The sequence below is a fragment of the Paenibacillus thiaminolyticus genome (genome assembly GCF_003591545.1).
Lineage (GTDB): Bacteria > Bacillota > Bacilli > Paenibacillales > Paenibacillaceae > Paenibacillus_B > Paenibacillus_B thiaminolyticus_A.
The window spans coordinates 284,267-341,008 of the sequence record NZ_QYZD01000001.1 but is presented as its reverse complement, the minus strand read 5'-3'; the positions used below and the strand labels follow the sequence as shown (position 1 = coordinate 341,008).

General features: G+C 53.5%; 58 protein-coding genes and 5 pseudogenes (1 of these 63 running past the window's edge). 24 read left to right on the top strand and 39 right to left on the bottom strand.

Annotated features, from left to right (window positions below):
- The 9 genes from DQX05_RS01780 to coxB all read right to left on the bottom strand — a co-directional run.
- Nucleotides 1–252 carry the start of an ABC transporter ATP-binding protein gene (locus tag DQX05_RS01780; RefSeq protein ID WP_119790340.1) on the bottom strand. It extends 630 nt beyond the left edge of the window, so the window shows 252 of its 882 coding nt (coding positions 1–252); the start codon lies at nt 250–252; its stop codon lies beyond the left edge, outside the window.
- Nucleotides 253–274: 22 nt separating this feature from the next.
- Entirely contained in the window at nt 275–664 is a 390-nt protein-coding gene (locus tag DQX05_RS01775) for a GntR family transcriptional regulator (RefSeq protein WP_119790338.1), read from the bottom strand.
- A 61-nt stretch (nt 665–725) separates the two neighbouring features.
- Nucleotides 726–1,493, bottom strand: a complete 768-nt coding sequence (locus DQX05_RS01770; protein WP_259391724.1) for a hypothetical protein — start codon at nt 1,491–1,493, stop codon at nt 726–728.
- Between the two features lie 257 nt (nt 1,494–1,750).
- On the bottom strand, nt 1,751–2,212 hold the full coding sequence (locus DQX05_RS01765; RefSeq protein ID WP_087444044.1) for a DUF420 domain-containing protein: 462 nt from the start codon (nt 2,210–2,212) through the stop codon (nt 1,751–1,753).
- A gap of 55 nt (nt 2,213–2,267) precedes the next feature.
- Nucleotides 2,268–3,176: a cytochrome c oxidase assembly factor CtaG gene (gene ctaG, locus DQX05_RS01760; protein ID WP_119790336.1), complete on the bottom strand. Its 909-nt coding sequence runs from the start codon at nt 3,174–3,176 to the stop codon at nt 2,268–2,270.
- 110 nt (nt 3,177–3,286) lie between these two features.
- Entirely contained in the window at nt 3,287–3,607 is a 321-nt protein-coding gene (locus DQX05_RS01755; RefSeq protein ID WP_119790334.1) for a cytochrome C oxidase subunit IV family protein, read from the bottom strand.
- A 3-nt stretch (nt 3,608–3,610) separates the two neighbouring features.
- On the bottom strand, nt 3,611–4,231 hold the full coding sequence (locus DQX05_RS01750; RefSeq protein ID WP_119790332.1) for a cytochrome (ubi)quinol oxidase subunit III: 621 nt from the start codon (nt 4,229–4,231) through the stop codon (nt 3,611–3,613).
- A complete protein-coding gene (gene ctaD, locus DQX05_RS01745; RefSeq protein WP_182914598.1) occupies nt 4,228–6,078 on the bottom strand; it encodes a cytochrome c oxidase subunit I in 1,851 nt (616 codons plus the stop codon). The genes DQX05_RS01750 and ctaD overlap by 4 nt, the downstream gene beginning before the upstream one ends.
- Before the next feature lie 62 nt (nt 6,079–6,140).
- The gene (gene coxB / locus DQX05_RS01740) at nt 6,141–7,214 is read right to left on the bottom strand and encodes a cytochrome c oxidase subunit II (RefSeq protein ID WP_119790329.1); all 1,074 of its coding nucleotides are present in this window, start codon (nt 7,212–7,214) and stop codon (nt 6,141–6,143) included.
- Between the two features lie 542 nt (nt 7,215–7,756).
- On the opposite strand from coxB, the gene DQX05_RS01735 reads away from it, so the two are divergent.
- A complete protein-coding gene (locus tag DQX05_RS01735; protein WP_119790327.1) occupies nt 7,757–8,524 on the top strand; it encodes a hypothetical protein in 768 nt (255 codons plus the stop codon).
- A gap of 155 nt (nt 8,525–8,679) precedes the next feature.
- On the opposite strand, the gene DQX05_RS01730 is transcribed toward DQX05_RS01735, so the two are convergent.
- Nucleotides 8,680–8,868 (bottom strand): hypothetical protein, encoded by a 189-nt coding sequence (locus tag DQX05_RS01730; RefSeq protein WP_006677863.1) that lies wholly within the window; start codon nt 8,866–8,868, stop codon nt 8,680–8,682.
- A 317-nt stretch (nt 8,869–9,185) separates the two neighbouring features.
- On the opposite strand from DQX05_RS01730, the gene DQX05_RS01725 reads away from it, so the two are divergent.
- Both DQX05_RS01725 and DQX05_RS01720 read left to right on the top strand, forming a co-directional pair.
- Nucleotides 9,186–10,364, top strand: a complete 1,179-nt coding sequence (locus tag DQX05_RS01725; RefSeq protein ID WP_182914580.1) for an MFS transporter — start codon at nt 9,186–9,188, stop codon at nt 10,362–10,364.
- A gap of 137 nt (nt 10,365–10,501) precedes the next feature.
- Nucleotides 10,502–10,789: a transposase gene (locus DQX05_RS01720; RefSeq protein WP_119790325.1), complete on the top strand. Its 288-nt coding sequence runs from the start codon at nt 10,502–10,504 to the stop codon at nt 10,787–10,789.
- A gap of 40 nt (nt 10,790–10,829) precedes the next feature.
- Here DQX05_RS01720 and DQX05_RS01715 read toward each other — a convergent pair whose 3' ends face one another.
- Nucleotides 10,830–11,618 carry a sporulation protein gene (locus DQX05_RS01715; RefSeq protein WP_119790324.1) on the bottom strand — a complete coding sequence of 263 codons (789 nt, stop codon included), beginning with the start codon at nt 11,616–11,618 and terminating at the stop codon, nt 10,830–10,832.
- A gap of 223 nt (nt 11,619–11,841) precedes the next feature.
- On the opposite strand from DQX05_RS01715, the gene DQX05_RS01710 reads away from it, so the two are divergent.
- Complete coding sequence (locus tag DQX05_RS01710; RefSeq protein ID WP_119790322.1) at nt 11,842–12,744, top strand: diacylglycerol/lipid kinase family protein; 903 nt, start codon at nt 11,842–11,844, stop codon at nt 12,742–12,744.
- Between the two features lie 87 nt (nt 12,745–12,831).
- The gene (gene mscL / locus DQX05_RS01705) at nt 12,832–13,341 is read left to right on the top strand and encodes a large conductance mechanosensitive channel protein MscL (protein ID WP_119790320.1); all 510 of its coding nucleotides are present in this window, start codon (nt 12,832–12,834) and stop codon (nt 13,339–13,341) included.
- 109 nt (nt 13,342–13,450) lie between these two features.
- Here mscL and DQX05_RS01700 read toward each other — a convergent pair whose 3' ends face one another.
- From DQX05_RS01700 to DQX05_RS01690, 3 genes are all read right to left on the bottom strand, one after another.
- Entirely contained in the window at nt 13,451–13,762 is a 312-nt protein-coding gene (locus tag DQX05_RS01700) for a dipeptidyl aminopeptidase (protein ID WP_119790318.1), read from the bottom strand.
- Nucleotides 13,763–13,969: 207 nt separating this feature from the next.
- Nucleotides 13,970–14,743 (bottom strand): TrmB family transcriptional regulator, encoded by a 774-nt coding sequence (locus DQX05_RS01695; RefSeq protein ID WP_119790316.1) that lies wholly within the window; start codon nt 14,741–14,743, stop codon nt 13,970–13,972.
- A gap of 183 nt (nt 14,744–14,926) precedes the next feature.
- Complete coding sequence (locus DQX05_RS01690; protein ID WP_119790314.1) at nt 14,927–15,685, bottom strand: zinc ribbon domain-containing protein; 759 nt, start codon at nt 15,683–15,685, stop codon at nt 14,927–14,929.
- Between the two features lie 508 nt (nt 15,686–16,193).
- Between DQX05_RS01690 and DQX05_RS01685 the strand changes: the two genes are divergently transcribed.
- Both DQX05_RS01685 and tlp read left to right on the top strand, forming a co-directional pair.
- A complete protein-coding gene (locus DQX05_RS01685) occupies nt 16,194–16,886 on the top strand; it encodes a GTP pyrophosphokinase (RefSeq protein ID WP_119790313.1) in 693 nt (230 codons plus the stop codon).
- 223 nt (nt 16,887–17,109) lie between these two features.
- Nucleotides 17,110–17,334: a small acid-soluble spore protein Tlp gene (gene tlp, locus DQX05_RS01680; protein WP_119790311.1), complete on the top strand. Its 225-nt coding sequence runs from the start codon at nt 17,110–17,112 to the stop codon at nt 17,332–17,334.
- 449 nt (nt 17,335–17,783) lie between these two features.
- Here the strand turns inward: tlp and DQX05_RS01675 are convergent, their stop codons facing one another.
- Nucleotides 17,784–18,629: a M15 family metallopeptidase gene (locus tag DQX05_RS01675; protein WP_119790309.1), complete on the bottom strand. Its 846-nt coding sequence runs from the start codon at nt 18,627–18,629 to the stop codon at nt 17,784–17,786.
- A gap of 297 nt (nt 18,630–18,926) precedes the next feature.
- On the opposite strand from DQX05_RS01675, the gene DQX05_RS01670 reads away from it, so the two are divergent.
- Nucleotides 18,927–20,318, top strand: coding sequence for a YheC/YheD family endospore coat-associated protein (locus DQX05_RS01670; RefSeq protein ID WP_119790307.1), 1,392 nt, complete (start codon nt 18,927–18,929; stop codon nt 20,316–20,318).
- Between the two features lie 126 nt (nt 20,319–20,444).
- On the opposite strand, the gene DQX05_RS01665 is transcribed toward DQX05_RS01670, so the two are convergent.
- From DQX05_RS01665 to DQX05_RS01625, 9 genes and pseudogenes are all read right to left on the bottom strand, one after another.
- On the bottom strand, nt 20,445–21,833 hold the full coding sequence (locus tag DQX05_RS01665) for a dicarboxylate/amino acid:cation symporter (protein WP_119790305.1): 1,389 nt from the start codon (nt 21,831–21,833) through the stop codon (nt 20,445–20,447).
- A gap of 102 nt (nt 21,834–21,935) precedes the next feature.
- Nucleotides 21,936–22,277: a hypothetical protein gene (locus DQX05_RS01660; RefSeq protein ID WP_119790303.1), complete on the bottom strand. Its 342-nt coding sequence runs from the start codon at nt 22,275–22,277 to the stop codon at nt 21,936–21,938.
- A gap of 30 nt (nt 22,278–22,307) precedes the next feature.
- A complete protein-coding gene (locus tag DQX05_RS01655; RefSeq protein WP_119790301.1) occupies nt 22,308–22,718 on the bottom strand; it encodes a hypothetical protein in 411 nt (136 codons plus the stop codon).
- Nucleotides 22,705–22,886: pseudogene (locus DQX05_RS01650) on the bottom strand (winged helix-turn-helix domain-containing protein); the annotation flags it as partial. The gene DQX05_RS01655 and the pseudogene DQX05_RS01650, both read right to left, overlap by 14 nt.
- The gene (locus DQX05_RS30510) at nt 22,880–23,506 is read right to left on the bottom strand and encodes a hypothetical protein (protein WP_182914604.1); all 627 of its coding nucleotides are present in this window, start codon (nt 23,504–23,506) and stop codon (nt 22,880–22,882) included. The pseudogene DQX05_RS01650 and the gene DQX05_RS30510, both read right to left, overlap by 7 nt.
- Before the next feature lie 130 nt (nt 23,507–23,636).
- Nucleotides 23,637–24,224 (bottom strand): hypothetical protein, encoded by a 588-nt coding sequence (locus DQX05_RS01640; RefSeq protein ID WP_119790298.1) that lies wholly within the window; start codon nt 24,222–24,224, stop codon nt 23,637–23,639.
- A 255-nt stretch (nt 24,225–24,479) separates the two neighbouring features.
- The gene (locus DQX05_RS01635) at nt 24,480–25,778 is read right to left on the bottom strand and encodes an ABC transporter substrate-binding protein (protein ID WP_119790296.1); all 1,299 of its coding nucleotides are present in this window, start codon (nt 25,776–25,778) and stop codon (nt 24,480–24,482) included.
- Between the two features lie 292 nt (nt 25,779–26,070).
- On the bottom strand, nt 26,071–26,907 hold the full coding sequence (locus DQX05_RS01630) for a carbohydrate ABC transporter permease (RefSeq protein WP_119790294.1): 837 nt from the start codon (nt 26,905–26,907) through the stop codon (nt 26,071–26,073).
- Nucleotides 26,907–27,788, bottom strand: a complete 882-nt coding sequence (locus DQX05_RS01625; RefSeq protein ID WP_119790293.1) for a carbohydrate ABC transporter permease — start codon at nt 27,786–27,788, stop codon at nt 26,907–26,909. Before DQX05_RS01625 ends, DQX05_RS01630 begins: the two co-directional genes overlap by 1 nt.
- Before the next feature lie 165 nt (nt 27,789–27,953).
- On the opposite strand from DQX05_RS01625, the gene DQX05_RS01620 reads away from it, so the two are divergent.
- Together DQX05_RS01620 and DQX05_RS01615 are read left to right on the top strand one after the other, a co-directional pair.
- Nucleotides 27,954–29,813, top strand: a complete 1,860-nt coding sequence (locus DQX05_RS01620) for a sensor histidine kinase (RefSeq protein WP_119790291.1) — start codon at nt 27,954–27,956, stop codon at nt 29,811–29,813.
- Nucleotides 29,794–31,434, top strand: coding sequence for a response regulator (locus DQX05_RS01615; RefSeq protein ID WP_119790289.1), 1,641 nt, complete (start codon nt 29,794–29,796; stop codon nt 31,432–31,434). The genes DQX05_RS01620 and DQX05_RS01615 overlap by 20 nt, the downstream gene beginning before the upstream one ends.
- Before the next feature lie 294 nt (nt 31,435–31,728).
- Here DQX05_RS01615 and DQX05_RS01610 read toward each other — a convergent pair whose 3' ends face one another.
- Nucleotides 31,729–32,088, bottom strand: coding sequence for a spore germination protein (locus DQX05_RS01610; protein ID WP_119790288.1), 360 nt, complete (start codon nt 32,086–32,088; stop codon nt 31,729–31,731).
- Nucleotides 32,089–32,264: 176 nt separating this feature from the next.
- Here DQX05_RS01610 and DQX05_RS01605 point away from each other — a divergent pair, with 176 nt between their 5' ends.
- The 3 genes from DQX05_RS01605 (at nt 32,265) to DQX05_RS01590 (ending at nt 36,098) form a co-directional block, all read left to right on the top strand.
- The gene (locus DQX05_RS01605; protein ID WP_119790286.1) at nt 32,265–32,744 is read left to right on the top strand and encodes a MarR family winged helix-turn-helix transcriptional regulator; all 480 of its coding nucleotides are present in this window, start codon (nt 32,265–32,267) and stop codon (nt 32,742–32,744) included.
- A 278-nt stretch (nt 32,745–33,022) separates the two neighbouring features.
- Entirely contained in the window at nt 33,023–34,744 is a 1,722-nt protein-coding gene (locus DQX05_RS01595; RefSeq protein ID WP_119790282.1) for a phospho-sugar mutase, read from the top strand.
- A gap of 274 nt (nt 34,745–35,018) precedes the next feature.
- A complete protein-coding gene (locus DQX05_RS01590) occupies nt 35,019–36,098 on the top strand; it encodes a M42 family metallopeptidase (RefSeq protein ID WP_119790280.1) in 1,080 nt (359 codons plus the stop codon).
- A gap of 97 nt (nt 36,099–36,195) precedes the next feature.
- Here the strand turns inward: DQX05_RS01590 and pdxR are convergent, their stop codons facing one another.
- Nucleotides 36,196–37,635 (bottom strand): MocR-like pyridoxine biosynthesis transcription factor PdxR, encoded by a 1,440-nt coding sequence (gene pdxR, locus DQX05_RS01585; RefSeq protein WP_119790279.1) that lies wholly within the window; start codon nt 37,633–37,635, stop codon nt 36,196–36,198.
- Between the two features lie 410 nt (nt 37,636–38,045).
- Here pdxR and DQX05_RS01580 point away from each other — a divergent pair, with 410 nt between their 5' ends.
- The 3 genes from DQX05_RS01580 to msrA all read left to right on the top strand — a co-directional run bounded on the left by DQX05_RS01580 (nt 38,046) and on the right by msrA (nt 41,178).
- Entirely contained in the window at nt 38,046–39,449 is a 1,404-nt protein-coding gene (locus tag DQX05_RS01580) for a cytochrome ubiquinol oxidase subunit I (RefSeq protein WP_119790277.1), read from the top strand.
- Nucleotides 39,433–40,449, top strand: a complete 1,017-nt coding sequence (cydB, locus tag DQX05_RS01575) for a cytochrome d ubiquinol oxidase subunit II (protein ID WP_119790275.1) — start codon at nt 39,433–39,435, stop codon at nt 40,447–40,449. The genes DQX05_RS01580 and cydB overlap by 17 nt, the downstream gene beginning before the upstream one ends.
- Nucleotides 40,450–40,596: 147 nt before the next feature.
- The gene (msrA, locus tag DQX05_RS01570) at nt 40,597–41,178 is read left to right on the top strand and encodes a peptide-methionine (S)-S-oxide reductase MsrA (protein ID WP_182914579.1); all 582 of its coding nucleotides are present in this window, start codon (nt 40,597–40,599) and stop codon (nt 41,176–41,178) included.
- Nucleotides 41,179–41,884: 706 nt separating this feature from the next.
- Here msrA and DQX05_RS01565 read toward each other — a convergent pair.
- The 6 genes from DQX05_RS01565 to DQX05_RS30505 form a co-directional block, all read right to left on the bottom strand.
- A complete protein-coding gene (locus tag DQX05_RS01565; protein WP_119790273.1) occupies nt 41,885–42,859 on the bottom strand; it encodes a diaminopimelate dehydrogenase in 975 nt (324 codons plus the stop codon).
- Nucleotides 42,860–43,083: 224 nt separating this feature from the next.
- Nucleotides 43,084–43,308, bottom strand: coding sequence for a sulfurtransferase TusA family protein (locus DQX05_RS01555; RefSeq protein ID WP_119790269.1), 225 nt, complete (start codon nt 43,306–43,308; stop codon nt 43,084–43,086).
- Between the two features lie 27 nt (nt 43,309–43,335).
- Nucleotides 43,336–44,403 carry a YeeE/YedE family protein gene (locus DQX05_RS01550; protein WP_119790267.1) on the bottom strand — a complete coding sequence of 356 codons (1,068 nt, stop codon included), beginning with the start codon at nt 44,401–44,403 and terminating at the stop codon, nt 43,336–43,338.
- A 193-nt stretch (nt 44,404–44,596) separates the two neighbouring features.
- Nucleotides 44,597–45,352, bottom strand: a complete 756-nt coding sequence (locus DQX05_RS01545) for a class I SAM-dependent methyltransferase (protein WP_119790266.1) — start codon at nt 45,350–45,352, stop codon at nt 44,597–44,599.
- A 218-nt stretch (nt 45,353–45,570) separates the two neighbouring features.
- Entirely contained in the window at nt 45,571–46,245 is a 675-nt protein-coding gene (locus DQX05_RS01540; protein WP_119790264.1) for a TerC family protein, read from the bottom strand.
- A 303-nt stretch (nt 46,246–46,548) separates the two neighbouring features.
- Nucleotides 46,549–46,926: a hypothetical protein gene (locus tag DQX05_RS30505; protein WP_182914578.1), complete on the bottom strand. Its 378-nt coding sequence runs from the start codon at nt 46,924–46,926 to the stop codon at nt 46,549–46,551.
- 460 nt (nt 46,927–47,386) lie between these two features.
- Between DQX05_RS30505 and DQX05_RS01530 the strand changes: the two genes are divergently transcribed.
- Entirely contained in the window at nt 47,387–48,106 is a 720-nt protein-coding gene (locus tag DQX05_RS01530) for a YiiX/YebB-like N1pC/P60 family cysteine hydrolase (RefSeq protein WP_259391723.1), read from the top strand.
- Between the two features lie 58 nt (nt 48,107–48,164).
- The gene (locus DQX05_RS01525; RefSeq protein ID WP_259391722.1) at nt 48,165–49,322 is read left to right on the top strand and encodes a hypothetical protein; all 1,158 of its coding nucleotides are present in this window, start codon (nt 48,165–48,167) and stop codon (nt 49,320–49,322) included.
- Nucleotides 49,323–49,635: 313 nt separating this feature from the next.
- On the opposite strand, the gene DQX05_RS01520 is transcribed toward DQX05_RS01525, so the two are convergent.
- The 5 genes and pseudogenes from DQX05_RS01520 to DQX05_RS31575 all read right to left on the bottom strand — a co-directional run bounded on the left by DQX05_RS01520 (nt 49,636) and on the right by DQX05_RS31575 (nt 51,345).
- Nucleotides 49,636–49,860: a hypothetical protein gene (locus tag DQX05_RS01520; RefSeq protein WP_119790259.1), complete on the bottom strand. Its 225-nt coding sequence runs from the start codon at nt 49,858–49,860 to the stop codon at nt 49,636–49,638.
- 43 nt (nt 49,861–49,903) lie between these two features.
- On the bottom strand, nt 49,904–50,080 hold the full coding sequence (locus DQX05_RS30500) for an NAD(P)H-dependent oxidoreductase (RefSeq protein WP_182914577.1): 177 nt from the start codon (nt 50,078–50,080) through the stop codon (nt 49,904–49,906).
- A 146-nt stretch (nt 50,081–50,226) separates the two neighbouring features.
- Nucleotides 50,227–50,465: pseudogene (locus DQX05_RS01515) on the bottom strand (class II aldolase/adducin family protein); the annotation flags it as partial.
- A gap of 48 nt (nt 50,466–50,513) precedes the next feature.
- A pseudogene (locus DQX05_RS01510) lies at nt 50,514–50,966 on the bottom strand (FGGY-family carbohydrate kinase); the annotation flags it as partial.
- The gene (locus tag DQX05_RS31575) at nt 50,938–51,345 is read right to left on the bottom strand and encodes a DeoR family transcriptional regulator (protein ID WP_259391721.1); all 408 of its coding nucleotides are present in this window, start codon (nt 51,343–51,345) and stop codon (nt 50,938–50,940) included. The gene DQX05_RS31575 and the pseudogene DQX05_RS01510, both read right to left, overlap by 29 nt.
- 268 nt (nt 51,346–51,613) lie before the next feature.
- Here DQX05_RS31575 and DQX05_RS33375 point away from each other — a divergent pair.
- The 3 genes and pseudogenes from DQX05_RS33375 to DQX05_RS01490 form a co-directional block, all read left to right on the top strand.
- Nucleotides 51,614–52,083, top strand: a pseudogene (locus DQX05_RS33375) (ComEC/Rec2 family competence protein); the annotation flags it as partial.
- Between the two features lie 5 nt (nt 52,084–52,088).
- Nucleotides 52,089–52,304 (top strand): DUF3006 domain-containing protein, encoded by a 216-nt coding sequence (locus tag DQX05_RS01495; protein ID WP_006678380.1) that lies wholly within the window; start codon nt 52,089–52,091, stop codon nt 52,302–52,304.
- 133 nt (nt 52,305–52,437) lie between these two features.
- Nucleotides 52,438–52,767: a BLB8/JUQZ-1 family protein gene (locus DQX05_RS01490; RefSeq protein WP_119790256.1), complete on the top strand. Its 330-nt coding sequence runs from the start codon at nt 52,438–52,440 to the stop codon at nt 52,765–52,767.
- 362 nt (nt 52,768–53,129) lie between these two features.
- Here the strand turns inward: DQX05_RS01490 and DQX05_RS30205 are convergent, their stop codons facing one another.
- A complete protein-coding gene (locus tag DQX05_RS30205; RefSeq protein ID WP_147385144.1) occupies nt 53,130–53,798 on the bottom strand; it encodes a hypothetical protein in 669 nt (222 codons plus the stop codon).
- Nucleotides 53,799–53,916: 118 nt separating this feature from the next.
- The gene (locus DQX05_RS01475) at nt 53,917–54,336 is read right to left on the bottom strand and encodes a hypothetical protein (protein ID WP_119790251.1); all 420 of its coding nucleotides are present in this window, start codon (nt 54,334–54,336) and stop codon (nt 53,917–53,919) included.
- Between the two features lie 508 nt (nt 54,337–54,844).
- On the opposite strand from DQX05_RS01475, the gene DQX05_RS01470 reads away from it, so the two are divergent.
- From DQX05_RS01470 to DQX05_RS01460, 3 genes and pseudogenes are all read left to right on the top strand, one after another.
- Nucleotides 54,845–55,666, top strand: coding sequence for a barstar family protein (locus tag DQX05_RS01470; RefSeq protein ID WP_259391720.1), 822 nt, complete (start codon nt 54,845–54,847; stop codon nt 55,664–55,666).
- 227 nt (nt 55,667–55,893) lie between these two features.
- The gene (locus tag DQX05_RS01465; RefSeq protein ID WP_119790249.1) at nt 55,894–56,190 is read left to right on the top strand and encodes an immunity 53 family protein; all 297 of its coding nucleotides are present in this window, start codon (nt 55,894–55,896) and stop codon (nt 56,188–56,190) included.
- Nucleotides 56,191–56,321: 131 nt separating this feature from the next.
- Nucleotides 56,322–56,570, top strand: a pseudogene (locus tag DQX05_RS01460) (tyrosine-type recombinase/integrase); the annotation flags it as partial.
- Between the last annotated feature and the right edge of the window lie 172 nt (nt 56,571–56,742).

The following is a 56,742-nucleotide window of genomic DNA, read 5'->3' as shown; positions in this document are numbered from 1 at the left end:
CACATAACCGATGCGGGTCTTGACAGACGTGTCCGGCTCCGGTAGATTGGCCTCCTGGAAGAGCGCAACGGTGCCATTGTCCGGCTTAATGAAGCCCATGAACATGCCCATCAGCGTCGACTTCCCGGCCCCGTTCGTTCCCACAATCGCGGTGACGCAGCCCTGGGGAATCTGTATGTTCAACGGTCCAATTTGCAGCCGCTCCCTTCGCTTCACCACGTCCTTCAATACTATGACCGGCTCGGTATTCATCGCACTCTCTCCTCATTCCGGATTACTTCATCTGCTTCTGCCGGATCAGGTCCTCCAGCATGTGCGCTAGCTCTGCCGCGGACATCTCAACCCGCATGGCGGCCTCCACCGCTTCCAAGAGCGCATCTTCCACGGCCTGCGTGCGGTAGCGCTCCCGCTCGCCGGCCCCGACCGGAGCAACGAACGTCCCCGTTCCCTGCTTCGTCCGCAGCAGCCCTTCAGCCTCCAGATCCTGATACACTCTTCGGACCGTAATAACGCTGCACCGCAATTGGTGGGCAAATTCACGAATCGACGGCAGCAGCATCCCTTCATCCAGATAACCGCTCAAAATCATCGCGCGCAGCTGATTCGTAATCTGCGCATATAACGGTTCCGAGCTGTTCTCATTAATGTTGATCGGTATGAACACCGCCTGCCCACCCCCTGACTCTTCATATTGGTAATCGTTACATTACAGAGGTTATGCCCGTCTAATCGAGATCCCGATTGCGAATCGTATTCCGGGTGACGGCCATGCCGATAACGAATGCCTGGACAATGACGCCTGCGGCGATCAAGCCACTTACCCACGGATAATACTTGGCTATATAGATAACGGCCATCATCATGCTTCCCCCGGACAAGGTCACGATAACAGAGAGGGCCAGTATGATGAACATGACAATAAAGATGAGTCGCAGGTAGCTCCCGGCATGCTTGCCTAGTTCAAACTGGATGTAAACCGTCTGAACCACGATGGAGTACGCGGTCAGAACGAGCACAAAGGCGACGAGCGACAGCGGCGAGAAGGTCGATTGCAGACTGTCGCTGAGCATCAGCTGGAAGGTGAAGAACACTGTCATATTCAGAACGAAGGCAACCGCAAGCATCATATAGCGTGATAAGGCGATCGTACCCACATCAATCGGCAGAATGCGCAGCTTCCTCATCCATTTCGTATAAGAATCCTCCTGCAAATAGCGCGTGTTCCGCCGAGAGAAAAAGAAGCCCAAATTCGGCAAGGTGAGGAGGTAGACAAAATCAACAACCGCCCGGAGAACTAAAGTATCGCCCTCCTGATCCGAATTCAACAAGCCGTTCAGCAGCAGCGTCGAGATAGCCCCCATATAGCAACTGAACAGCAAGGTAAACAGCGCTCCCCATTTAAAGCGAAGCAGGTCCGTCTTGACCAGCATCCACGCATCCTTCAACTGCTTATTCACCGATATCCCCTCGATTCTCGTATCCATCCATAACATGTGAACAACCCCGTGTCTTGTATATTGAAGCCGCTGCCTCCATGCAGCACTGTACTTACTGTGTATATCTTTATACACAGTATAATCACTTCGCCATTTTTTTGTCAAGACTCGATTCCGATGATATGCGACTTCGGACCTATAAAAAAAGCATCCCGGGCGAGGAATCTTCCTTCACGCGGAATGCTTGACAGTAAAAAATGCCCTTATGCCACGCTCCCCTAATCGGAAGCAAGCATAAGGGCTTGATCGCGGACCTAGCCAAAGATGGCATCGATGACCGGCTTCGTGTGGCCACCTGGGTACAGTATATAAAGAAGCGTATATACGGTAACGCCGGTGATGGCTGTAATGAACCAGATGATCGAGGTGATTTTTCCGATTTTGCGGTGCAGCTTGAATTTGGACCGGAATCCGCTAACTAATGTCGTTATGCCGAATACGGCCGCCACGGTAGCAAGCACAATATGGAACAGCAGGAAAATGAGATAAATCGTCTTCAATCCTTCCGGGCCGCCCCAGGATGTGTTGCCAACAAATATGGTTCGTGACACGTAAATGATAAAGAACAGAAGGGCGGCCACGGCTGCGGCGATCATCGTCTTCTTGTGCGCCTCGCGCTTGCCCTTGATGATAAGCGCCCAGCCGATCGCGACCAGAATCGCACTAATGACGATAAATGTCGTGCTTACCGCAGGCATAAGATTATACAAATCCACGAATGGTATGCCTCCTCTACCTCAATTCAGACTTTCCTATTATTATAAACCAATTCTATGAATGGAGCTGCCCGTCCGGAAGAGTGTCCACAATATCGTCATCCTCTTTGCTTTCTCTACGGTACCAATGAATGAAGACATAATACAGAATACAGCCGAACATAATCTCTTGCACCAGCTTCATCACGACGCCCCCGAGCTGCTGATCCTCCTCTGGCGAGAACCAGTTGAAAAATTCAGGGCCGTCAAAAGCGGCCAGCAGTTTGCTCGGATCCCCGGTAAGGCAGTAACCCATCGCTAGGATCCACGTTTCCTTGTCCACATAAGTCGCGTACAATGGCTCGCTCGCAAAAATAATAAGCGCGCACGCCGGCGTAATCAGCATGCCGTTCAAGAAAATGTAGCCCATTTTTTTGACGTCGCTCAGAATAACCCACTCCGGGACCGGCACGACAATCGGCCACCACATGATCATGGATGCGAAGAACAGAACGATATAGTAGACGACATGAACCGCGTAATGCGTCATCACGTAGTCATGTATTGCCGGCACATGGTAGAACGAGAACAACGCATTGAACAGGACGGCCATAAGGATCGGGTGCATGAATCCTTTCAGCCGCCGCAAGGGCTTGCGATCAAGCAAATACTTCCATAGCCAGGCCGGTATGCCCAATAAAATCAATGGCGGCACAATAATGTAGGTTATGGCCATCATCAGCATATGGAACGTCAGCATCATATGGCTCATGATATTAAGCGGGCCTCCTTGGGCCAAATATAACAGCAGTACGCCGCTAATGAACATGAGCTTCTTAGGTACAGGCACGGGATCAACCTGGGCGAACACTCGTCTATACGGGCCCGTAATTCCCAGATAGAGAATGATAACAAGCACCGAAGAGACAAGAAACAACGGACTCCATACATCATACAGGCTAAAGTATTTCGTTAATTCCAACAATCTCGTTCATCTCCTTCTCTTGCGGATGCCATCATTTCGCCACATTTTGCTCTATTACGGAAAAAGAGGCGACGCCTGTGCGTCCCCTCTTTCTAAATATCCGATTCGGCTTACCACCAGACCCAATATACAGCCATAATAATCGCCAGGAATGCGACGAAAGCTCCACCTATCATAAAGACAATGGGCAACATATGGCCTTTGTCCTTCATATGCATCCAGTAGGCCATTTGAATGATGACCTGCAGCACAGCCATAACAAGAAGCAGGATATAGGTGAAGGTTTTGTTCACGATACCGGCGGAAGCTACCATTACAAAGGCGATAAGCGTCAGTACGATAGAGAAGATAAAAGCAATGATATGCTTTTGCTTTCCTTCATGCTTATGACGGCGATTCGACGAGTTGGATGCCACGTTTTGAGCTGCCATCGCTTACCCCACCTTTCCCATCAAGTAGACAACCGTAAAGATGAATACCCATACGACGTCGATGAAGTGCCAGTAAATCGCAGACACATAGACTTTAGGCGCCGTAACCAGGTTCAACCCCTTCTTGAAGAGTTGGCCGATCAGGATAGAGATCCAGACGACCCCGAAGGCAACGTGCGCGCCGTGGAAGCCGACCAGCGTATAGAACGATGTACTGAAGGCGCTTGTCGTAAACGTATGGCCTTCATGGACATACTCGACGAACTCGTAAATCTCGAAGCCGAGGAAGCAGAAGCCGAGACCGACGGTAACGATGAGCCACGTAATCAGAGACTTGATGTCATTGCGATGCAGAGCTTGAACCGCGAATACGCTCGTCAAGGAACTCACCAGCAGGATTGCCGTCACGGCCGCAATCATCGGAAGCTGGAACAGCTCGCTCGCAGCCGGTCCATCGCCTATCTGATCGCGGAGCGCGAGGAATGTCGCGAACAACGTGCCGAACAACACCGCTTCGCCGCCAAGGAAAAGCCAGAAGCCAATTACTTTATTGCGGCCGTCTAACGTCGCTTTTTCCGGTTCGTGAGGCCAGTGGCTGTCAGCCTGGTGTGCAGGTGCGCTCATGCTTTTACCCCCTTCTGCTCCAACTCTTCCGGTTCAATATGATAGCCGTGATCGTCCTTGAGGGAACGAACGACCATACACGCAAACGTAATCACCAATCCAAAAATCGCAATGAGATGGTTGTTGAACAGGAAATTCAACGCCCCATTTTTGAAATCGTCCTTGGCGAACATGAATCCAAAGCCGGCAATGAACAGCCCTACGGACATCATGAACGGCAAGATGGAAGGTGAAGGCATATGGATCGCTCCAACCGGTTCGGCCGGCGTCATCTCCGTACGTCCTTCCATCTTTTCTTTCCACCAAGCATCATATCCGCGCACAAGCGGAGTCTGCTTGAAGTTGTATTCCGGCGGCGGAGATGGAATCGTCCACTCCAGTGTACGTCCGTCTTCCCAAGGATCGTTGCCGACAACCTGCTTATGACGGTGCGAGATAATAACATTGGCCAGGAAGAGCAATACCCCGACCCCCATCATCAGTGCCCCGATCGTACTGACGAGGTTCATCGTATCGAAGCCCTGGTTCGGCAAATACGTAAAGACGCGGCGCTGCATACCTATCAAGCCGAGGAAGTGCTGGATGAAGAACGTCAGTTGGAAGCCGATCCAGAACATCCAGAACGTGGCCTTGCCTATTTTCTCGTTCAGCATCCGGCCGAACATCTTCGGCCACCAGTAATGGAAGCCTGCGAACAGACCAAGGATAAGCCCGCCTACAATCGTATAGTGGAAATGGGCTACGACGAAATAGGTGTCGTGGAACTGGAAGTCTGCCGGCGCCGCGGCAAGCATGACCCCGGTGACCCCCCCCATAACGAAGGTAGGGATGAACCCTACTGCAAACAGATTGGCGGTCGTGAACTTGATCGAACCGCCCCATAACGTAAATACCCAGTTAAATATTTTGATCCCCGTCGGAACGGCAATCAGCATCGTCGCTATCGAGAAGAGCGCGTTAGCAACCGGCCCTAGGCCAACCGTAAACATGTGGTGCGCCCAGACCATGAAGCCCAGGAACCCGATAAGCACGGTGGCGAAAACCATGGAGCTGTACCCGAACAGACGCTTGCGCGAGAATGTGCTGACGACATCCGAGATAATACCGAACGCAGGAAGAATCAGAATATATACTTCAGGGTGACCGAACAACCAGAAGATATGCTGCCATAGAATGACGTTACCGCCATTCGGAGTATAGAAAAAGTTCCCTCCGAAGAGACGGTCGAACATGAGCAATACGAGACCTACCGTAACGGCAGGGAAAGCGAACAAAATAAGCGCGGACGTAATGAACGCCGTCCAGGTAAACATCGGCATCCGCATGAACGACATTCCCGGCGCGCGCATGTTGATGATCGTCGCCAGGAAGTTGATGCCGCCGATCAGCGTGCCCAGACCGGCAATCTGCAGGCCGAGAACATAGAAGTCAACTCCGTGATGCTGGCTGTAATCCGTGCTGGACAATGGAACATAGGAGGTCCAGCCTGCGTCAGGCACTCCACCCAACAGCCAGCTCAGGTTGAGGAGCAACCCTCCGAAGAAGAATGTCCAGAAGCCGAGCGCATTCAGGAACGGGAACGCAACGTCCCGGGCCCCGATCTGCAGCGGTACAATCGCATTCATGAGGGCGAATATCAGAGGCATGGCGCCCAGGAAGATCATGGTCGTCCCATGCATCGTAATCAATTCATTGAATAATTGCGCATCCACGAACTCGAAATTCGGTTTGATCAATTGTATACGTATTAAGATGGCCTCAATACCGCCGATACCGAAGAATACCCCTCCGGCAATAAGGTAAAGAATACCTATCTTCTTATGGTCGACCGTCGTCAGCCAATCCATTAAGCCGCGATAACGCTTCACCGTGTGAGCCAAGGTCGTTACCTCCCCTAGAAGATGCTTTTCTATTGCTTATTGATTTCTTTCAGAGAATCAAGTTTGTATTCCGCCAGATATTTCACAATGCCGTCAAGCTCTTGCTCTGACAATACGCCCTCGAATTTAGGCATCGTATTCCCTGGCTTCACCTTCTGCGGATCAAGAATCCACTGGCGCAAATGATCTTCCACCACTTGCTGTTCAATCGGTTCGTCAATCGTATCCCGGTTGAGCATGATGCCGGCGACAGCTTCGCGGCTTCCCGTTCCCTTCAAGTTCGGGCCGAGGGAAGGGGCATTATCGATAGCGTGGCAGGTCAGGCAGTTCTGCTTGAAGCTCTCGGCGACTTGCGCATCGCCCTCGAATGGCTTCGGCTCTGCCTTCATCTCATTAACCCAAGCGTTAAATGTCTCCTCGCTTACCGATTTGACCTTGAATTCCATCAAGGCGTGGGACTGTCCGCACAACTCGGCGCATTTGCCCCGGTATACTCCAACCTGGTTCGCGCTGAAGTACATTTTGTTCACGTTGCCCGACGGGTTGGTGTCCATCTTCCCTGCCAGAGCAGGTACCCAGAACGAGTGAAGAACGTCAACCGTCCGCAATTCGACCGCCACGTTTTTCCCTTCCGGAATGATCATATCCTGTGCTGTATGTACGCCCAGTTCAGGATACTCGAACTCCCACCAGAACTGGTGCGCAGTTACCTTCACCTTGATCGCGTCCGGATCCTTGCTGTAATCTTCAGCGAAGGCGAACACATACTTCACGGTCGGCACTGCCAGAATAATCAAGAGGAGAATCGGAATAACCGTCCAAATAACTTCCATCTTGTGATTGCCTTCTACTTGCTTCGGAATCGATTGGTCACCCGGCCGTCTGCGGAAGCGGATGACGGCATAAATGGAAAGCGCGAATACGGCAACGACTACGAGCGTCATTATCGAAATCGCAATCTTCATCAGACCGAACTGACCCTCTGCTACCGGACCTTGTGGATTGAGAGCGGACAAATCCGCGCGTCCACAAGCACTGAGCAGCAAGACGAGCCCGGCTAACAGAGGAAGGAGTCGCTTCACTGCATGCCACCGTTTCATCATTGATCAACCCCACTTTGTACGTTTTCGCTGATTACCGCATCTCATGCCCCTTCACTTGCCCTTCTGTCCGAATGCATCAGCATACATTCATGCGAACGTATACATTCTGCTCCACGCGCGGGATTCCTGTCCTCTCGGCACGCTGTAATCGCTACGGAAGAAAGGCTTCGACCGTGTAGGTAGCGGCATGCTGCATACGCTTACTCATGCCCATGGCTATCCAACCGGTCCCCAAGGAGTCACCGGCTTTTAGCACGGATGTCGTAATCCTGTCAATTAATACAATCACTTACCTAAATATAATTACCAATATTTTATTTGTCAATGTTTCGGAGGCAGTTCACAAAGTGTTCAGAAAGTCATTTTGGCCCGTTATATCAACAAATGCAAACGCTTACAAAATCATTTTACCTCTATCGAAATGTGTCGAAACCAAGAAGATGTTGTCAAATTTTCGATTCTCAAACATTGACGGCGATGCTCCCTGCATACTTATACCCGTTTTTCAGAAAAATAAAGTAAATACTGAAGGAGGGATGCTTATGTCGTCAAAAAATGGTGACGACCCCAAGCGCAATGTTCACTCAATTGTCACTTATACCGTCTGTGCGCTAAGCATTGCCATCGGCTTGACTGGCTGTATTGGCTACCGCTCCGAGAAAACGAGATCCTATGACGGCAATACAACCGCCAATTACGCGAACCGGAAGACGGTGCAGCCCCTGGAAAAGAGACCTTCAACCCCAACCGATTCCGATATCGCCACGCCCGATTACACCGCCAAGGGCAACAGTCTGGAGCGGAAACGGTTCGCCCGCCCGGAATTGCACCGCCCCAATACATTATATGTGGATCGCCCGCTGAGCGCGCTCGTCAGCAACATTGACGGAGTCGCGGTCGGCTATGTTCTGCGGTGGAACGACACCGCCTACGTGTCCTTGACGCTCGACGGGACAGCCAACGGGGTGAACGGGCGAGGCGGAAAAGGCACCCGGGAGCAATACGGCATGGGACGAATCGAGACCAGCGGCGTTCTTGATGACGAGATGAAGCGCAAGGTTCCCCGGATTGCGACCAAGCACAGCCCGATGCGGACGCTGGAGCGGATGGACGATCTGTCCGGTGAATTCCTGCATACGGTGGACACGGCCATTCGGCGCCATGACCCGAGCCTCGCCAAAGTATACACGAGCGCCAATAAGGAATTGTTCAATTCCGTCTCGATTCACGCGTTGCGAGCATACCCGGGGGAGTCGCTGGAACCGGTGCAGGACATCATCCGGGAAGATCTGCGACGCTATATGCGGTAAGGCCCGCGCCTCGCCGCAGGACGCAAAAAAAGCGCTCCGACCTGCTCGGAGCGCTTCATTATATTAAAAAAATGACGGTTCTATCTTGATTGCTGCACGTCCTGCACGCGGCCGGTGTACATCCATCCGCCTGCTCTCTGCCATGACTGTGTGAATTACGATACGCTGGAGTCGATCTTGCCAAGCTCAAGCTCTACAAGATGAGTCAGTTCGTCTTCATAGCCTCCCATAATCCGGTACTTCCGGATATACTCCCTCACAAACTTCCGCGGATTTTTTGGACGGAAAATGCGAGTCATCTCCAACAAACTTTCTTTCACTTCGTTGTGACCTTTCGTTGCCATGAAAATTCCCTCCCAAAAGCGTTGTAGAACATGCTCCGCAATGGAGTACAGCCTGGACGTTTCGCTTCTCTTTCTGGAACTTCGCAACCGTTTCTCTATTATAACATATTCGACAGCACAGCAAAAACACACCGCTAATGTTCGCCAAGCAATGAATCGGGCACCTTGGAAATGAACCGCGACTTCGATCTTGAAATGACTTCCGGTTCCGCCGGGGACAAGCGCTGTAGGATGCCTTCGGTTCGTCCTTTGCCATCGCTGGCAAGCGGTTGGCGAACACGCTATAATGGGATAATTAGGAAAGGAGCGTTACGTGCTTGAAGGGATTACGTGGACTTGGATTAGGCAGAGATATCGCTTTGCTGGCTATTATTTTATTTTTTGTGGAGTTCGTTCGGGGGGCCGCCCTGATTTCATTTATTCCGATCTACGGGAAAAATATATTGCATATCAGCCTGGCCATTATCGGAACCGCCATTACGGCTCACTATTTAACGGATACGATTTTGAAAATGGGGATTGGATATTTGCTTGACCGCTTCTCCCCCCGGCTCATTATCAATGCCGGATTGTTGATATCCTTCGCGGGCATCAGCCTGTTCTATTACGGTGCAAGCGACTGGCTGTTCGTCGCGGCAGCCGCCCTGTATGGCGTCGGCATCTCCCCGGTATGGATCGTGTGCCTCACCAAGGTGAAGGAAGAGAACCGGGCCGCGCAGATGGGATTTCTCTATATGATCTGGCTTGTCGGGATGGGGGCGGGCCCGGTCGTGCTCAACCTGATTGTGGACAAGCATCCGCAGACCGCCTATCTGCTTCTGTTCGCCTTATCGGGTATCGCCTGGGTGCTCAGCTTCTTCATCGGGGGCGGAAGGCAGCAGTTGGCCGATGCCGCTCCCGTTCCGTTCCGGCAGCAGTGGGACGCCCTGCTAGTGAAGGTGAAGGCGATGAAGCCGCTTCTCCCGGGCATGATTCTGCAGACGCTGGGCGCAAGCATGCTCGTCCCGATTCTGCCGACCTTCGCTGCGGAGACGCTCTCCTTCTCGAGCCAGCAGTATTCGGTCCTGCTCGTGCTTGGCGGCGGCTTCACCGTGCTCGGGCTTGTCCCGATGGGCAAATGGTCGGACCGCGTCGGCCGCAAGCCGTTCCTGATTATCGGCTTCGGCATCTTCGGCCTGGCGCTTGCCTCACTGTCTCTCTATCCGTCGGTTATCTTCGCTTACGGATTGGCCGTCCTGCTCGGAATATCCTATTCCGCGGTGCTGCCGGCCTGGAACGCGCTGCTGGCTCTATATGTCCCGCCCGGACATAAAGGTCTGGGCTGGAGTCTGCTCTCCACCGTGGAAGGGATCGGCGTGCTGCTCGGCCCCGTTATCGGGGGTGTCATCGCGAACGCATCCTCCGCCGGCACAGTCATCTGGATCAGCGCGGGCCTGTTCGCCGCGATTTCGATTATTTATTTGTTGTTCCCGTCACGCTGGTTTGCCGAAAAGTAACGGAGACGACGAAGCCGCCAGACAACCGTGCCGGGCCCGGATACAATTCCTTGACCGAGGGCATCTATAATAGAGAGCCTGCGCGACGGCACCGCCCTCGCGGCAGACGGATGCTGAAGAAAAGGAGCTGCGCACCGATGACAAAAGAACAGGAGCATAATCAATATAAGATGAATCCAATGTCCCGCGATAGGGTCGAGGTGGACGGAATATATGCGAATGAATGGGGACGGGAAGAAGTGCTTCACCGCGGCCAGCACTTCCCCTCGGATCCGCAATTAGGCGCGTCGGAGTGGGAGCTGAAGGAGTTCATGTTCGACAATCACCATGAAGGCCGGACCGATCCCCGGCTCGTGCCCAAGGCGGAAGAAGAACCGCCGAAGCAGACGCATCCGCGCAAGCATACCGATCAGGGCGATAAATAAGATTGACGATAAGGGGGCCTGCGGGCCCCTCGTCTTCTGTTCAGGTTACATATCCATATTGTGTTCGAATCCATTCGGCCAGTTCCTCTGCCAGCTCCTCCGCTCCGAGCAGCCGCCACTCCATATCCGACAGCTTGTAGTGCTTGATTCTATGGTCGGCTTCGAGGGGAGCGGCCAGCGGATTCACCTTCATTTCTTCCCATGCCGGCTCCGTATAGACATACAGATCCATCCCCTCCGCCCCTCGCCGAAATACAAGCCGCAGAACGGAGATCAATTCTTGGAAGGAAGAGTCGGCAATGAATTCAAAAGGCTGCACGAATGAAGAGAAACCGCTTCCATTCCAAGGGAGGCAATGAACGCTTCGCAGACGAAAGCCCAACCGGTTCACCGCATCGATGACGATGCTCTGCTCCACGCTCGGAATCACTTCAATCCGATCCTCGTCCGAAGGCTCCCTCGCCTCTTCGGTCTCCATCGCCGTCTGCAGCCAGACGGACGTATCTCCGATAGTCAAAGGCAAATGGGCCGGAAGCTGGACACAAAAAGGAAGCTCCTTCGTCTCCATCGGCTCCACGCTCACATAGGAACAAACGGGATAACGCATCAACGTACAGATCCTCGACATGCCCTCCAGAAGGTACGGCTCCGCATAATCGGTCTGCAAAATCAGCTGAATCCCTTCAATTCTTCGGGACAAGGGGCCACCGCGAAGCTTCACGATGCCGCGCATCTCCTCACCCGGCGCATAGCGCCCCCGCTCCAGCAAGGTATCAATCTGGCTTCCTCCGTACATCGCGCTTGCCAAGAAACGATTGAACATGGACATGCGGCAGCAGCCTCCCTGGACTCCTTATTGGCGATCACGGTCCATTCGAATACGATGGCCCATTCGATCTATTCGACAAATCCCTTATTTTTCCTGCCCATTGCTGGGATCTTCCTTGCAAAAAGTTCACGCAAACCACCGCTGTTTTGCTATGATAATAGAATCATAGATGACCCTAGTCCAGCAATCGCGTTGGACTCGATACAACATAGGAGAGAGCATGATGCTGTGTGTGGTAAACCGCAATGCGGGGAACGGAAGAGGAATAGGGATCTGGCGCAGCGTAGAGGATTGTCTGCGGAGAATCGACATTCCTTACGACTCCAGTATTACACGGACGGCAGAAGAAGCGGAGGAGGCGGTCCGGCACTATGTGAAGCGCAATCCCGGCGCTCTCATCGTCGTGATCGGAGGAGACGGCACCATTCACCGCCTGCTGCCACTGCTGGCCGGAACGGAAGCAACCCTAGGCATTATCCCCGCGGGTTCGGGCAATGACACGGCGCGCGGCTTCTCCCTCCCGATGGATCCGCTGGAGGCGCTGCATACGATTCTCCATGGAGAGCGGTCGATCGTCGATCTGATTTATGCGAACGGCCAATGGACGCTGACCGCGCTCGCGACCGGATTCGATGCGGACGTGGCGCAATACGTGAATGCGAGCCGCTTCAAAAGGTGGTTCAACCGTCTTGGCATCGGCTCGCTAGCGTATGTGTACGGCCTGCTGCGCACCTTATTCCGCTTCCAGCCAGCAGACGCGGACATTGTCGTGGACGGCGATGTCCGCTCCTTCAAGGGCGTCTGGCTGGCTGCCATTACGAACGTCCCCTATTACGGAGGCGGTATCCCGATCTGCCCGGATGCGGAGGCCAGAGACGGAGTGCTGGACGTCTGCGTCGTGCACGGCTGCAGCCGCTGGGCGCTGCTGTGGCTCTTCCCGACCGTCTATTCGGGCCGCCATCGGACGCTTCCGTATGTTACTATGCTGCGTGGCCGGCAGATAGGCATCCGCTCCGAGGTCCGCCGCTGGACATACGGAGACGGAGAGTGCGTCTCGGCTACTCCGCTGCACGCCGCTGCCGCTCAGGGCAAGCTGCAGATGATGATTCCGCCGCGCTCACGCTGACCGGCACACTGTGCCCGCTGTCATGATGCCGGACTTATGGCATCATCCGGACAGCCAGCTATTATCGTGAAAGGAGAGTGATATCGGATGGCCAAATCAAAAGTAAGCTCTTTTTTTGAAGAGTTCAAGCAATTCGCCGTTCGGGGCAACGTCATCGATCTCGCCGTCGGGGTGATCATCGGAGGCGCCTTCAACAAAATCGTCACCTCCGTTGTGAACGATCTCGTCATGCCGCCGATCGGGAAGCTGCTGGGCGGCGTGAACTTCAAGGATCTGTTCATTCCGCTCGATCCGGATCTGGTCGTGAACGGGCAACCCGTCTCTTCCATGTCGCTTGCCCAAGCGCAAGAAGCCGGAGTGCCCGTCATTGCCTACGGGCAATTCATCAATGTCGTCATCGATTTCCTGATTGTGGCCCTCTGCGTATTCCTCATCGTGAAGGGTACGAATATGCTGCACCGCCGGAACAAAGCAGAGGAAGCGCCAGCGGAACCGACAACGAAGGAATGCCCATACTGCCTCTCGGAGATCCCGAAGGAGGCCGTACGCTGTGCTCATTGCACATCGATGCTGGACGAGTCCGGCGCACACGCCTAGCCGGCCGGCATGAAGCAAGGCCTTCTTCCCTGACATGCGGTGATCCGCATGCAGAGAAGAAGGCCTTTCGTGCGCATTGCCAGACAAGTCCGCTCCGCGCTCCGGTTCGTTATATCGGCCGGTTCGGCTTGTTCATCAATTGTTCGGCAATGGCGCGCAGCTGCATGTCCGGGGTGTAGGACTGCTCCCCGATATCCAGCTTCTTGACGCGAAGCTCTTCAATATCGCCATCGTTCGTATCCGGCTCGAAAACCAAACTGTTTTCATTCGTGCAATGCACGTTATATCCCATCATCCGGAACATCTCCTCCAGTTCCGGCGTCGTCGGCTTCTTCCCTTCCTCCGTCATGACCAGCCCGCGCAGCTTCGCAATCTCTCCTTCTCCACGGTGTACGGCATCAAAATGAACAATGCATTCCATCTGACTTCCTCCTCTATGCTGTCGCCCGGCTTGGTTCCATCCGATGGTAGACTGCCCTTCGCGCCACGCCCGATGCACCACGCATCAAGCTCCCTTGAAAGCTTGGGCTGGCAAAGCGACGCATCACATTTCTCACTATATTGATCAATACGCAATGAGTTGATTCACGTTCCAGGAAATTGTTTCATTTTTCACAAAGTTCGAAAATTAGTCAAAATATTGGGCCATAATCTCCTCAATACGCTCGCCGAAGCGCCGTTGGCCGTCACGATCCATCTCCCGCTCCAACTCGTACAGCACCGCCTCTTGCAAAAAATGGCTCAGGACAAGGCGCGTCACGGCTGGATGCTCCGTCAATAACGCTTTGGTCGCATGGCCGCTGCCCCGCGCGCCAATCAGCGTCTCCCGGCGGTCGACGACAAAGGCGAAATGCCGCGGCTCGCTCTCCGCCGCCCTCGACATCGGCCAAATCCGTTCGGTCGTCCGGCCTTCATGTCCTGCGATCGACCACAGCACCTTCACACCCCGCGCTTCCGCCAGCAGCAGTTCCTCCCGCAGTACGGCCGCTTCATCAGGCCATACATCGACGATAATCTCCCGCTCCGCCTCATGCAGCGTGCGCTTGATCGTATCCGATACGGCCCGCTCTCCTTCGACGCTGTAGAAGGAACCGCCATCCGCTTCCGCCGCAGGCATATGCTGCGCCACATAGCGCAGCGATGTCTCCAGACGGGTGGCCAGCAGCTTCGTCAGCTCCTCTGCCGGAAGCGCAGCATAATGCGACGGATCGCCTTTACGGTGAAGGATGACACCCTGATCGACAAGGCGCTGCAGCGCGGCATAGACGTTGGATCGCGATACCCCCAGTTTTTTGGCGATTTCATATCCGGTCATTGCGCCCTGCTCAGACAAACTTACAACAATCTTAGCTTCCATTTCCGTGAACCCGAGCGCTCGTAAATGCGATACGAGTCCTTCCATCAGGCCAGCCTCCCACTCTACGAATACATCTGTCAGATACCAAGGCTGTTCACCTGGCGTTCCCTGTTGTCATTGTAACTCAAACCGGAGTTTTTTTCATCGAATACCGTCGCTATTTGTCGACAGCCCACATAAAAAAGAGAACCCTCAGGTTCTCTTCAAGTCCTCCCCCGACTCCCTCGCTTATATAAAAGGCGTGCCGCAGCGCTCGCACCACTTCGCCTCCGGCTCCGGAGCGGAGTTGCAGTTCGGGCAGCGGCGAACGGAAGGCTCCTCCTTCCTCCTCGTGACCGGCCTGCCCCCGACGGTAATATTCATCTCCCGTCCGGTCCGGCTGGACTCCATGGGCGGGATGGAGAATTCCTCCTTCTGCCTTGTCGGGTGAGACGAGAGGTGGTCCGGATGGTACGTGTAGCGAACTTCCCCCTCGCACTCCTCGTCTTCCTCCGGCTGCAGAGGCTGCCACCGGACGTCGTCTTCCGCGACGGGGGCCGATTCGGAGTCAGAGGACGGATGATGCGCATAGACTCTCGTCTCCTCTTCCTCCTCGCCCCATTCCTCGTCCAGCTCGAACAGCTCCTCCGGAGCCTCCGGCAGCTTCCGGCCGCAGGCAGCGCAGTATTTCGAAGTTATCGGCGCCACTTCTCCGCACTCGCATCGCTTCTCATGACGCAGCTCGCTCACCTTCCACTCCAGCTGCTTGATCTCTTCTTCCAGCAGCAGATTCGTGTCTCCAAGCGCCATAATCTCATCTTCCGCTTGCGTTAAATCCTTCTTTTTATAGGCATCATATACCCGTTCGCCGATGAGATACACATTCTGCTCGATCTCTTTGCGCCGGGCCGCAATCTGTGATTGCAGACGATTGATTTCAATGACATTTTGCGCCTTCTCCGATGCTTTGCTGGCGCCTTTTTTTAACTTTTGCAATATTCGATTCATAAGTAATCCCTCCCTTTCCATGTCCGCTGTTGAACATGGCCCCTTAACCCTATACACAGGACGGCGCGGATCGAAACAGACCCTTCACACAATCGGGTATTGCTCCCTCCGTTCTACCGGGCGGGCATGCCATCCGTTGTCGTGCAGAGCCGGTTCCAGAACCAAGCCTCTTGTTCAACGTATGCGCAACTTTTACGGAACATGTACAACAACTGCTTCCCAATTCCGAGCGCCCCGCAAGCCCGCCTATGTTCGCCCATGATGTATCGGGGGTGCTTTATTATACTACGAAGGAACCCGCGATTTCTATGGGAAAGGAGATGCCTTTTTGGGCCAAGCATGCGGCCCCCGCGGCTCCATTCCGGAACGGCTGGGTATGGATTGCCAGCTGGGCGTGCTTTGATATTCTGCCCCCGAATCCGTTACAATAGAAGTAGCATACGGGCATATCCGGTAATCCATTTGCCGATGTCTCTTGCATATTACGCAATTACACGAGGAGATTCGTATGGCACAGACCGATATCATTATGAAGCAGTACGAAGAAGTGAAGCAACTGCCGACATTGTATCAATTGGCTCTGGAAGAGCTGGAGACCAAGATCAAGGTCATCCAAGCGGAGTGGAAGCTTCGCAACGGCTATGAGCCAATCGAGCATATTAAGACACGTCTCAAGGAACCAAGCAGCATTTTCAATAAACTGCAGCGCAAGGGCCTTCCGCTCACCCTCGATTCGATTGTGAAGAAGATCTATGACGTCGCTGGAATGCGGATCGTATGCGCGTTCGTCAAAGATATCTACCTGATTCTCGATCATCTGAAGACCCGCGACGATATCCGGATTACGGAAATCAAGGACTATATCGCCAATCCGAAGGCGAACGGCTATCAGAGCCTTCATATTATTCTCCAGGTGCCGCTTGTCCTGTTCGAGGATACGCGCTGGATATATGTGGAGATACAGCTGCGGACGCTGGCCATGGATTTCTGGGCGAGCCTGGAGCACATCATTTATTATAAATTCGAGCAGCAGGTGCCTTCTCATGTCATTAAGGAATTGACGGAAGCAGCTAGAGCCGTAGATGATCTGGATCGGAAAATGCTTGATTTGCGCAAAGAGATACTGTCTTACAATCAGGAGGACTGGCTCAAAGGAATCGAGAACGGCCTGTCTCTGCGCGACATCACGTCATCGCCATAGTGTATGCGAGGCTCGCGCTCCCATTCTCTCGCAGCGGACTCCGGAAGCCTGGGCAGCATGGTGCTCCTGGAAGGCGCCTCAGCCAGCCAGCATAAAAAGCGGGCGGCTGATGCACCTTATCAAATGACGCCATGAATGCGAACATGCTCAGGCGGACCTTCAGGGCCGTCTGTCTTGTCGCCCCGCGTCCACCATACTCGGGAAGGCAAAGGAGGCCTTGCATATGCCAAAGCCGGATAACCGCGCGGACAATGCAGCGCATATTCAGAATGCAATCGACAATACCGTAGAGAATCTGCGGGAGAGCGAGCAGTATTTGTCGGCGCATGCAGATGAAATAAGCGAAGGCGAGCAAACGCAGCTGAAGGCGAAGAATGAACGACGCCGCGACAGCATCGAATCGCTGGCGGACGAGCGCCGCGACGAGCAGCCGTACGCCAAAGAGTAATCCGTGCGCATAGAGAACCGGGGGAAGGGGAGCTTCCTCCGGTTCTTTGCGTGGCATGTGCCCTCCCTTTTCCCTCGCCCGATTGTTCGTATATCCTCTTGCACACTATCCCTTAGCGTCATGTTTACTTCCTTTTGTCCATTATCCCGTTCGCTCATAAGCTTGCGCCGTTCGGACACCCTCTACCCTCTCGTCTGGACCTGTTTTGGGCCGCATGATCGATTATCCCATTCGCTCATATACAGAAACTTTACATCCGTTTTCTTGCGATCCTCCAGCTCTCCTGCTCCGCCAGCCGCTGCCGTGCGCGCGGAGCAGGACAACCGACAACGGACGGACCGTTCCCGAGGGTTCTAGTTCGATGTTCAACCGCCCAAGACACAAAACAAGCCGAAGACAGTTCCCCCATCTCCGGCTTTCTTTTTCGTATTCTCGTATAAGAATAAATGCTATTGCAAAAATTGCTCCAATGTCGTTCCTTCGCTATATATCGCGTTGGCCGCTTCCTTCCCGACATAGCGGATATGCCATGGCTCGTATACATACCCGGTAATCGATTCGCCATCCTGCGGATAACGGATGATGAAGCCATATTCATGAGCATGCTCCGCAAGCCATTGTCCTTCTTCCGAATCGCCGAAAACCTCTTCCAACACATTGCCTACGCTTGGGCTGGATACGTCAATCGCCAACCCGGTCTGGTGCTCGCTCGTTCCCGGAACGGCACTGACGCGGGAAGCGTACTCTTTCCCTTGCGTCTCGACATAATGATTGAATAGCGACTGCTGACGCTGATACGAACGATAGCCCGAGACGGCGTTCAGCGTGATGCCATCCTGATCCGCTCCGGCGAACAGCGCTTCCAGCGCTTCGGCCGCTTCCTTGCGCATATGGCGCTTCTCATGCGGCTCATCGAACGAGAACTTGACATTAGGTTCTACCAAATCCGGAGGTTCATACCCATCCGGCAAATATCGCTGCTTATTGACGACAACCATAGTCGATTCTTCATTCGTTACGATTGCTCGTCCGTCCTCTTCATGTACCGTATTCGCCAAGGCGAATTCCGACTTCATCTGCACAATAGCGTCGACGGCCCCTTCATTGCCCGTATCGCTCCCGGGATCCGCTGAATTATCAGGATCGGGAGATGGCGTCAGAGCCGGATCAACCTCGGTCTGGCCCGATTGCGGCGTTCCCGCCTCACTGCTTCTCGATGACTGGCAACCGCTAAGCAAGAGGGCTACACCCAATGCTGCGATTAGACACCGGACTGCCATACGGTTCTGGTTCATTCGAGTATCCCCTCTCTCAATCTTGACTCGCAGCTTGCTGCTAGATTGAGAGTCTATTATATCGCATTCTATCAGCGATTTCGAATAGTAAGAGATTTACCACATTCCCTGAAATGACAGTCACACTTCTCCGGCTCCGGCGATATGCTGTAGTACGATCGCATACGGAGAGATCCGCCGTGCAATCAACTTGGACAGCCCGCCCATGGGCTGTACCTGCAACGGAATCAGCATTGCCGCATTGAACCGCAGTCACAATCTCGGCCGCCACTTTCTCGGCCAAGGAGGTGATATCAGATGAAGCAGAGACGTCCGGTCATTGGAATTTTCACATACCGCAAGGGCACCTGGTTCACAGAATCCTTCGTGTTCCGCCAATGGGTGGAGATCGGCAGGAAGCTGGGGGCTAATGTGTATGTATTCAATGAATCAGACATCCGCCTCCGCCACAGGCAGATTCGCGGGTTCAAGTTCACCCGTTCGGGCTGGACCGCCGCGATAGAGCCTTGGCCCGACATCGTCATCGATCGGAGACGCAGCAATTGGAACGCCGCCTTCCGCATCATGCGGAACCGTTCGCTTTTCCCCTATGCCAACGATAAATTCGTGCTCAAGTCCAAAGCATTGGAAATGTTCTCCGCCGATGAAAGAACCGCCCGCTGGCTTCCGACGTCAATGCCTTATTCCGAACGGAATCTGAGAAGCATGCTGGCTCACTATCCGCTTCTCTATGCGAAGCCAGGCAATGGAACCGGCGGGATGGGCGTCGTCCGTATCCAGGCGAAGCAAGGCAGGTATGAAGTATGGGGACGGAAACGAAGCTTCGGGCTGCGTAATGTCCGGCTCCGCCATCGGGGCGAGGTCGTTCGCTGGCTCGCGCATTGGACCCGGTCGCAGCGCATTCGCAACGGCTCATTCGTCCTTCAGCAGGGTATTGATACCGAGTTGCTGCCCGAAAGAACCGCCGATGCCCGCGTCCTTCATCAAAAAAACGGAGAGGGCGAATGGGTGACGACAGGTATGGCTATCCGCGTCGGCACGCCGCGCAGCCCGAATTCCAATCTGGCGGGTCAACGGGGCAGTGCAGCGCTGCCGTTCCTTCCGTTCATGGAGAAGCACTTCGGGCTAGAGCAGGCGAAAGCCATTGAAGAGGAATGCCGCTGTGTAGCACAGCGCCTGACCGAGGTGATCGAGGATAAGATCGGCTCCCTGTTCGAACTCGGGATCGACCTCGCCGTAGATAAGGCAGGCAAGATATGGTTGCTGGAGGTTAATCCGAAGCCGAGCCGGGATCTGTTCCGCAAGATTGGCGATAAGGAAGCGTACCAGAATGCCTTGACGTATCCGATCGCCTATGCAATGTATTTGGCCCGGCAGCGACACGAGAAGGCAATGCACAAGATTGTCCAAATTCATGATCAGCACCCGGAAAAGATAGCCGTCCTAGAACTGGAAGAAAAACCGGTCCAAGTAGAAATACAAGTACACCAAGAAAAACAGCCATCAGAGCAACAAGTACAGCAACAGCAGGAACCGGTGCAGGACCGCGAGCAAGATCAGGCGTTGAAGCAAGACGGAGAGCAGAAGCGCCTCCTTCAGGTCAACGGTCCCGGTCCGAATGCGAAATATGAGGAGGCTCACAAATCGCACTCGCTATCCTATCGTTCCGCCGATGCCCCGGCCTCCTGATTCAGCACAAGAACCCGCCAAGCCTAACCGGCTTGGCGGGTTCTTCGTCGGGGGCCTGATGGCCCGTAATTCGCTCATACTGCATGCGGTAAAATCGCAGTCGTTGTTGTCTTCTGCAAATCGAGGTTACACGGATACGGTCCCTTGGCTTGGCGCAATTTCCGTGTTGAAGTCAATCTCCCCGTCCGGCTCGCGATGGAACGCCTCGCGGTCGAATTCGCCCTCGCTGCTGGCGACAAGCAGGGAGGCGACGGTCGTTCCTGTCGCGTTGACAGTGGTGCGGGCCATATCGACGATCGCATCCACGCCGAGCACAAGCGCGAAGCCTTCGAGCGGCAGACCGGCCTGCACCAGCACGACCGTCGTCGAGATCGAGGCCGGACCGGGCACGCCGGCCACGCCGACGGAAGCCAATGTTGCGGCGCCAATGATGAGGAGATAATCGGCGATGTTCAGATCAATGCCGTAGACCCGGGCGATGAACACGGCGACGACGGCCGGGTAGATGCCGCCGCAGCCGTTCATGTTGATTGTCGCCCCGAGCGGCGCCACGAAGCTGGCTATCCGGTCCGAGACCTTCATCCGCTTCGTAATCACCTCCATGTTGACAGGCAGCGTCGCGTAGCTGCTGCGCGTCGTGAAGGCGACCGCCATCGTCGGGTACGCCTTCTTGAAGAACCGGATCGGATTGACGCGGGCGCCGAATGCGACAAGCGATCCGAACGTAATAATCATATGGATGAGGCACGCCGCATAGACAGCAATAATGAACCAGCCCAATTCCTTCAAGGTGGACAGTCCGTATTTCGCGGACATTGATGTCATGAGCCCCAGCACTCCGTAAGGCGTCAGCCGGATAACGAATTTGGTGACGCGGAACATAATATGAGAGAACGACTGGAAGAACGAACGAACCGGCCGGACCCGCTCCGGGTTCCGCGTCCCTTCGAATATGATGGCGACGGCGATGAAGGCAGCGAAGATGATGACCGGCACCACCTTGCCTTCAGCCATCTCGTTAATCGGGTTCGACGGAACGAGATCAAGTATCACCTGACGGAAGCTCGGAATCTCGCGCGCCTGGAAATCTTGGGCCGCATCGCCGTTCTGGGCGATGCCGGAACCGGGATCGATGACCAGCGCCGTCCCCAGGCCGATAACCGCCGCGATCGCGGTCGTAATCAGGAAGAGCGCAATGGTCTTCGTCCCGAGCTTTTTCAAGACGGCCGGATCTTTAACGGATGTGATGCTTGTAATGATGGCGGCGAAGACGAGCGGCATGACCACCATTTTGATGAGGCTGACATACAGCGAGCCCAGAATGCTGACGTCCGCAGCCGCCGGACCGAACAGCGCCCCCAACGTCAGCCCGAGCGCCATCGCCAGCAGCACGCGCACGCCGAAGCCGACCTTCTTTTTCGCCAGCCACCACAGCAGAATGACGAGCAGCAGGGCAATGCCCCAGCTTGCGTAGACATTCCAGTCCCGCAATGAAATCCAAGATTGTTCGTTCATGATCCGTCCTCCTGATAACTTATAATTCCAACATGTTTAATGGGTATTATAAGAATAGGAAGAGCGAACGTCAATTGTTTTTTGCCGGAGCCTGGTCTGCCGTTACGGAAAATTTCCCTCGGCGGCAACGGAAGCAGCATCGAACGGGATGCGCTTCCCGCCGTCAAAGATAAGGGCCGATTTGGCCTTGATGGGATCTTCCCCATACATGGCATCCTGGTCCGAAAAATTGACTACGACCTTCAAATCGGGCCCATACTCCGCCGTCTCCTGGAGCTCGCCCAGGGGGCGAAGAATTCGCCTTGCCGACCAGGCGGACAGCAGCAGCGCCAAGGCAAGCTCCCCGACGGAAATAAACAAGGTGAAGCGGTTGACGATCGCCAGTATCTTTCCGAAATGGGCGATCGACTCCCCCAGCGCGTACAGCTCGTCCCCCTTCTTCATAAATGTTACGAGAAAGCTCGATTTGAGCTTCTATTGTTCGTATATTTTTTTGACCGGCATATGTTGCGCAAGCTTCTCGACGCTGTCTTCGGTAATCCAGAACTTGCTCAGCGCAATGCCCTTCCGCGCGAGCGCCCACTTGACGCTGTTATTCAGCTCATCCACATTCGTCGTGAACGGAACATGCACGATGGTAACGCCGTAAGCCTGCTCCAGTCCGGCGAGATCCGCCTCCTGTTCCAGCCCTGCGAGATCCGCTTCCCGCTCCGCTCCTTCCTGCTCAGCGAGCACCGAAGCCAGATCGGCGAGATTGGACTTTTTCTCAGGCAAATAGTATCCCGGGAGCAAAAACGTATTCGCCACATACGTTAGCAGCAGCACGAAGCCGATGATGAGCGAAAAGCGGATAAAAAGCTTGCGGGCCAGCCTATTCATCTGCATCCATCACATTCCGGGTCTCTTCCAGGCTGTACCCCACTCCCCGGTGCGTCTTGATTAGATAGTCACCGATCTTCTCGCGCAGCCTGCGGATATGGGTATCGACCGTGCGCTCGTCGCCGTCATAGTCGAGCCCCATACTTGATCGAGGAGCGCATCCCGCGTCAAAATGCGGCTCCCAAGGGCGCAAGACAGGAGCTCCCGCCTTCCGAGCCATACGGTTCCGCTTTCCGAGCCATGCGGTTCCGCCTTCCGAGCCATGTAGTTCCGCCTCCGAGCTTATGGTTCCGCCTTCCGAGCTTACGTTCCGCCTGTCCCGTCAGTTTCACCAGTTTTTCCAGGTTCGCCCTCCAGCGGTGTCCCCCACCGGCTTCCCAGGCCATGTAATGAACTGTATTAGCCGTATTGGCGACCACTTTCCAAAAAATGCTGCACAAATGCAGGATTTCGCCCCAAGCCGAATTACGATAAATGAAATCCTGCAAATAGGCATCAATTTTGACCGGTTTGGGCTCGAATTTGCAATTGGAAGGGAAATTGCTGCGCTTTTGCAGGAATTTGGTGGAAATAAGGGTTTTTAGCGAAGAAAAACTGTATTTTTGCAGCAATTTCCTGAGGATGAGTAGCACGAGGATGTGCAGCACGAGGATGCGCAGCACGAGGATGTGCAGCACGAGGATGCGCAGCACGAGGATGCGCAGCACGAGGATGCGCAGCAGAGAAGTGATAAGAGGCGCATCCTGTGGCTGAAATCTGGACACTATCCAATGTGAATAGGTGAAAGATGTCACAAACCAGAATGCGTTACGTTGTTTTTATATTGAATGTTATCCACCTTATCTTTTTTGTAACCTGGCATCTGATCTTGCAATTGCCTAGAAGGGTTTACGATGAGAACCTTTCACTGTCCAGTTTATTTATCTATTCACCTGTTATAGGTTTATGATCAGTATCAGATACTTGCCCAGATATAGTGTCATCTCTTTTGGCAATTTCCTTATTATCCTTAGAGAGCGCGATGATTTGAAAGTCTGTTCCCTCAAATCCCTTCATATCCATTAACCAAACCCTGGCACCTCTTCCTGCAATAATTTTAGCTTGCCCTTCAATATTTCGTTTCTTTTCTATTATTTTGATTTGAGCTATCTCTGGATTTCTAATAAGGCCAAAATACATAGGGGAGGATTCTTTTCCTATAGATGGAAAAAACATATGAGTAAAACCAAACCGATTTAACGTTAAATCAATATCTCCTTGTGCTCCACTATAAATCACTTTAAAGTTCCCGAATCTTTTTTTTACAACAGCCACTGAAAAATCATTGTTACTCAGTTGATGGTAAAAGACGATAATACCATGCTTCGTGTTTTCTTCATGGATAATATCGATCCGCTCAGGGTGTGATGTGCTTAGTGCTTCTTGTATGGTTTTTGAACCACTATTGTACATTACGAGAAAAAAGGAATAAAACAGTAATAATACAATAAAAACATATACCCTTTTCTTCATCAAACCTCTCCCCTTTCGTTAAGTGCAAGACCAATGTATCTTATCGAACTTCAAAAGTCTATAATGTGAGTCTGCTTCAAACATATATAGGAATCGTCTATCTCCTCACTCTGAAATCAGTGGAAAAATCGATAGATGTGATAGCGAGACGATATGGAAACCATATGGATCTCCCCGTTGGATAGACAAGAGAAAGAGGCCGCTCCCTTAGCGGGAACAGCCTCTGGCGTTATTGTGTCCGGTTAGCGGTTCAGGTTACTTTTTCAGATTGTCCCAGGCCTTTTGGAATTCATCGAACATTTTATCCATGTCGGCCTTGCCCGCGATATAGGCCTGGATCGAGTTCCCGAATTCCTGCGTGGCGCCATCCGGGTATTTGAACCAGTTCCAGCTCAGGACGCGATTGTCCTGGCTGTACTCCATCACGTCGGATGCGATGTCGCCCAGATCCTCCGACATCGCTTCGATCGTCGACATGGCCGGGATGAATTTGAACTCCTTGGCAATATACTCCTTGCCGATATCGGAGGTAACCATCCAGTTCAGGAACGTCTTCGCTTCTTCCTTCACCTTGGAGTTCTTGTTGACGACCCAGTTGTTCGGTACGCCGATGAGCAGCTTGTCATTCTTCGCCGCGTCATTGTCAATCGGCATCGGCAGCACGCCGAGATTCAAGTTCGGGTCGATGCCGTCGATCTGAACCTGGGTCCAGTTGCCCTGCTGCATCATGGCGGCTTCGCCCTTGGCGAACAGCGTCACCTGCGTGTTATAGTCGGTCGTCAGCGGGTTTTTGTTGCCGTACTTCACCGTCAGGTCAAGCAGATTCACCCAATTCTCGAACTCCGGATTGCCCTTGAACTTCGCGCTGCCGTCGCTCAGCCCCTGAATAAAGGCATTTGTATCCGGCTGCTGCGCGAAAGCGACGTTCAAGTTATGAATTCCGAGAATCCACCATTCCTGATAGCCGTTGGCAAATGGCGTAACCCCGGCTGCCTGCAGCTTCTTCGCGGCATCCTCCAGCTCGGCCAGCGTCTTCGGCAGTTCGGTAATTCCCGCCTTGGCGAACAGATCCTTGTTATAGATGAAGCCGTACCCCTCCAGGTTCATCGGCATGCCGTACAGCTTGCCGTCCTGGGTCATCGGTTCCTTCGCCAGCGGGAGCACATCCTTCACCCACGGCTGATCCGACAGATCCTCCAGATGCTCGATCCAGGTCGTCAGCTCCTGGAAGCCGCCGTTATTGAAGATGTCGGGCGCGTCATTGCCTGCGAATTTGGCCTTGAGCGCGGCGCCATAATCGGCTCCGCCGCCAACTGTCTGAATATCAAGCTTGATGTTCGGATGCTCCTTCTCGAATTCCCCCTTCAGCCGGTTCAACGCCTCCGCGATTTCAACCTTGAATTGGAAAATCTTCACCGTCTTCACGTCCTGCTTGGCGCCGTCCGTCCCGGTTGAAGAGGACGCATCTCCGCCCCCGTCCTTCGCTCCGCAGCCGGCGAGCATTACCGATACCGCCAAAAGCATGACCAACGACCATTGTGCCATTCGTCTCATTTGCCAGACCTCCCCTTATGTGTATACCTGATTTTGTTGCCGTTGTGTAGGCTTAACTGTTGGGTAACTTAATTGTTGTGCAGCTTAACTGTGTTATAAAGATTATGAATGCCGACGATCCGTCGTCTGCGGCAGTGACTGCCGCTTGATTCCTCTTCAGTATAAGGCCAATCATGCAAGCGGTTACACCGAGAGAATTGACCGAACAGGTGCAATTCATTGACCATTGAAGATTAGGGATGCTTCCAGCCTGCGGCTGATGGGTAATGACGTACCGATTGAGGCACACCGCTTACCCTTTAACCGAACCGGCCGTAATCCCTTCGATAATATAGCGCTGCATCGCCAGGAAGAAGACGACGATTGGCGTAATGCCCAGCACGAGCGCCGGCAGCGCCAAATCCCACTGCTTCGTATACTGCCCGAAAAACGCATAGGTCGCAAGCGGAATGGTGCGCAGCTCCGCGCTCTGCAGCATAAGGGACGGAAGCAGGTAGTCGTTCCAAATCCACAAGCTGTTCAAAATCGCCACCGTCACGAACATTGGCTTCAGCAGCGGCAGCACGATCCGCCAGAAGACCGCATACGGGGAACAGCCGTCGACGACCGCCGCCTCTTCAATTTCTGCCGGTACTGACTTGACGAAGCCGTGGAACAGGAAAATCGAGAGCGGCGCCCCGAAGCCGAGATAACAGATGAGCAATCCCCAGATGCTGTCCATCAGATGCAACGTACCCGTCACCTTGACGAGCGGGATCATAATGGATTGGAACGGAATGACCATCGCCGCGACGAACACCATGAACAGGAACCGGTTGAACCGGGAATTATGCCGCACCATCCGGTAAGCGGCCATGGCGCTGAAAAGGCCGATAAGCAGAATGCCGGAGACTGTGACAAGCAGCGAATTGCTGAATGCCTGCGGGAATTGCGTCATCTCCCATGCCTTGCGATAGTTTTCCCATTCGAAGGAGACAGGCCAGCTTGCGGCATTGCTCAGCAAATCGCCGAACGATTTGACGGAATTGACCAGCAGAAAATAGAATGGAACGAGAAATACGAGTCCGGCCAGCACCATCAGTCCTTCGGTCAGGAGCAGACGGCCGCCGTATTTGCGCGTGGATTCCATCAGATCTCCACCTCCTTGCTCTTGGTGATTTTCACCTGAATCAGGGTAATGACGGCGACGATAACGAAGAATAGAAGCGCTTTGGCCGTACCGAGACCGTAGCGGTTATTTTGGAACGCCTCCAAATAAATGTTCAGCGCAACCGATTCCGTCGATTTGAACGGGCCGCCCTTCGTGAGCGACAGGTTCAGGTCGAACATTTTGAACGACCAGGAAATGGCGAGGAACAAGCAGACCGTCACCGCCGGCATGACGAGCGGCACGATGACGTGGCGCAGCACCTGCCCGCGGGAAGCGCCGTCAATCTCGGCCGCTTCGAGTACATCCTTCGGAATGTTCGTCATCGCCGCGATATAGATAACCATCAAGTAACCGGCCGTCTGCCAGACGAAGACGATAATAATACCCCAGAACGCCGTCGTCTCGTCGCCGAGCCACGGCAGATTGAAGAAGCCGATGCCCGTCAGCTCGCCGATCGCGGCGAAGCCCTTGACGAAGATGAACTGCCAGATGAAGCCAAGCAGCAGGCCGCCGATGACGTTCGGCATGAAGAAGACGGTGCGCAGCGCATTGCGCAGCTTGAGCGGCTTCGTCAGCACGTAAGCGAACAGGAAGCCGATCAGGTTCGTCAATACGATGCCTGCCACTGTGAACCGCAGCGTGAACCAGAAGGCCGGGAAGAAATCCGAGCCATTCGCAAAGATTTGCCTGAAATTATCGAGTCCTACCCAGGTCACTGACCCTGACACTCCATTCCAATCGGTGAAGGAATAGTACATGCCGAGCAGGAACGGAAAGACAACGATAATCGTAAAAAAGAATGCCGCCGGGCCGATGAAAAAAAGCTGTTGTCCGACTTGAGACCATGTTTTGCGCGACATTCGCCTCTCCCCTTTTCATGTTATGAATTTCATTCGTGTTCAGGAATACCTCTAGTATGACGTCCGATGTAAGCGGTTGCCACCGATGCTGATGAACGAAAAGGTGCAATATATTGACCGCTCCCTGCGGAACGGGTACACTGTGACCGGAGGAGTTGAACATCTATGCGCTGGAACAGCATCCGCACCAAGCTTATTCTGTTCATGCTGATTGCGACGATTGTGCCGACAGTCGCGACGATGGTCGTGTCTTACAGCTATACGACCGACTCATTGAAGCGGCGGGCCATCGAAGAGAACCGTCAGCTCATGTTTCAAGGGAAGACCAATCTCGGCAACCTGCTGGACAATTTGAACCGGACCTCATTGGCGGTCTATACGGATCATGAATTTTTCCGGCAGCTCGAATTGGGCTATGACGATTACACTGCAGAAGCGAATACCTATGTCTCCTTGCAAAATATCGCCACCGCGATGGGCGACATCTGGCAGGTTTATTTATACCGGATCAAGCAGCAGCGGGCTACGCTCGTCATCCAAAGCCTGCCGCGGCGCATGCATGACGTTGCGCTCGACGAGAACGTCCAGCGCTATGCACAGGATGGCATCAGCATGCAGCCGACCCATCTGAGCGGAACGTACGGCTTCAACGCGTCGCCTTATTATTTCCCGAGCATTCAAGTATTCACGCTCCACCGTCCCATCTACCGCATGCCATCCAGCGAGCGGCTGGGATATCTGTCCATCGACGTCAAATTGGAAGCGCTGTCTCGGATTGCGGATCAGCTCTATGTCCGGGACAAGGAGCAGTTCTATCTGGTCGATGACGAGGGCGCCATTTTCTACTCGGGGGATCGGGAGGCGATCGGGCGCCCGTTCCAGGAGACTGGACACGATCTTGCCCCGTTCCTGGCATCGCCAAGCGGCAGCATCGAAGCGGACGGCTCTCTCTTCGTTCATGAGCGGGTCGAGACGCCGCTGATCAATATGACGCTTATCAAAATCATTCCGAAGCATGTGCTGCTGGAGGAAGCGAACCGGGCCGCCGTGGTCAACATGCTGCTGATCGCGCTCTCGCTTGTCATCATCATTATCGCGACAATTATCGTATCGTTCCGGATTACCCGGCCGATCCGCCAGCTCGTCCGCTATATTAGCCAGGTGCAGACCGGCAATCTGAACGTCGACATCCAGCCTGCCAGCAATGACGAGATTGGCGTCGTGTCCAAGCGTTTCCGCAATATGATGGACAGGCTCAACAATCTCATCGTGCGCGAGTATCAGCTGGAGATCGCGAACAAGACGAATCAGTTGAAAGCCCTGCAAGCCCAGATCAATCCGCATTTCATGAATAATGCGCTGCAATCGATCGGCACGCTGGCGCTGCAGCACAAGGCACCTCAGATTTATAAGCTCGTCACGGCGCTCGCCCGCATGATGCGCTACAGCATGTATACGGACGAGAGCACGGTGACGCTGCGGGAGGAGATCGACCATGCCAAGGCCTACCTGCAGCTTCAGGCGCAGCGGTTCGAGAACGCCTTCGACGCACGCTTCGACCTCGATCCGGCCACGCTGGATCTGTCCGTGCCGAAGATGACGCTCCAGCCGCTGATCGAGAATTATTTCAAGCACGGGCTGGAGCAGGAACGCTCCGGCGGCTGGCTACGGATTGCCAGCCGGATCATCACTCGGCCTGCCGATGGCGAAGAGGCGGGAATGATCGAGATTACCGTCGAGGACAACGGTCGCGGCATGCCGCTGCAGCGGCGAATCGAGCTGAATGAACGTCTGGAGGAGGTTCATCCGGAGCGGCTCGGCATCCGCACGAGCCACGATCTGTGGCGCGGCGCCGCAGCCGACGAGACCTCGTCGGGCATCGGGCTCGTCAATGTGCTGACGCGGCTGCAGCTGTTCAGCAACGGGCAAGCGAAGCTGCGGATCGGGGCCGTCGATCCGCATGGCACCCGCATCACGATACTCATCAAGGGGGAGCTAGACTCGAATGGAAGCGTTAATCATTGACGATGAGAGGCATGTCCGCGAGGCAATCCGGCTGCTGGTGAACTGGGAGGAGCACGGGATCACGGCGATCCACGAGGCGCAGGACGGACAGCAGGCAATCGAGCTGCTGGCCGCCTGCAAGCCCCAGATCGTCATGACGGACATGATGATGCCCCGGCTCGACGGAACCGGGGTGATGGAATGGATAAGCCGCCATGCGCCCGCCTGCAAGGTCATTGCCATCAGCGGCCACGACGACTTCGCGCTCGTGCGCCATACGCTGCAGCATGGCGGCATTGACTATATCCTGAAGCCGATCGATCCGGAGGCGATCAATGAAGCGGTCGCCAAGGCCGTGGAGGCGTGGCGGCACGAGGAGGCAGAGCGGCAGGCGAGCCATATGCATCGCATGCAGGTGAACGAGTTCAAGCCGCTCGTCTCGGAGAAGCTCTGGTCGAGCCTGCTCGACGATCCGGCGGTGTATGAAGCCAACGTCCGCCGGCTGGCGTCGGAATTCGGCCTCCCGGCCGGCATCTCCCGCATTCGGCTCGCGATCGCCTGCGTGCCTGCGGGAAGCCGCGAATTCCGCGGCAAATTCGGTGATGATGTCCAGCTGCTGTTCTACACGCTGGTCAACATCGCCGCTGATTTTTTGAACCCGCCCGGGCGCATGCGGGGCGCGGCGTTCCGCTACTGGAGCACCGGAAGCGAGCTGGCGATCGTCCTATGGGAAGACGCCGCCGAGCTGGAGGCTGTGCTCCAGGGCATCAATGCCGGCTTGGCGCAGACGGTGCAGCGGAAGCTGCACTTCGGGACAAGCGGCAGCCAGCCCTTCCCCGCCGGCCTGAACGCGGCCTACGCGCAGGCCAAGGAGGCACTGGCGCGGCGCAATCTGATGGAGGCCGGCATCGAGGTGCATCCGTTCCGGGGCGGAACGGAGCCGGGGGAAGCCGCCGCTGCGCCCGTCCGCTTGACCGCCGCGGCGGACGATTGGGCGCTGGCGGCGCAGAGCGGCCAGGCCGATCAGCTCGCGGCCGCCGTCCGGCGCTGGAGCGAGCCGCTGCGCAGCCGCGGCGTGCTGACGCCGGCGATGCGGGCGCAGTGCCTGAAGGAATGGGAGGCGCTTCGCACTCGCCTCGTGCAGGAAGCCGCCCCAGACAGCGCGACGGCCTCCGGCCTGCTCGGGCAGCTGGAGGCGGAGGATCCGCTCCGTCAGCTGGCAGATCGGGACGGCCTGACCTGGGAAGAATGGGAGCGGCACTGGCTGGAGGCGCTGCAGCGCCTGTCCGATGCCCTGTCCGCCCAGCGGGGCCGGGAGCAGCATATTATTTTCGATATCGCCCGCTATGTGGAGCAGCATTATAACGAGGATCTGTCGCTGCAGGATATGGCCCAGCGGTTCTATGTCAGCCGCGAATACATTTCCCGCAAGTTCAAGCAGCAGTTCGGCATTAATCTGTCCGATTACTGGACAGGCATCCGTATCGAGAAGGCGAAGCGGCTGCTGCTGAATCCCCATCTCCGCATCGCTCAGGTCGGCGAGATGGTCGGCTATCAGGACGAGAAATATTTCAGCAAAGTGTTCAAAAAGATCGAGGGCGTCTCGCCCAACATGTACCGCAAGCAGCATGGCGGAGCGTAACAAATAGAACAGACCCTGAATCTGCGCCATCAGGCAAAGAATTCAGGGTCTTGTTGGCTTAGGCGGGCACTGCACGGGAACGATTCGGCCGGCAGCCCCTCCTTTGTATTCCGGCTCCACGCCGGAAACTGGGTAGGGAGGGCGCGGATTCGCCATCATCCGCAGATGATGCCTGCTCCGGTTCCCTTCAAGAAGGCTTCACCGGCCTTTGGCCCCGGCCGCGGCAGCTCCGCTTGTCCCACTGCATCGCCTCGATCGCGATGACGAACGAGGTCTGATGCGATGCGTAATAAGCTAGGCGTTCAGCAGCAGCTCCAGCGCTTCATCCATCGATTCGATCGCTTCCGCCTTCGAGGTGAAGAGGGTATCGGTAACGTCGCCCACCCGGGGAGGCCGTCCTTCCGACTCCCGGTAGCTGGTGACGAGCGGCTGGACGACATGCTCATCGAGGCTCTTGTCGTCGTTCAGCCCGTCGATGTACACGAGCGTGGCTTCCTCCCCGTTCTGGAACGCGATAGGTGAAAAGAAAGCGTCCGAACAACGTTCGAACAGTTGCTTCAATATGTGAATACTTTCCGTGCAGGCATCGGACCATTGGACCTTCTTGGCGCGTCCTGTCAGCTGTTCCAGGCGGTCCCCCCCTGTACCGGACAATCTTTCCTTACCCGTTAGATTATGGAGGGCTTGGCCGTTTTATGCGTTGACATACGTGGTTCGGCGTGATATATTCATCTCGATTTCAAGATATTAACGGACATTATCGTTATTGATGTGAATCTGTTACTATAGGGAAGAATGACATTCATATTGGAGGAAAGGAGCGATTCGAAATGAGCGAAAAGGATAGGCTCGGAGGAAGCGGAGCGGCGAGTGTCGATCAGTCCTTGAAATTATTCGTCGTCCTGTCGCGGGCGTCGAAGTCGCTGATGGATTTCGCGCAGCAGGACATGAAGCGCTATCAACTGAACCCTTCCGAATTTGCGGTTCTGGAGCTCCTTCATCATAAAGGACCTACCCCGATTCAGCAGATTGGCGGCAGAGTGCTGCTCGCCAGCGGCACGATGACCTATGTGGTCGATAAGCTGGAGAAGAAGGGCTATTTGAAGCGGTGCCCGTGCGCGCAGGATCGACGCGTCATTTATGCCGAGCTGACGGAGCAGGGAGCCGCCTTGATGCAGGACATTTTCCCCAAGCACGCCCAAGCGCTGCACCAGCTCATGGAGGTGCTCCCTGCGGAGGAGCAGGAGCAGCTGACCTCGCTCTTGAAGAAGCTGGGCCGGCATATCGCCCAAGTGAATACGAATCATTAGCCCTCGGACCGATCCGGGGGCTGCTTTACTTGCACGCCTTTGAACGGATGCGCTCCGCAGCGGCTTGCCTGTGCGGCGGGCCGGCTTTTTGACTTGCCTCCTTTTTTTTCACATGCAGAACGCGGTTGAATCCAGTACAATAGATCAATGCGGCATCCCAGATTGATGCATGCCGGCATCTTCGCCGCCTTGCGGCTGCCGCATCAACCAGATACATCCTTATCTCGATAATCATTGTCTTCAACAAATATAGGGTATTGAAGGAGGATATAAACGCAATGACAATGAACACGATGGCCCAGGAGCAGTATGAAGCTTGGCTGAATGACGCGTCGATCGATGCGGCGACTAAGGAGGAGCTCGCCGGACTTGCGGGCAATGAACAGGAAATTACTGATCGCTTCTACAAAGAGCTGGAATTCGGAACCGGGGGGCTGCGCGGCGTCATCGGCGCTGGCAGCAACCGGATGAACGTATATACGGTCGGCAAAGCGACTCAGGGGCTGGCCCAATATTTGAAGGGCGCTTCCCCTTCTCCGTCGGTGGTAATCGCGTATGATTCCCGCCATTTCTCCCCGGAGTTCGCGCTGGAGGCCGCCCTCGTCCTCGCCGGCAACGGGATCAAGGCCTATATCTTCCCGGAGCTGCGTCCGACGCCGGAGCTCTCCTTCGCCGTACGCCATCTGCAAGCGAGTGCCGGCATCGTCATTACCGCCAGCCATAACCCGCCGGAATACAACGGCTACAAAGTTTATGGCAGCGACGGCGGGCAAATTACGAAAGACACGGCAGGCCGCGTCATCACCGAGATTCGCGGCATTCACAGCTTCGCCGACATCCGCAAGGCGGATCGGGCGGAAGCGGAAGCGGCAGGACTGATCGTCTGGCTCGACCCGGCTATGGACGATGCCTACATATCGGCCGTCACCGCCGTCAGTCGGAATCCGGAGACGATTCGTCAGACGAGCGATCAATTCCGCGTATTGTATACTCCGCTGCATGGAACGGGCAACAAGCCCGTTCGCGCCGTGCTGGATCGCCTTGGCTTCCAGCAAGTGCGCGTCGTCCCGGAGCAGGAGCTGCCGGATCCGAATTTCTCCACGGTCAAGTCGCCGAACCCGGAGGAACGCGACGCTTTCTCGATCGCGATCGCGCAGGCGCAGGAATGGGATGTGGACATCATTATGGGAACGGACCCGGATGCGGATCGGATGGGTGCGGTCGTGAAGAACGCGCAGGGCGAATACGTCGTCCTGACCGGCAACCAGTCCGGCGCGCTGATGGTCCACTATTTGCTGGACGCCATGAAGGCGCAAGGCACGCTGCCGGCCAACGGAGCCGTCATCAAGACTATCGTGACGAGCGAACTGGGGGCGGCCATTGCCGAGTCATACGGCATGACGGTCTTCAATACGCTGACCGGATTCAAATATATCGGTGAGAAAATGACCGAATTCGACCGGACCGGGGCGCACACATTCCTGTTCGGGTATGAAGAGAGCTACGGCTATCTCGCAGGCAATTACGCGCGCGACAAAGACGCCGTCATCGCCGCGATGCTGATCTGCGAGGCGGGCGCCTACTATAAGGCGCAGGGCAAGACCTTGTACGAAGTGCTGCAAGGCCTGTACGAGCAGCACGGCTACTATTTGGAGGCGCTGGAGACGCGCACGCTCAAGGGAGTCGAGGGCGTGGCCATTATCGGCGGCATCATGGACGAATGGCGGGCAGCGGCGCCATCCTCTGCGGGCGGAACTGCCGTGGCCCGCGCGGAAGACTATGCCGAAGGCCTGTATGGCCTGCCGAAGGAGAACGTGCTCAAGTTCCATCTGGAGGACGGCAGCTGGTTCTGTCTGCGTCCTTCCGGGACAGAGCCGAAGATTAAGATGTACTTCGCCGTGCAGGGCACGTCGGCTGCCGATGCCGAGCAGCGCCTGACGGCGCTTCGCCAAGACGTGATGGCGCGAATCGACGGCTTCATCGCATCGAAGCAAGCCTAACGGCGGCTTGCCCGCCCGCGGCTGCACCCGGCATCGCTGCGGGCTATCCCGTTCACGGCTCAATCAAGCAAGCGCCTCTGCACGTTGGGACCTCATCTCCCTGAGTGCGCTTGCCCAGTAAGGCAGCTGCCTTCCGTTCCGCTGCGGAGGGCGGCTTTTTTTTGAAGATCAAGGTTGCAACGGAACGCCAACCCGTCCATACTGAGGAATAGGCAGAATCCACCGAAATCGATGCAGGCTGCTAGTCAGACCTGGAAGGAAGGAGCTCGTAATCATGCAGCAAGAAACATTAGACTTATTCCGTACCTTGACCGAATTCCCGTCTGCCCCCGGCTTTGAACGGGAGCTTCGTGCTCTGGTGAAGCAAGAATTGTCCAAATATACGAATGAATTTGTCCACGATGCCCTCGGAAGCGTATTCGGGGTCATGCGGGGGGACGAGCAAGGTCCGCGCGTCATGGTGGCCGGCCATCTGGATGAGGTTGGCTTCATTACGACCCAGATTACGGCGAACGGCATGATTAAGTTCCAGCCGCTCGGCGGATGGTGGGGACAAGTCGTGCTCGCCCAGCAAGTCGAGGTTATTACACCGAACGGGCCAATCCCTGGCGTCGTCGGATCGATTCCGAAGCATCTGTTGGATGAAGCGACGGCCAACAAGCCGGTCGACGTGAAGCATATGTATATCGACGTTGGCGCAGACAGCCGCGAGGAAGCCGAGAAGGCAGGCATCCGTCCGGGACTTCAGATCGTGCCGGTCTGTCCATTCACGCCGCTGCTCAATCCGAAGAAAATTATGGCCAAGGCGTGGGATAACCGCTACGGCGTCGGGCTGGCGATCGAGCTGATGAAGGAACTGCACCGCGAGCAATTCGCCCTGCCGAACGTGCTGTATTGTGGAGCGACCGTGCAGGAAGAGGTTGGCCTTCGCGGCGCGCGCACCGCGGCGAATCTCATTCAGCCGGAGATTTTCTATGCGCTCGACTGCAGCGCCGCCAACGATATGACCGGCGACCCGAACTCCTTCGGACAGCTTGGCAAGGGCGCGCTGCTCCGCATCTATGACCCGACGATGATTACGCATCGCGGCCTGCTTGAATTCGTACAGGATATCGCGGATACTCACCGCATTCCGTACCAGTATTTCGTGTCTCCGGGCGGCACCGATGCCGGACAGGTTCACCTGAGCGGCAAAGGCGTGCCGGCGACCGTCATCGGCGTGTGCGGACGCTATATCCATACGCCGGCTTCGATCGTTCACACCGACGATATTGATGCGGCGAAGGAACTGCTTGTCCAACTCGTGAAGCATACTGACCGTACCACCTATAACACAATTGTCGAACGCTCCTAGCGTTTGTGCGACAATATAGAAGAGCGTGCTCCCGGCCCGGCCGGACGAGCACGCTCTTTTTGTTCATTCTCGCATGACATCATAAGCTTATCCTCATTTATCCCCCTGCGGTCCGCAGCGCTTCCGCGAATAACGATATGCCGCGGCCGATCTCGCCGGACTGCGGACGCGCGAACGTGAACCGGACATAGCCCGGCTCCGATCCGTACACGCTCCCCGGAACGAAGACGACTCCCCGCCGGATGCTCTCCTCCAGCAGTCTGTCATCGTCGACGGGCCGCCTCATCTTGCACCACAGGTGCAGGCCGCCTTGCGGCAGCGTGTAGGACAGCTCGCCGGGCAGCTCGCGCTGCAGGGCGTCAAGCAGCAGATTCCGCTTATGCGACAGCTCCTTCCGCAGCCGCAGTAAATGACCTTCAAAATGGGGAGAGGCCAGCAGTTCCGCCGCAATGCGCTGCGGCAGCACGCTCAGGCCGAAATCCACCTGCTGCTTCTCGTCCGTCAGCCGGCTCACCACGGATTGGGGAGCGACCATCCAGCCGATGCGCAAGCCCGAAGCGACGGTTTTGGAAAGCGATCCGATATACAGCACGGTGCTGCCGGCATCGTTAGCTTTGAGCGAAGGCGGCGGGTTGTCCGCGAACGAGGTCAAGCTGAACGGATCGTCCTCGACAACGGGAATCCCCAGATGCCCGCAAATCTCGAGCAGCCGTTCCCGGCGCGCCGGATCAAGCACGCGGCCGGTCGGATTATGATAATTCGGGTTCACAAATATCATCCGTATCTGATGCTCCCGGTGCAGCGACAGAATCCCTTCGGGACAGACGCCCTTCTCATCTACGGGCAGACGGAACAATCGCAGGCCTGCCGTATGGAACATCGGAAGCGAATAGTAATAAGACGGGTCTTCGATGGCCACGGCATCACCCGGGTTTAACAGACGCTTCGTAATCAAATAGAGCGACTGATGCGAGCCCGAAGTGACCAGAATCGAGGATTCCGTGGCCCGAATGCCGCGGTACTGCTTCAAATACGAGGCCAGCGCCTGCCGAAGCGGCACGTAGCCTTGCGGATGGTCATAGCCCAGATCTTCATGGAGGGCATGCTCGCTCAGCAGCAGCCGGATCGCCTCATTGGGCGATAAATCCGGGGACAGCTCGCCGCTGGCGAAGTCGATGAGCGGGCGTCCCGAATCCAGCTCTTGACGGATTAGCCGCAAGCAAGATTCGGGCCGATGCATGGCCGTGCCGTCTTCCACATATTGAAGCCAGTCTGGCGTGTGCTTCTGTGCGGCGCCCCATCGCGATTTGCTTACCCGCGTTCCGCTCCCGACCATGCTTTCGATCATGCCGGAAGCACGCAATTCCTCGTAGGCTTGCACGACGGTGCTCCGGTTGACGCTGATTTGCTCGGCGAATTTGCGCTCCGAGGGAAGAAGACTTCCCGGCGGGAATTCCCCATAGCTTATTCTCTGTTCTATATATGCGGCAATCTGCTGGTATAAAGGCTGCTTGCTGGAACGATCCGGTTGCCACATCGCCATCCACCTCTTGTTGTGCTTTGTATGTGATTTTTATCACACATCATAAGTATAGCATCTTGTCTATTTCTCCGGTGCAGGCCGATTTCATCGAAACGTTGTCAACTATGTGGCAGTGTGTTGAACATGGATGACTCCGCTCTGTAAAAGTGGATGGCGACACGCAGCACCGTCTGGACTATGATCAGGCATAAGCGATCGCCTGGCCGGCGCCCGCCTTCGATGTGGTCGTACGGCTAACGTCCAGGCCACGCACCCCAAATGATAGGCACCGTTCCCTGAACTCGGCGCTACGCCGCGTTCAGGCAGCGCAACGAGTGCCGTCTTTTACGTGAACTCATTCACAAAACGCGGGCACCTGCAGGCCATCTATCAACCAGAACATGATTCAGCTAAAGGAGGCCGTTATGGATCAGGTCATTCTCGCACGGATCCAATTTGCATCGACGACACTATTCCACTACATTTTTGTCCCGATGACGATTGGCCTGGCATTCTTAATCGCCGTATTGGAGACGTTCTACGTCAGGACAGGCAAGGACATTTATAAGCAGTCCGCCCAGTTTTGGAGCAAATTATTTCTTATCAATTTCGCGGTCGGTGTCGTCACCGGCATTCTGCAGGAGTTCCAGTTCGGGATGAACTGGTCGAATTATTCCCGCTTCGTCGGCGATGTGTTCGGCCCTTCGCTGGCGATCGAGGGCTTGCTCGCCTTTTTTATGGAGTCTACGTTTATCGGCTTATGGGTGTTCGGGTGGGATCGCTTGTCGAAGCGCGTCCATCTGGCATGCATCTGGCTCGTCTCGATCGGAACGATGCTGTCGGCCTTCTGGATATTGACGGCCAACTCCTTCATGCATGCCCCGGTCGGTTACGTATTCCAGAACGGAAGAGCGGAGATGAGCGATTTCTGGGCAATCATCCGCAATCCGCAGCTATGGCTGCAATTTCCGCATACGTTATTCGCCGCCCTCGCTACCGGCGCGTTCTTCATGGCCGGCGTCAGCGCATGGAAGCTGCTGAAGCGGCACAATCCCGAGATGTTTTGGCTATCGTTCCGCGTCTCGATTACGGTGGCCCTGATCTCCGCCCTGCTCGTTGCCTTCATCGGCCATGAGCAAGCCCAGCATCTAATCAAGTCACAGCCAATGAAGATGGCCGCCGCCGAAGCCTTATGGGACACCAGCGAGGATCCGGCGCCGTTCACGCTGTTCGCACACATCGATACCGAGAAGCAAGAAACATCATTCAAACTGCAAGTCCCGTATATGCTGAGCATTCTGGCGCACAACAAGCTGAGCGGCAGCGTGGAAGGGATGAACCAGATCCAAGCGCAATACGAGGAAAAATACGGGCCCGGGAATTACATTCCTTCGGTCAAAATGACCTTCTGGAGCTTCCGCACGATGGTAGTCGCCGGCGGCCTGATGTGTCTGATCGCCATCTACGGCTGGGTGCTGGCCCGTAGACGTAAGCTGGAGCAGCGGCCCTGGTTCTTGAAGCTGATGGTTGGCGCGATCGCCTTCCCATTCCTGGCCAATTCAACCGGATGGCTCATGGCGGAGATGGGACGCCAGCCATGGGTCGTCTTCGGCGTCATGCGCACCGAGGACGCGATCTCGCCTACCGTGACCGCAGGCGAGCTTCTCTTTTCGCTGATTGCCTTTACCACCATGTATGCGGTTCTGGCCATTATCGACGCGTGTTTGTTCGTGAAGGTTATTCGTAAGGACGGGGATCAGAAGCCGGACGAACTGTCCCGCACCTACGATCCGTTCAGCAAGGAGGATGCACATGCTATCGCTAAATGAATTTTGGTTTATTCTCGTGGCCGTGCTGTTTGTCGGTTTTTTCTTCCTGGAAGGCTTCGACTACGGCGTCGGCATCACGGCACGCTTCCTCGGCCAGACTGACCAGGAGCGCCGCATCCTTATCAACACGATCGGCCCGTACTGGGATGCGAATGAAGTATGGCTGATTACGGCCGGAGGCGCCATGTTCGCCGCTTTTCCGGAATGGTACGCCACGTTATTCAGCGGGTTCTACATCCCGTTCGTCGTGCTGCTGCTCGCACTGATTGCCCGCGGCGTCGCCTTTGAATTCCGGAGCAAGATGGACCATGGCGCATGGAAAAAAGCATGGGACGCCGCGATTTTCATCGGCAGCCTGCTCCCGCCCTTCTTGCTCGGCGTCGTATTCGCCAACCTGATTCGCGGCGTTCCGATCGACAGCAATAAGGAAATGGTCGGCAGCCTCTTCGACCTGCTGAACGGCTATGCGCTCACCGGCGGGGCGGCAACCGTCCTGCTGTGCATTCTGCACGGCCTCGTCTTCATTACGCTGCGGACCACCGGAGGGCTGCGGGACCGGGCCCGGAAGACGGCGCGCGACCTGGGGCCTGCCATCACGGCCTTCTTGCTCTTGTTCGCCGTCATGACCTACTTCAGCACCGACATTTATACTGTGCATGGACCCCAATGGATCGCTCTGCCGCTTCTGGCCGGGGCAGCGCTCGTCATGGCAGGCCGGTTCATCAAGCGGCAGCGGGACGGCTGGGCGTTCGTCATGACGGGGGCGGTCATCATTTTGTCCATGACCAGCGTGTTCATCGGCTTGTTCCCGCGGGTGATGGTCAGCTCGATCAGCGCCGATTTTCATCTGACGATATTCAATGCAGCTTCCGGCGCCTATTCGCTGAAAGTGATGACCTATGTCTCCCTGACGATTCTTCCATTCGTATTGGGTTATCAGATCTGGAGCTATTATGTATTCCGCAAGCGGATCGATGAGAAGGAGCATCTGGAGTATTGACGGAGAGCCTGCCGCTCCCTCGTCCCCTCTTGGCAGCCTGTCCGCTTCAGGTTACACTGTGAACAGAAGACGCGGGATGGCGGCGGCGCTTGCGCTGTCACGCGCCCATCTCAACCATCTACCATTCTGTGAAAAAGGGGAAACGACATGTCAACATATGCTGCAGAGAACTCTGCATCCCAACACGATACGCCGCGGCAGGACGGGACCCAATTGGCCACCTTCGCCGGCGGCTGCTTCTGGTGCATGGTGAAGCCCTTCGATCAATGGGATGGCGTGCACGCCGTCCTGTCCGGCTATACCGGCGGCCATGTTCCGCATCCTACCTATGAGCAGGTCAAGTCCCAGACGACCGGACATCTCGAGGCCGTCCAGATCGCATTCGATCCGGCTATTATTCCGTACAGCCAGTTGCTCGAGCTGTATTGGGCGCAGATCGATCCGACCGATGACGGTGGACAGTTCCAGGACCGCGGCGAATCCTATACGACCGCCATCTTCGTCCATAACGAAGAGCAGCGCCGTCTGGCCGAAGCTTCCCGCGCGGAGCTGGCGACGAGCGGGCGGTTCGATCGGCCTGTCGTCACGCCCATTCTCGATGCCGGCCCGTTCTATCCGGCCGAGGACTATCACCAGGACTATTACCGCAAAGAGCCTGAGCATTATGCAGCTGACCGGGCCCAATCCGGCCGAGACAACTTCCTGAAGAAGCATTGGATCAGTGAATAGCATCGTTGTAGGGGCGCCTTTCTCCGCTATTTTTTCTGGCCAGAGAAAGGCGTCTTTCTTTTTTGCCGCCTTATGAACGCTATCCCATTCTGTCAGGCAGACAAGCCTCTTTTCTCGCTATCCCATTCTGTCAGGCAAGCTACTGTTATCCCGCTCCGTAAGGCAAGAAGAGTCCTATTCCGCGCCCCATTCAATAAGGTATCCAGCTCCTTTTGGTCGTTATCCCATCCACTCAGAGAAGACGATCCGAAGCAGCCCGAGCGGCCTCAGCAGGGCCTGAAGCGACCCGAAGCGACCTGCAACGACCTGCAACGACCTGTAACGACCTGCAAAGGCCTGCAACGGCCTGCAACGACCTGTAACGACCTGGAACAACCTGCAAAGGCCTGCAACGGCCTGCAACGACCTGTAACGACCTGGAACAACCTGCAACGGCCTGCAACGACCTGCAACGGCCTGCAACGACCTTTAAGAACCTTAACGGCCTTCAAAGGCCCGCAACATCTGCACAAGGGAACAAGGGGAAATGGAGCAAAGCGTCTCTCTTCCATAGCATAGAGGAATAAGGGACATGATGCGGACTAACGCCCTGAACCGATGGGATATTGAACATAAGAGCCTGGAAGGGGATATCATGGGGACACGACAAAAAACGCAAGCCAGCGAGGGCTTGCGTTGATGTCTATCGAAAAAATGGCGCTCGATCTTACAGCATTTCCTTGCGGAGCTGTTCAGGCGATTTCGGCGACAGGAGGCCGAATGGAATGTCGAATACGGTGCGTGCACCGGCTTCTCCGCGTACCGCCAGCTTGTGTGCCGCCCGTGCGTAGGCGACGAGCACACTCGCCGTGAATTCCGGATTGCTGCCCAGCTTCAAGCTGAATTCCATCACTTGCGTCGTGCCTTCGCCGGTCACGCCGCTGCGCAGCACGTAGCCGCCATGAGGCATCGCCGAGTGATTGGCCTTCAATTCCTCTTCGCTGATGAAGTTCACAATCGTTTCATAGTCAGAGAAGTAGTTCGGCATGTTTTTGATTTCCGCTTCGATGCGGGCCTTGTCCGCGCCTTCCTCGGCCACGACGAAGCACTCGCGCAGATGCTTATCGCGCGTCGACAGCTGCGGCTGTTCCCCGCTGCGGACAGCAGTTACTGCTTCCTCAGAAGGAATGGTGTACTGCACGCCGTTTTTGACGCCTTCCACGCGGCGAATCGCATCCGAGTGTCCTTGGCTGACGCCGCGTCCCCAGAAGGTATATTCCGCGCCTTGCGGCAGGGCCGCTTCGAACAGCAGGCGGTTCAGAGAGAACAAGCCCGGATCCCATCCCGTGGAGATGACAGACACATGTCCCGACGCTTGTGCGACACCGTTAACGGCTTCGAAATACTCCGGAATGCGCGCATGCGTGTCGAAGCTGTCCACCGTATGGAACAGGCGTGACAATTCAGGCCCCTGCTCCGGCAGATCTGTAGCCGAGCCGCCGCACAAAATCATGACATCGACTTTATCTGTATAGGATTCTACTTCTTGCAATGATACAACCGGAACGCTCGCTTGCACCGAGCTCGGATCTCTTCGGGTAAACACAGCGACAAGCTCCATGTCCGGATTTTGCCGAATCGACTTCTCGACTCCTCTTCCAAGGTTGCCGTAACCTACAATACCGATACGTATAGCTGACATCGTATGTTCATCTCCTTCAACTTTTCTAACATAAGTATAATATGGACAAATGATAACCGACATAGATTTTTCGGAGAACATGTTGCACTTCATGTGCACTCTCTCGTACGCTGCGCTCGACTTCTTTCATTTTGCCCATCATCGTAGAAGCCATGCCGCCGCCCGGAACACGACAAAAAAGGAAATGCCGCTGCGGCATTTCCTTCGTAAAGATGATATGCACTTTATTTCTTCTGCACGGTAATCGTCCAGGATGCATCATCGATCTGCTCGAACTGGGTGACGCGGTGACCCGCCTCGGCAGCCCAGCGCGGAATGCTCTCGGTTGCTTGGGTGCAATCGAATTCGATGACCAGCTCATCGCCGCTGTCTATCGTCTCGATCGCTTCTTTGGCCTCAATCAAAGGAAACGGGCATACCATGCCGAGCACAGACATTTTTTTCCCCATATCATTATTCCTCCTTACGCTATCGGCTTACGCCGTTGTTGTCTGATAGGATACAGCTTGATTTTTGCGCGCCTTCGCACGCGGGCGAACATAGACGAAGTAAGATCCGGTCCACGTTCCTAATAGGATAAAGAGAAGCGAAATCCAGCCTTGCCAAGTCATCATGGCGGTCATGACCAGGCCGTTGCCGATCGAGCATCCCCCGGCCCAGCTCGCTCCGAATCCCATCAGCAGGCCGCCGCCGAAGCTGGATAACGCCGTCTTGGCGTCAGGCGCCCGGAAGCGGAATTCGCGGCTCCCCCTCGCGGCGAGGAAGGAGCCTGCCAATATGCCAAGCACCAGGAATACGCCCCAGTTCACATATTTCTCGCTGTCTCCCGTCACCAAGTACTGGAGCACGTTCGCAGATGGCGTCGTAATGCCGAGCCCGGACATTCTTCCGGTCGCTTCGCTAAGCGGCCAGGCCAGAATCGCAATCAGGCCGACGAGCACCGCCGTAACGAAGGGATGCCACCGCTTCTCGAACAAAATATGGTTGAGCCCTGTGCGCTTCGCCGGCAGGGACGGAATGGCCACGGCAGGCTTGCGCAGCTGTCTGACGACCAGCCATAGCGTAAGCAGTGCCAGGATGAGGATGAAAGGCCACACCGACAGACCGAATGTGTCCGGAATGGAGTTCGTCGGCGCATTGTATGCTTTGAGACTATTGTTGACAGGCAGCAGCGCGCCCGACTTCATAATGGCGCTCATCGCCATATACCCGAACAGGGCGATCCAGCTTCCGATCAGGCCCTCTCCGGCCCGATACCACGTCCCGGTGGCACAGCCCCCGGCCAAAATAATCCCGATGCCGAACAAAAACGAGCCGACCACTGTCGCCAGCCATTGGAACGAACCGGCGGAAAACTCGACCAAGCCCAGTTGAATAAGCGCAAAAACCCCAATGCTCTGCACTGTGATGGCAATGAGCAGCGCGTAGAACATCCGGTTGTCTTTCGTCAGGTACATATCCCGGAAACCGCCGGTCAGACAAAATCGTCCACGCTGCATGACGAACCCAAGCAGCGCCCCGCATAGCAACCCCGTAATCAACATCAGTCCAATGACGCCTCCTCCCAGACATAAACCAAGTAAATCAATGTGATTTATAAGTGATACTGATTGTATCACATCTTTCGGATGTGTCAATATACAGCATGAACCAGGGTAAAAAAGAGAGGGGCCTTCCCCTCTCTGTCATTAGCAAAAGATATGCGATGCGGCATGCTCCTTATGCCTGCACTTTATCTTACACTTCTCCCCAAAATACTTCGGTCTCGTAATCAAAGGATACGACACCGTTCTGTTGGTTCCGCTCAAATATATTCTCCAATTCAGCCATTATCGGTACATAATTCGGATGGCCTGCCTGTGGCGCATAGGAAGAGGACTGCAGCCGTCCGCCCAGCTCTTCCAGATTGAGCAGCTGCCGTATCGAGAAGCGGGCCACCCAGATCCCCCCTGGCTGGAAGAAGGAGGAAAGGGATTCCTCGGAAATATTTTTATGCCTTACCTTCTCATAGTCCGTACCATACGCAAGCAGCAACTGCTCGTATTCCTCCAAAAATGGGGTCCCCTCCAGCAAGCGCGAGTTCCAGATCAGTACAGCCTTGCCGCCCGGCTTCAAGATGCGGCGAAATTCCAGCCGCGTGGCACCGCGATCGAACCAATGGAACGATTGCGCGCAGACGATATGATCGACGGAGCTGTCTGGCAGCCCCGTCGCTTCCGCGGCGCCGGATACCGCGCGATAATGCGCATGATGGCCAAGCTCTTCTACGGCCGCTTCCCGCATTGCTTGGTTAGGTTCAACGGCAATGACACGGCTCCCCTGTGCGAGCAACAGCTTCGAAAAGATCCCCGTTCCCGCCCCAATATCGGCAATCTCGTCCTCCGGACGGAAACCTACCGTATCATATAAATACGAAATCGCTTCCGCCGGATAACTGGGCCGATATTTCACATAGGCGCCGACTCGGCTTGAAAACCGTTCTTTACTGTCCATTCCATTCACTCTCCCGCGGCAAAGTAAAGTCACTTCAATCAACTCTTCAGCTCGTTCCATCCAATGAAAGCAAGTTCCATTATTTTCATATATATTATAGTACATCAATGAGCAATGTTCACCTATGAGGAGGGGGCGGCGTATAATAGAAAAAGCACCCTGCGGTGCTTGCTGAGAAATTGATTTCTCTCTAATCTGGCATACAAGCGGCCTTGTTATTAAGTGGCTGGCTTCACTTGCTTCTGCTTCTTCATTCTCCCCATTACTAGCACGCCGGCAATGATGGAAATGACGAGTCCCCACTTCAGCACCGGATTTCCCGTGAAAAACCCCTTCACCAACGGCTCATCGGTGATCATTTTAGCCGCCGTCCAAGCAAGCACCCCGGATCCAATATAGATAATAATGGGGAATCGCTCCACCCATTTCAAAATCAACGTGCTCCCCCACACGACAATCGGCACGCTAATCAGCAGTCCCATCACGACAAGAATGAAATCGCCATGAGCCGCGCCGGCTACGGCGAGCACATTATCGAGACCCATGACAGTGTCTGCGATAATGATCGTCTTAATGGCCGCCCATATGCTTCCTGCCGAAGCCACATCATGCTTCTTCTCCTCAACGAGCAGCTTATACGCTATCCAGATGAGCATCGCCCCGCCGAGCAGCAGCAGACCCGGAATTTTCAACAACCATACTACAGCAAGCGTAAGCAGCGAACGAATGGCAATCGCTCCGAACGTTCCCCACAAAATAACCTTTTTCTGATGATCCTTCGGTAAATTCCTCGCCGACAGCCCAATGACAATCGCATTGTCACCCGCCAGCACCAGATCGATAATGACGATCGCCAGAAGCGCAGACCAGAAGTCTGCTGTGAAGAAATCCATCGTACCCTCTCCTATCTCGAGTGTCATATATATCCTGTCTTCAATGGCTCACAATTATGAACGTCCCCGGGCAACACCCCTTAAAAACAAAAATGGCCCCTACCGATCACGGTAAAGGCCATAAATAAAGACCTTTACCGTCATGGTAAAGGTCTCGCCAGCAATCATCGTTGCCAACAAAGCCGGAGGTGTTATCCTCGTAGTGACGACTTTATTGAACAGCTACTCCCCTTTATATTTTCTATGTTAATTCAAAAGGATACATAGGGTCAAGATAAAAATACCCTGCTTGATCCAGGTTGGTTACAGGCTTGCCCATTGACCCTCGTAAGCAAGGATCATTCCGTTCTCATCCACTTCGAGCCGCGCCGTGCAGCCGCTTGCGATAGAGCGGTATAAGTACGCATTGACCGGCGAGAGCAAGGTTGATGTCATCGGCTGGAGCAAAGGCGCATTCGCTTCCCGCATGTACGCGTCATCCGTTCGCAAGCCGGGCGGCACGGCGGGACATTCAATTATGGCATTATCCCTGAGTGCGGCGGCAGCATGAACGCCCCTTCGCCTCATACGCGCATGATGTGCTACGGTGTGCGGCGCAATCACCCCGAACTCTCCATTTATCGAACAGCGACGGGCGATTTCTTCCCCGGACAGAAGCAAATGCTGGCCAAATGGGTCCATGTCCACCCGCTGCCTGCCAATGAACAGGACTGGTATACGACCTACTATGGCGGGCAAGGCTTCTTCACCGCAGGCGACGGGATCGACGCCGCCATGCAGCAAGGATCGTTAGTAGATGCCATCTTGGCGGCCGGCATTCCAGCCAGCATCTCACGTTTCTATTATCCGGCAATCAGAACGATATCCCGAACGTGCATAACGAACATACGGGACCGAGCGATGGCGTCGTCTTCGTGCAAAGCCGGCAGCCGTGCAAGGGATTGGCCGCGTCGCGGGCAATGTCACATTGCCGCTCAATCATTTGGAGCTATCATGGGCAGGTCAAGCTCAGCGCCAGATCGATCAGTGACTGAAGCAGTAAAGCCGGCGTATTCCATATAAATAAGTAAGTTTTTTGAATATTTTTCCACACCGCCTATATACTATCCTTGAAAGTATACTTTACATGCTAGGAGGGATTATGATGAAAAAGGTTGTGCTTGCCATTCTCGTGCTTCTGCTGATCGTTCCTGCAACGGTTAGCGCCCGCGGTCAGGACGGCGATGTCCTGGAGCGTATTCTGGATGTGTATCCGCATGTCACCAAGGAGCAGCTCGTATCCGATATTGAATACGCTTCCCAAGTCACCCAGCTTCCGCACGACGTCATCGCCAGCCAAATGTACGACGAGCTGCTCGCGAAAAAGCCCGTACTGCAGAACAAAATAACGGTGCTTGGCGGCAAAGGCAACGGCGCCTATCAGCTTGCGTCCAGCAGCAAAGGCAATGTCTTCTTCGAGACGGCCTCCACAGCCGGGATCCCGCACGGACATGTCGGCGTCTACTACACCACCGACTACATCGTGGAATCTGTACCTGGCTCAGGCGTACGCAAGGTGAAGCTTATCGACAAACGCGTAGATTCAGGCTCCAAAATCTTGACTCCGAAGTCGCAGTATGCAAGCGCTTCCGCAAGAGAGCAAGCCGCCGACTGGGCGCACGGCCGCATCGGTGAGAGCTACTCCTACAACTTCGCCACGAATCGCACGACGTCATGCATCGGGGATAAGAACTGCTCCAAGCTCGTATGGTGCGCCTTCAAAGAAAAAGCGAAAATCGATATCGATAAGGATGGCGGCCTGGGCGTCTATCCAGTCGATATCCGGGATTCCCCTATGTTCCTCACCTTGAAAAGTTATTAAGTAAGCTCGCTCCACTATGATATCCTACAATACGAAGCCGTCAGGAGTCGTTAAGCGGATGTCTCTGCTGCTCTGCCTGCTTATCCTCTCCAGTACGTTGCTCTCATGCAGCCACCCAGCTTCTCTTCCTTCATCTCAGATCGATATGCGGCTCGACGATACCGTCGCCCTTGTCTATTATTCCACCTCACTGCCGAAGGAGTACTACAATAAAGGGACATCCTATCTTGTTCGCATGAATCGGGAAGGAGCCATTCAGACCCTCCTTGGAGAAGGTTTGGAATGGGGCTCTCCAGTCAAGCTTCCCGATCAGGACAGTCTGGTCATCCAGCGCAAACACGAAATCGAGGTGCACACGAACGAGGCGAAGTCCGCTTCTTACACCTCCCCTTGTCCGGTAAGCGCCGGATATCGGCAAATGTCAGGTTATCTGACCGGAAGCAGGCAATATTATTCCATGTTCAATCAAGGCGTCGCTTGGAATGGCGATTACATCTCCATCCTGCGTTGGGGAGACAGCAATCATCACTACTGCCGGGAAATCCGCGAATTCGTCGAAGCCCAGGGCAGCGACGGACACACGGTATACGCTTTAACCTCCGAGCACGCATCGCTTCAAGGGCTAAGCCTAATCGCCATAGAGCTTCGGGACGACCAGCTAATATCTGCCAAATACCCGCTTCTGGACATAGATACCGGGTCTCTGATCGTACAGACGGACATCGTATCTGTTCAAGAGAAGCTGTATGCCGTCTTTTCCACGCGCAACCCGGACAATCGCGTCAAGCTGCAGCTGATGGAGATTGACACCGCTTCGCATACGGCCAACGTCTATCCGCTGCATACGTATGGAGGAGAGCTGGATAATCGCTATTTCTCGCTCAGCGCGAATAGCCTCGGAATGGCAGAAGGAAAGCTGTACTACGTGGATGGCTATGGAACCGTTTTCCCCTTCGCGCTTGACACGCGCACGGCCGGACAGACGTATTCCCTCTCCGGCTTCGAACCGACTTTTGATCGGAATCAGGAGATGGGGTATGCGCGGGGGAATCATTACTACCTGTTCCGCTATGATGCCGCTCTTCAAGCACATAAGGTAGAGCAATACCGCTTGGCGGACGGTTCCTTGCAGCAGGAGCTGCGCATTCCGAAGGTGAAGGATGCCATCTCGCCGGAAGTGTATTTATATGATTTTCAGATGTTATCCGACCTCTAAATGCAAGCAGCTGCCTTCTTGGTCCAATTGGGCCTGAAGGCAGCTGTTCTATGCTGTCAGCTTAGTAAGGTTAAACTTTCCGGTCACTTAACAAGGTGTGGAATGCGCTATTATAATGTCTTTGCTTATTTCAGGTATCTCGTACTCTATGTATCCCGGGTCGTTCTGCTTGCTCAAGACTAGGAGTTCATCCTTCAGGTCCAGCAGCGTTTCTGCAGGGCGATCAATAGCAAAAAGGCGCCTCTACGGCGCCCCCCCTTCAGCCAATCTTATATCGTTGACCGGAACCCTTGCTTTGTTCGCGTTCCGAATCTTATTTTTTAACTTTGCACTCGATGCGAACGAGCTCACCAGCTTGATGCTGTCTTCCTTGGTCATCGACTTCGTCTTCTAGCCAGCTTCGTTCGACGGAATCGCGACGGACACCGGCTTGCCTGTCTTCATGGTCGATGGCGATGAACTGCCCGCCTTCGGTCTGGAAGGACAGCGTCTCGCTTTCATGCCCTTTGTTATTGTCTTTAAAAAAATGTGCGCGCACAAAGGAGAGACTCCGAGGTTTATCACGTATATATTTCACTTCATTACTTATTTAGGATGTAAAGACTGACCAAATCCTGCTCGGCCGCCACATCCGCCACCGGTTCCCCGGTCCCGTCCTTGGCGTAGTAGAACTCCTCCGGGGTGATGACGGGCTGGAACTTCATCTCGTACAAATCACGGGCCTCGACTTCTATGCCGTTTTCTTCGAAATGCTTCATCGCCGTAGGCCAAATCGTAGTTCACGCTGTTCTTGCGGGGATCGCCGATGACGAATTACGCTTTCTGTGCGGCCGCGCTCGTTGCCCCTGTTCGTGGTCAAATGTCCTTGAGGTATCCGCTATCGTTGCCCATAATACGCTTGCGCCACATGCGTCGGTGTATCGGAGGACGGGTTCGCCGCCCCTCCACCTTGTTCCCCTGCAGGTCGACGACGACCAGATCGTCGATGGTCAACGCCTCGTATGGAACGCCGCTCGGCTTAATGACGACCAGCCCCTGCTCGCAGTCGATGCCGCTGACATTTCCCCATGTAAACGTGACAAGTCCGTACTTCGGCAGCAGCAGGTTCGCTTCAAGCACTTGTTGTCTGAGTTGCTGCAACATCTCCATCACACCCTAACTATAGTTGAACAAGCCTCCGTTGGATTATGCTTGATAGGCCGCTGCGTTCGCAGCTATCGGCTTGTAGTAATGCGCTTTAACCTTGCCGATTGCCCGCGCCGCTTCGCTAATCGAGCCGTACCCTCCTCGTTCTGTGCCAGCGGCGACGGCTCCGAACATCGCGGAACCGAACGCCGGCGTCTGGGGGGAAGCCGCGATCCGAATCTCCATATTGCAGACGTCTGCATAAATTTGCATCATGAGCGCATTTTTCTCCGCAATGCCGCCTGCGGCGTACAGTTCCGTGACCGAACTCCGTTCTCCCGGAACGCTTCAATAATCATGCGCGTCCCATACGCGGTAGCTTCAATCAACGCGCGCGCGATAGATCTCTTCACTCTTCGTTAACAACGTTGCCCCGATGATCAATCCGGTCAGATCCGCATCGACCAGCGTCGAACGGTTGCCGTTCCACCTATCCAGCGCAAGCAAGCCGCTTTCTCCAACCGCAAGCCGGGATGCTTTGTCGGTCAACAGTAATCTCGCGATCCCGCAATTGCTTCGCCAGCTGCAAAAAAAAATCGCTGCTGTCCAAGGCGATGATATCGCCCTTCTCCACCAGTTGTGCCGCTTCTCTGGCGATGGAGCTCTTCACGTCCACATTCGTCATATGGCGCTGGACCGGCATCTTATGATTCAACACCGCTCCGCCATGCGTGCGCTGCACAATCCCTTCCTTCTCCAGCGCCTCCAGATCTTTGCGGATCGTCTCTTTCGTTGCATTGAACTTCTTGCTCAAGTTGGCGACATAGACCGTCCCGACCAGGCTGATCGTGTTATAAATCTCCTTCTGCCGCTCTACCGCTAACCGGCTCTTCTTCATAACGGTTGTCATCCTTTATCCCATTTTTTGTATTACGTGCGAACAAAAATGCAGCCCCGTTGACCGGAAGCTGCGCTGTATCATCATTCATGGAAGTTCCCAGGAAAAATATAGTATAATAGATAGGCAATAGAATGGCGCTTATCCTGCGCAAAGAAAAAATAGGCCGCCCCCGCGAAGGTACCGGCCTATTCGGTGAAACTTCAAATTAAAGCCTGCCGCCCTTAAAAGCGGCTATTGCGCTTGAGTCTTGTTCCCGCACGCCTCCTTTTTGAGAACCGTCAAAAAGCAAAAATTGGGGATTAAGACGGCCAAGAGCGGAGTCACCATTCCGCTACGGCTGAATTTGTCGCCCCCGTTAAGGAATATGGCAAGGATTTAAACGAATGGAGCGCCGTGTTACACTTGAAGTTACAAAGAGACTTCATTCCTATTTACCGGCGATGCCGAAGCCAAAAGCGAGACAGATATGCTGGAACAGCCGGACAAGCTGCGCGCCGATGTGCTGAAGGCAGGCCATCACGGCTCGGAGACATCGACGTCACAGAAGTTTCTATCCGCCGTACAGCCAACCTACGCGGTAATTAGCGCGGGAATGGACAATAAGTATGGCTATCCCAAAAAAGCAACGTGGACAGGCTCAAGAAAGCAAGCGTGAAGACATTCCGAACAGACACGCAAGGAACAATTACCGCTATCAGCGATGGCAAAAAAATAAAGTTCGAGACAGTGAGGTAATCGATATGATCAAAGGGATAATCGACCGATTCGAATGCGATCTGGCCGTGATTGAAGTTGATGGCCATACCGTTGAGTATCCGAAATATTTGCTGCCGGCAGAAGCCGAAGCAGGAGACGTCGTGATCATTAACGGCAATCAGTTCACCCTCGATAAAGAAGAAACGAAGAAACGAAAACAAGAAATTGATGAGCTAATGAATGACCTGTTCGAGGATTAAAAGGCAAGCTGCCTAAGACGGCAAATGTTTAAAACGCTAATTTATGCCTCTTCCCTAAAAAATACCTTGTAATCCCATTGTTTCCCTGTTAAGATGAAGGAGTAACCATTTATTGGGATGGAGGTTTTCCTACATGAAGTACGTAACCAAAGCACTGATCTGTTCCATCGCAGCATTCGGTCTTATCGCAGGTTCTGTCTCTGCACAACCGTTTACCCCTCAGCCAGTTACGACTAATTTCGCCTTACAGAATACCATCGTTAATCCGCTGATCAAGCTCAAAGTGGGTTGGTCCACCTGGATTGGCATGGCAGGCTCAAGAGTCGTATTAGTTAGCGGAGAAGGGGTCGTGAGGGTGGAACCAAGCGGGAGAGTGGTTGGCTTGCAACCGGGAAATGCCACGGTTTATAACTATGCCGCTAACGGTACCCTGTTCATCAACCATATTGAGGTTACATATTAAAGCCGTTCGAATCAAACAGAGAGCAGAGGTTTCTCCTGCTCTCTTTTTATTTTGACCGCGCATCGAATTCTTACTTCTTTCTATTTCGATATTTAGTAATGCTGACATACAAAACGACTGTCAAAATACCAATTACTGTATTCTTCTTGTCTGTGGCGCTAAAAAAATCAAAATAATTTCCCAGTATATAAAATAAGGATATTGCCAAAAACACATAATAATCATACTTTTTAGGGGATATGATTAAACACAATATAAAAATTGGAAGGGAGTAAACTCCAACACAGACACTTAGAATAAGGGATATAATATAAATTTCCCTGTGTATTTTTTTTAGAGTAGAGAGAAGCAAACAAATCCTCCTAATATTTTGCATCTAACATAGAAGTGGCGTAGTAAATATTGCGGCTAGAGTAGGAGTTGTTAATCAGTTTAATGATACACTCTTCTTCACACAACATTTTCTCATTTTGAATCAATCTAACTTTCCATTTACCAGCTTCAACATAAGGTGAAATTTGAAAACCAAAATAAAAACTTCTTCTCATTTCTTCATTGGGTTGCAATATTTCAAAGGCCATTACCGCAAGTTTATTCTTGGGATCAATGAGCTGAATATATACGATTTCCTCTTCTTGTATTTCCGATAGTTCAGCCCAGAATCCGAGCATAGTATCTAAATTAGAAAATACTCTTGTTTCATTCATCGGGCTATACTCTACGCGATTAAAATCTTTGCAGAATGTACTTCTATTCACTGTAACTGTCCTGGTTGATTTAGGCGTTGAACGATTATCCGAATACCAATATCCATTTACCTTTTGAAGTGATCGTTTATAATCGCATATCCAAAATGATTCATTAATAATAAATACATAATAGAATACTTCTGTATCCTTTGAAATCTCAATTTTCCAAGTTTTATTTAGACACAAAGATAGTGGATATATTTTTTGATTCATATCTCGATCTAAAAAAAGGATGTGAACACTTTCTAAAGCTTGTTCGCTCTTGAACGAGTATATAGCCAAATGGTGTCACCTCAATAAAAGGTGGTATGAGAAGATGGTACCCATACCCTTTCGAACACCAAAAAGTGTTTAGGGGATGGGCACCAGTTTACCTGCCTTTACGGCTTACTGTTAATGTTTATTTAGAACCAGTAAAATAGTTATAAGCTTTTTGGCCTAAATCAATAGCAGTGTTAACTCCTAACTCACCAACTGCAGTGAGACCTGCTCCACGCATGAAGCCTCCGACGGCCTGAGCTTTGGGGACACCTGTTTTAACATCATAAATGATACCTGCACCTCCCCCTCCAACTGTCGGGCCGACACCCCAGCCGCTAACTACTCCCTGGGCTGATTTTTGAAGTGAATCACCTATTTCTTCGGCCGCCCTATCAACATACTTTGCAGCCTTGTTAAACCCTTTATCAACACTATTGAGAACTGCCTGGGCTGATTTTTGGAGTGAATCACCTATTTCTTCGGCCGCTCTATCAACATATTTTGCAGCCTTGTTAAACCCTTTATCAAAACTATTGGTAACGCTATTTGTCCAACTCATTAGAACCCCTCTTTTTCTGAAATCTTTGTTAACTACTGCGCAGTAATTAATTATGGGAAAAATACCCTGTGAATTATAACCTTTACTTCGTGGCAGCGTCAAGAATTTTGTGGAAATAATTTTTTGAACCACGGACAGTGTTGACTATGAACTGCCCGGACAGGTTGAATTTCTCCATTTTCTTCAAACTTCGATTCTCCAGCAAATACAACCCCACCAATTAGGTAATTATTACAAAACTTAAATACATAAAACACCATTTTTGTTATACTCAAAAACGTCATTTTTGACAAAAATATTCCATCCCATCCCGGAGTACTTATAGACTCTCGGATAACCATAATATCCTTAAGAAAATAACAAATGAATACGATAATATTAAACTCGGAAAAGGGACTCACTAGAATAGATAAAGATGGAAATCAAAAGATATTCAGTGCAAACGAGTTAAAAAATAAAACCGAAAAAAAGAACGTGTGGGAAGGTTCTAAGGAATGAGGTGCGTGTATTGGATTACAGGTTCTCACTTCTAGATGATGACAGTGAACTAATAATTGGATATTGTAACGATATCGCAGGACTAGATGGTTCTGGGTATATAAATGAGAGTTCAAAGCATCGAATTTTATTAAAACAATTTATTTTCTGTAATGAGTTTAAAGAATATATTGTACGAAGAAAAGAGTCTTTTTGCAGGCTGGTGTATATATGCGTAGTTGATAGAAATAAGGATATTCTCGCAAACTTCTCTTTTGCAATTGATGACAATATATACTATCACAAGGAGGGCTTTCCTAGCTCGCCAACTGATCTTAGTTTGATTGGGTCATTAGAAAGTATTGTGTCGAATGAAGAACTTGGAATCTGGGAGTTGTGGCGAAACTCCCCTCCATCGAAAATTAACGAATGGGCAAAACTGAATGAAAATGGGAGGAGAGCCTGGTTAAAAGTTGTGACCAAGTATAACCTAAATAAGGTATTTTTAGATAGCAAAGAAACAAAAGAAGAGACATTTTATTTAGATGGTGCACATATTCGTGACTATGCTTCATTTTTTTGTGCTTTAGGAGAATCCATTAATGGTCCAGGGGGTTATTTTGGTTTTGATTTTAATTCCTTAATTGATTGTCTACATGGTGGTTATGGGGCAGTATCGCCATTTACTCTAATATGGACAAATTACAAAGTAGCAGAACATTGTTTGGATGTTCAGGCTTGGGAAAAAGAAATCAAATATAGAAGCAATGAATATTCGGGAGAAGAGCCTTTTTTTGAAGAACGAGGGAATAGTCCGTTATTTCAAGCCCTTGTTGAGAACTTTAAAAAATGAAGGGATTACTATTATATTTGAACAATAATATTTGAAATCGAGATGAGGGCACCTCAGGAGAAGGAGGCTCTAGCCAGGCGTTTAAGGGGCGTGGTAATGTTGTTCAGAAAAATACCGGAAAAGCTAAAAACTTCATGAAGTCTACACCTCATGTTAATGGTAAGTCGATTCCTGTGGGGAGTTAGGCCGGAATATCCATATGAAATTCTAAAGAAGAGGTAAAAACGATGGAAACATTAAAATGGCTTCAGAACTGGTATTATCAAAACTGTAACGGTGATTGGGAACATTCCTATGGTGTGAAAATTGATACTGTTGATAATCCCGGCTGGTCTGTTGAAATCAATTTGGCTGATACTTATTTAGAGAATGAGCATTTTGATTCGATAGAAGATGAGAGAGACGATCATGATTGGTGTTACTGCATTGTGAGAGACGGAGTATTTCATGGTGCTGGCGGAGCAATGAATTTAGAAGAAATACTAAATTGCTTTAGGCAATGGGCTTCAAGCGTAGAAAGATAGAAGTGATACTCTTATAGAGGTAATTAGTGAAACCTTGATTGGCTCCGTGCTTTTCAAAGTTTCTTTTATTGGTGTGGTATACATACATTTAATGTAAAATTATTATCGTATTCTTTCATAAAATCACCTAAAAACAATCGGACTTCCCTAAGATAAGATTCCACGATCTTCGGCACACTCATGCAACACTGTTATTAAAGGCTGGGATTTACCCCAAAATTGTACAGGGACATCTTAGGCATTCATCCATAAACGTCACATTGGATACTTACTCGCATATCCTTCCCAACTTACAGGAAGCAATGCCAATTGGAGATTCGATCCTTGGAGATGCACTTGACACGCCCAAAGAAGCCGAAAATAACGCTTTACTTAAATAAAGGTTAGAAAAATGTTAGAAGTCCGTGCTCCTGCATACAAATAGCGCGGCCCCCGGAACCCCGGAAGCCGCGCCGTTATCGACATGTAAGTGGTGCTGGTGAAGGGAATTGAACCCCCGACCTACGCATTACGAGTGCGTTCCCTTATGGTCCTGTAGGGTTTCGGAAGGTT

Coding starts and splice junctions, on each gene's coding strand:
- DQX05_RS30500 (WP_182914577.1), bottom strand. CDS start 50,080: ATGAAGCATTTCGAAGAAAACGGCATAGAAGTCGAGGCCCGTGATTTG.
- DQX05_RS01640 (WP_119790298.1), bottom strand. CDS start 24,224: ATGAAGAAAAGGGTATATGTTTTTATTGTATTATTACTGTTTTATTCC.
- DQX05_RS01620 (WP_119790291.1), top strand. CDS start 27,954: ATGCGCTGGAACAGCATCCGCACCAAGCTTATTCTGTTCATGCTGATT.
- DQX05_RS01700 (WP_119790318.1), bottom strand. CDS start 13,762: ATGGAATGCATTGTTCATTTTGATGCCGTACACCGTGGAGAAGGAGAG.
- DQX05_RS01735 (WP_119790327.1), top strand. CDS start 7,757: ATGTCGTCAAAAAATGGTGACGACCCCAAGCGCAATGTTCACTCAATT.
- DQX05_RS01720 (WP_119790325.1), top strand. CDS start 10,502: ATGACAAAAGAACAGGAGCATAATCAATATAAGATGAATCCAATGTCC.
- pdxR (WP_119790279.1), bottom strand. CDS start 37,635: ATGTGGCAACCGGATCGTTCCAGCAAGCAGCCTTTATACCAGCAGATT.
- DQX05_RS01490 (WP_119790256.1), top strand. CDS start 52,438: ATGAAGTACGTAACCAAAGCACTGATCTGTTCCATCGCAGCATTCGGT.
- coxB (WP_119790329.1), bottom strand. CDS start 7,214: ATGATGAAACGGTGGCATGCAGTGAAGCGACTCCTTCCTCTGTTAGCC.
- DQX05_RS01635 (WP_119790296.1), bottom strand. CDS start 25,778: ATGAGACGAATGGCACAATGGTCGTTGGTCATGCTTTTGGCGGTATCG.
- DQX05_RS01685 (WP_119790313.1), top strand. CDS start 16,194: ATGGCACAGACCGATATCATTATGAAGCAGTACGAAGAAGTGAAGCAA.
- DQX05_RS31575 (WP_259391721.1), bottom strand. CDS start 51,345: ATGAAGAAGAGCCGGTTAGCGGTAGAGCGGCAGAAGGAGATTTATAAC.
- DQX05_RS01580 (WP_119790277.1), top strand. CDS start 38,046: ATGGATCAGGTCATTCTCGCACGGATCCAATTTGCATCGACGACACTA.
- DQX05_RS01615 (WP_119790289.1), top strand. CDS start 29,794: ATGGAAGCGTTAATCATTGACGATGAGAGGCATGTCCGCGAGGCAATC.
- DQX05_RS01625 (WP_119790293.1), bottom strand. CDS start 27,788: ATGTCGCGCAAAACATGGTCTCAAGTCGGACAACAGCTTTTTTTCATC.
- DQX05_RS01710 (WP_119790322.1), top strand. CDS start 11,842: ATGCTGTGTGTGGTAAACCGCAATGCGGGGAACGGAAGAGGAATAGGG.
- DQX05_RS01755 (WP_119790334.1), bottom strand. CDS start 3,607: ATGGCAGCTCAAAACGTGGCATCCAACTCGTCGAATCGCCGTCATAAG.
- cydB (WP_119790275.1), top strand. CDS start 39,433: ATGCTATCGCTAAATGAATTTTGGTTTATTCTCGTGGCCGTGCTGTTT.
- DQX05_RS01495 (WP_006678380.1), top strand. CDS start 52,089: ATGATCAAAGGGATAATCGACCGATTCGAATGCGATCTGGCCGTGATT.
- DQX05_RS01675 (WP_119790309.1), bottom strand. CDS start 18,629: ATGAACCAGAACCGTATGGCAGTCCGGTGTCTAATCGCAGCATTGGGT.
- DQX05_RS30505 (WP_182914578.1), bottom strand. CDS start 46,926: ATGGACCCATTTGGCCAGCATTTGCTTCTGTCCGGGGAAGAAATCGCC.
- DQX05_RS01670 (WP_119790307.1), top strand. CDS start 18,927: ATGAAGCAGAGACGTCCGGTCATTGGAATTTTCACATACCGCAAGGGC.
- DQX05_RS01545 (WP_119790266.1), bottom strand. CDS start 45,352: ATGGACAGTAAAGAACGGTTTTCAAGCCGAGTCGGCGCCTATGTGAAA.
- DQX05_RS01695 (WP_119790316.1), bottom strand. CDS start 14,743: ATGGAAGGACTCGTATCGCATTTACGAGCGCTCGGGTTCACGGAAATG.
- DQX05_RS01660 (WP_119790303.1), bottom strand. CDS start 22,277: ATGAAGAAGGGGGACGAGCTGTACGCGCTGGGGGAGTCGATCGCCCAT.
- DQX05_RS01555 (WP_119790269.1), bottom strand. CDS start 43,308: ATGGGGAAAAAAATGTCTGTGCTCGGCATGGTATGCCCGTTTCCTTTG.
- DQX05_RS01665 (WP_119790305.1), bottom strand. CDS start 21,833: ATGAACGAACAATCTTGGATTTCATTGCGGGACTGGAATGTCTACGCA.
- msrA (WP_182914579.1), top strand. CDS start 40,597: ATGTCAACATATGCTGCAGAGAACTCTGCATCCCAACACGATACGCCG.
- ctaD (WP_182914598.1), bottom strand. CDS start 6,078: ATGGATTGGCTGACGACGGTCGACCATAAGAAGATAGGTATTCTTTAC.
- DQX05_RS01715 (WP_119790324.1), bottom strand. CDS start 11,618: ATGTCCATGTTCAATCGTTTCTTGGCAAGCGCGATGTACGGAGGAAGC.
- DQX05_RS01730 (WP_006677863.1), bottom strand. CDS start 8,868: ATGGCAACGAAAGGTCACAACGAAGTGAAAGAAAGTTTGTTGGAGATG.
- DQX05_RS01630 (WP_119790294.1), bottom strand. CDS start 26,907: ATGGAATCCACGCGCAAATACGGCGGCCGTCTGCTCCTGACCGAAGGA.
- mscL (WP_119790320.1), top strand. CDS start 12,832: ATGGCCAAATCAAAAGTAAGCTCTTTTTTTGAAGAGTTCAAGCAATTC.
- DQX05_RS01605 (WP_119790286.1), top strand. CDS start 32,265: ATGAGCGAAAAGGATAGGCTCGGAGGAAGCGGAGCGGCGAGTGTCGAT.
- DQX05_RS01475 (WP_119790251.1), bottom strand. CDS start 54,336: ATGAGTTGGACAAATAGCGTTACCAATAGTTTTGATAAAGGGTTTAAC.
- DQX05_RS01565 (WP_119790273.1), bottom strand. CDS start 42,859: ATGTCAGCTATACGTATCGGTATTGTAGGTTACGGCAACCTTGGAAGA.
- DQX05_RS01595 (WP_119790282.1), top strand. CDS start 33,023: ATGACAATGAACACGATGGCCCAGGAGCAGTATGAAGCTTGGCTGAAT.
- DQX05_RS01750 (WP_119790332.1), bottom strand. CDS start 4,231: ATGAGCGCACCTGCACACCAGGCTGACAGCCACTGGCCTCACGAACCG.
- DQX05_RS01590 (WP_119790280.1), top strand. CDS start 35,019: ATGCAGCAAGAAACATTAGACTTATTCCGTACCTTGACCGAATTCCCG.
- DQX05_RS01525 (WP_259391722.1), top strand. CDS start 48,165: ATGTCTCTGCTGCTCTGCCTGCTTATCCTCTCCAGTACGTTGCTCTCA.
- DQX05_RS01690 (WP_119790314.1), bottom strand. CDS start 15,685: ATGAATCGAATATTGCAAAAGTTAAAAAAAGGCGCCAGCAAAGCATCG.
- DQX05_RS01770 (WP_259391724.1), bottom strand. CDS start 1,493: ATGTTATGGATGGATACGAGAATCGAGGGGATATCGGTGAATAAGCAG.
- tlp (WP_119790311.1), top strand. CDS start 17,110: ATGCCAAAGCCGGATAACCGCGCGGACAATGCAGCGCATATTCAGAAT.
- DQX05_RS01655 (WP_119790301.1), bottom strand. CDS start 22,718: ATGCAGATGAATAGGCTGGCCCGCAAGCTTTTTATCCGCTTTTCGCTC.
- DQX05_RS01530 (WP_259391723.1), top strand. CDS start 47,387: ATGATGAAAAAGGTTGTGCTTGCCATTCTCGTGCTTCTGCTGATCGTT.
- DQX05_RS01465 (WP_119790249.1), top strand. CDS start 55,894: ATGGAAACATTAAAATGGCTTCAGAACTGGTATTATCAAAACTGTAAC.
- DQX05_RS01550 (WP_119790267.1), bottom strand. CDS start 44,403: ATGTTGATTACGGGGTTGCTATGCGGGGCGCTGCTTGGGTTCGTCATG.
- DQX05_RS01540 (WP_119790264.1), bottom strand. CDS start 46,245: ATGGATTTCTTCACAGCAGACTTCTGGTCTGCGCTTCTGGCGATCGTC.